The organism is Novosphingobium malaysiense, assembly GCF_000802225.1.
Taxonomy (GTDB): domain Bacteria; phylum Pseudomonadota; class Alphaproteobacteria; order Sphingomonadales; family Sphingomonadaceae; genus Novosphingobium; species Novosphingobium malaysiense.
Window position 1 is genome coordinate 306,647 of sequence record NZ_JTDI01000002.1, and the last position, 57,050, is coordinate 363,696.

The 57,050-nt window shown below is 65.1% G+C and carries 50 protein-coding genes (1 of these 50 cut by a window edge); 19 read left to right on the plus strand and 31 right to left on the minus strand.

Going from position 1 to position 57,050, the window contains the following annotated elements:
* On the minus strand, positions 1 to 850 hold the 5' portion of the coding sequence (locus LK12_RS06420; RefSeq protein ID WP_039281613.1) for a DMT family transporter. The gene continues 68 nt to the left of window position 1, outside the view; only the first 850 of its 918 coding nucleotides appear in the window; its start codon is at positions 848 to 850; its stop codon lies beyond the left edge, outside the window.
* Between the two features lie 168 nt (positions 851 to 1,018).
* On the opposite strand from LK12_RS06420, the gene LK12_RS06425 reads away from it, so the two are divergent.
* Entirely contained in the window at positions 1,019 to 2,494 is a 1,476-nt protein-coding gene (locus LK12_RS06425; RefSeq protein WP_039280831.1) for a L,D-transpeptidase family protein, read from the plus strand.
* A gap of 170 nt (positions 2,495 to 2,664) precedes the next feature.
* Positions 2,665 to 2,946 (plus strand): hypothetical protein, encoded by a 282-nt coding sequence (locus tag LK12_RS06430; protein WP_039280833.1) that lies wholly within the window; start codon positions 2,665 to 2,667, stop codon positions 2,944 to 2,946.
* A 253-nt stretch (positions 2,947 to 3,199) separates the two neighbouring features.
* On the opposite strand, the gene LK12_RS06435 is transcribed toward LK12_RS06430, so the two are convergent.
* Complete coding sequence (locus LK12_RS06435) at positions 3,200 to 3,532, minus strand: GIY-YIG nuclease family protein (RefSeq protein WP_039280835.1); 333 nt, start codon at positions 3,530 to 3,532, stop codon at positions 3,200 to 3,202.
* Positions 3,533 to 4,579: 1,047 nt separating this feature from the next.
* On the minus strand, positions 4,580 to 6,451 hold the full coding sequence (gene recQ, locus LK12_RS06440) for a DNA helicase RecQ (RefSeq protein ID WP_039281614.1): 1,872 nt from the start codon (positions 6,449 to 6,451) through the stop codon (positions 4,580 to 4,582).
* Positions 6,452 to 6,581: 130 nt separating this feature from the next.
* Here recQ and LK12_RS06445 point away from each other — a divergent pair, with 130 nt between their 5' ends.
* Both LK12_RS06445 and LK12_RS24575 read left to right on the plus strand, forming a co-directional pair.
* The gene (locus tag LK12_RS06445; protein WP_039280837.1) at positions 6,582 to 7,439 is read left to right on the plus strand and encodes an SDR family NAD(P)-dependent oxidoreductase; all 858 of its coding nucleotides are present in this window, start codon (positions 6,582 to 6,584) and stop codon (positions 7,437 to 7,439) included.
* 398 nt (positions 7,440 to 7,837) lie between these two features.
* Entirely contained in the window at positions 7,838 to 7,993 is a 156-nt protein-coding gene (locus tag LK12_RS24575) for a hypothetical protein (RefSeq protein WP_156135418.1), read from the plus strand.
* Between the two features lie 42 nt (positions 7,994 to 8,035).
* Here LK12_RS24575 and metH read toward each other — a convergent pair whose 3' ends face one another.
* Genes metH through LK12_RS06470 form a run of 5 tightly spaced genes read right to left on the minus strand, consistent with a single transcriptional unit; the run spans position 8,036 to position 14,168 of the window.
* Entirely contained in the window at positions 8,036 to 10,654 is a 2,619-nt protein-coding gene (gene metH / locus LK12_RS06450) for a methionine synthase (protein WP_039280839.1), read from the minus strand.
* 17 nt (positions 10,655 to 10,671) lie between these two features.
* On the minus strand, positions 10,672 to 11,205 hold the full coding sequence (locus tag LK12_RS06455; protein ID WP_039280841.1) for a GNAT family N-acetyltransferase: 534 nt from the start codon (positions 11,203 to 11,205) through the stop codon (positions 10,672 to 10,674).
* 1 nt (position 11,206) lies between these two features.
* The gene (locus tag LK12_RS06460) at positions 11,207 to 12,253 is read right to left on the minus strand and encodes a homocysteine S-methyltransferase family protein (RefSeq protein WP_039280843.1); all 1,047 of its coding nucleotides are present in this window, start codon (positions 12,251 to 12,253) and stop codon (positions 11,207 to 11,209) included.
* On the minus strand, positions 12,250 to 13,167 hold the full coding sequence (metF, locus tag LK12_RS06465) for a methylenetetrahydrofolate reductase [NAD(P)H] (RefSeq protein WP_039280845.1): 918 nt from the start codon (positions 13,165 to 13,167) through the stop codon (positions 12,250 to 12,252). Before metF ends, LK12_RS06460 begins: the two co-directional genes overlap by 4 nt.
* Complete coding sequence (locus tag LK12_RS06470) at positions 13,164 to 14,168, minus strand: ArsR/SmtB family transcription factor (protein ID WP_039280847.1); 1,005 nt, start codon at positions 14,166 to 14,168, stop codon at positions 13,164 to 13,166. The genes metF and LK12_RS06470 overlap by 4 nt, the downstream gene beginning before the upstream one ends.
* 168 nt (positions 14,169 to 14,336) lie before the next feature.
* On the opposite strand from LK12_RS06470, the gene LK12_RS24890 reads away from it, so the two are divergent.
* From LK12_RS24890 to LK12_RS06495, 6 genes are all read left to right on the plus strand, one after another.
* A complete protein-coding gene (locus LK12_RS24890) occupies positions 14,337 to 14,507 on the plus strand; it encodes a hypothetical protein (RefSeq protein ID WP_188818495.1) in 171 nt (56 codons plus the stop codon).
* 204 nt (positions 14,508 to 14,711) lie between these two features.
* Entirely contained in the window at positions 14,712 to 16,367 is a 1,656-nt protein-coding gene (locus tag LK12_RS06475; RefSeq protein ID WP_039280849.1) for an NAD+ synthase, read from the plus strand.
* A 138-nt stretch (positions 16,368 to 16,505) separates the two neighbouring features.
* Entirely contained in the window at positions 16,506 to 18,086 is a 1,581-nt protein-coding gene (locus LK12_RS06480) for a L,D-transpeptidase family protein (protein WP_231568261.1), read from the plus strand.
* 181 nt (positions 18,087 to 18,267) lie between these two features.
* Positions 18,268 to 18,933, plus strand: coding sequence for a murein L,D-transpeptidase catalytic domain family protein (locus tag LK12_RS06485; protein WP_039280851.1), 666 nt, complete (start codon positions 18,268 to 18,270; stop codon positions 18,931 to 18,933).
* An 88-nt stretch (positions 18,934 to 19,021) separates the two neighbouring features.
* On the plus strand, positions 19,022 to 20,353 hold the full coding sequence (gltX, locus tag LK12_RS06490) for a glutamate--tRNA ligase (RefSeq protein WP_039280853.1): 1,332 nt from the start codon (positions 19,022 to 19,024) through the stop codon (positions 20,351 to 20,353).
* 104 nt (positions 20,354 to 20,457) lie between these two features.
* Positions 20,458 to 20,658: a hypothetical protein gene (locus LK12_RS06495; protein WP_039280855.1), complete on the plus strand. Its 201-nt coding sequence runs from the start codon at positions 20,458 to 20,460 to the stop codon at positions 20,656 to 20,658.
* 89 nt (positions 20,659 to 20,747) lie between these two features.
* Here LK12_RS06495 and LK12_RS06500 read toward each other — a convergent pair whose 3' ends face one another.
* Both LK12_RS06500 and LK12_RS06505 read right to left on the minus strand, forming a co-directional pair.
* Entirely contained in the window at positions 20,748 to 21,530 is a 783-nt protein-coding gene (locus tag LK12_RS06500) for a 3-hydroxybutyrate dehydrogenase (RefSeq protein WP_039280856.1), read from the minus strand.
* A 127-nt stretch (positions 21,531 to 21,657) separates the two neighbouring features.
* Positions 21,658 to 24,417 (minus strand): [protein-PII] uridylyltransferase, encoded by a 2,760-nt coding sequence (locus LK12_RS06505; protein ID WP_039280858.1) that lies wholly within the window; start codon positions 24,415 to 24,417, stop codon positions 21,658 to 21,660.
* Between the two features lie 217 nt (positions 24,418 to 24,634).
* Between LK12_RS06505 and lgt the strand changes: the two genes are divergently transcribed.
* Positions 24,635 to 25,540, plus strand: a complete 906-nt coding sequence (gene lgt, locus LK12_RS06510; protein WP_039280860.1) for a prolipoprotein diacylglyceryl transferase — start codon at positions 24,635 to 24,637, stop codon at positions 25,538 to 25,540.
* On the plus strand, positions 25,540 to 26,592 hold the full coding sequence (locus LK12_RS06515; protein WP_039280863.1) for a class I SAM-dependent methyltransferase: 1,053 nt from the start codon (positions 25,540 to 25,542) through the stop codon (positions 26,590 to 26,592). Before lgt ends, LK12_RS06515 begins: the two co-directional genes overlap by 1 nt.
* A gap of 30 nt (positions 26,593 to 26,622) precedes the next feature.
* Here the strand turns inward: LK12_RS06515 and LK12_RS06520 are convergent, their stop codons facing one another.
* From LK12_RS06520 to gyrB, 5 genes are all read right to left on the minus strand, one after another.
* A complete protein-coding gene (locus LK12_RS06520; RefSeq protein WP_039280865.1) occupies positions 26,623 to 28,383 on the minus strand; it encodes a bifunctional metallophosphatase/5'-nucleotidase in 1,761 nt (586 codons plus the stop codon).
* A 68-nt stretch (positions 28,384 to 28,451) separates the two neighbouring features.
* Positions 28,452 to 28,853: a metallopeptidase family protein gene (locus LK12_RS06525; protein WP_039280867.1), complete on the minus strand. Its 402-nt coding sequence runs from the start codon at positions 28,851 to 28,853 to the stop codon at positions 28,452 to 28,454.
* 105 nt (positions 28,854 to 28,958) lie between these two features.
* Positions 28,959 to 30,449 (minus strand): DUF2252 domain-containing protein, encoded by a 1,491-nt coding sequence (locus LK12_RS06530; RefSeq protein ID WP_039280868.1) that lies wholly within the window; start codon positions 30,447 to 30,449, stop codon positions 28,959 to 28,961.
* Positions 30,450 to 30,536: 87 nt separating this feature from the next.
* On the minus strand, positions 30,537 to 31,592 hold the full coding sequence (locus LK12_RS06535; protein ID WP_197063482.1) for a sensor histidine kinase: 1,056 nt from the start codon (positions 31,590 to 31,592) through the stop codon (positions 30,537 to 30,539).
* A 96-nt stretch (positions 31,593 to 31,688) separates the two neighbouring features.
* The gene (gene gyrB / locus LK12_RS06540; RefSeq protein ID WP_039281627.1) at positions 31,689 to 34,220 is read right to left on the minus strand and encodes a DNA topoisomerase (ATP-hydrolyzing) subunit B; all 2,532 of its coding nucleotides are present in this window, start codon (positions 34,218 to 34,220) and stop codon (positions 31,689 to 31,691) included.
* A gap of 187 nt (positions 34,221 to 34,407) precedes the next feature.
* On the opposite strand from gyrB, the gene LK12_RS06545 reads away from it, so the two are divergent.
* The 5 genes from LK12_RS06545 to LK12_RS06560 all read left to right on the plus strand — a co-directional run bounded on the left by LK12_RS06545 (position 34,408) and on the right by LK12_RS06560 (position 39,402).
* A complete protein-coding gene (locus tag LK12_RS06545; RefSeq protein ID WP_039280869.1) occupies positions 34,408 to 35,814 on the plus strand; it encodes a M20/M25/M40 family metallo-hydrolase in 1,407 nt (468 codons plus the stop codon).
* Positions 35,815 to 35,944: 130 nt separating this feature from the next.
* Positions 35,945 to 36,643 (plus strand): ZIP family metal transporter, encoded by a 699-nt coding sequence (locus LK12_RS06550; protein ID WP_231568262.1) that lies wholly within the window; start codon positions 35,945 to 35,947, stop codon positions 36,641 to 36,643.
* Positions 36,644 to 36,994: 351 nt separating this feature from the next.
* Positions 36,995 to 37,258 carry a hypothetical protein gene (locus tag LK12_RS24580; protein ID WP_156135419.1) on the plus strand — a complete coding sequence of 88 codons (264 nt, stop codon included), beginning with the start codon at positions 36,995 to 36,997 and terminating at the stop codon, positions 37,256 to 37,258.
* 57 nt (positions 37,259 to 37,315) lie between these two features.
* The gene (gene guaA / locus LK12_RS06555) at positions 37,316 to 38,875 is read left to right on the plus strand and encodes a glutamine-hydrolyzing GMP synthase (RefSeq protein ID WP_039280872.1); all 1,560 of its coding nucleotides are present in this window, start codon (positions 37,316 to 37,318) and stop codon (positions 38,873 to 38,875) included.
* 80 nt (positions 38,876 to 38,955) lie between these two features.
* Positions 38,956 to 39,402 (plus strand): CHRD domain-containing protein, encoded by a 447-nt coding sequence (locus LK12_RS06560; RefSeq protein WP_052223223.1) that lies wholly within the window; start codon positions 38,956 to 38,958, stop codon positions 39,400 to 39,402.
* Positions 39,403 to 39,408: 6 nt separating this feature from the next.
* On the opposite strand, the gene LK12_RS06565 is transcribed toward LK12_RS06560, so the two are convergent.
* The 8 genes from LK12_RS06565 to wecB form a co-directional block, all read right to left on the minus strand.
* Entirely contained in the window at positions 39,409 to 39,861 is a 453-nt protein-coding gene (locus LK12_RS06565; protein ID WP_407938132.1) for a DoxX family protein, read from the minus strand.
* Positions 39,862 to 39,935: 74 nt separating this feature from the next.
* Positions 39,936 to 42,200 (minus strand): TonB-dependent receptor, encoded by a 2,265-nt coding sequence (locus LK12_RS06570; RefSeq protein WP_039280876.1) that lies wholly within the window; start codon positions 42,198 to 42,200, stop codon positions 39,936 to 39,938.
* A gap of 186 nt (positions 42,201 to 42,386) precedes the next feature.
* Positions 42,387 to 42,968 (minus strand): TetR/AcrR family transcriptional regulator, encoded by a 582-nt coding sequence (locus LK12_RS06575; RefSeq protein ID WP_039280877.1) that lies wholly within the window; start codon positions 42,966 to 42,968, stop codon positions 42,387 to 42,389.
* 122 nt (positions 42,969 to 43,090) lie between these two features.
* Positions 43,091 to 43,510 (minus strand): hypothetical protein, encoded by a 420-nt coding sequence (locus LK12_RS06580; protein WP_039280879.1) that lies wholly within the window; start codon positions 43,508 to 43,510, stop codon positions 43,091 to 43,093.
* A gap of 75 nt (positions 43,511 to 43,585) precedes the next feature.
* The gene (gene tldD / locus LK12_RS06585) at positions 43,586 to 45,004 is read right to left on the minus strand and encodes a metalloprotease TldD (protein WP_039280881.1); all 1,419 of its coding nucleotides are present in this window, start codon (positions 45,002 to 45,004) and stop codon (positions 43,586 to 43,588) included.
* Between the two features lie 71 nt (positions 45,005 to 45,075).
* Positions 45,076 to 45,273, minus strand: coding sequence for a zinc-finger domain-containing protein (locus LK12_RS06590; protein ID WP_039280882.1), 198 nt, complete (start codon positions 45,271 to 45,273; stop codon positions 45,076 to 45,078).
* Between the two features lie 73 nt (positions 45,274 to 45,346).
* The gene (wecC, locus tag LK12_RS06595) at positions 45,347 to 46,648 is read right to left on the minus strand and encodes a UDP-N-acetyl-D-mannosamine dehydrogenase (RefSeq protein WP_039280887.1); all 1,302 of its coding nucleotides are present in this window, start codon (positions 46,646 to 46,648) and stop codon (positions 45,347 to 45,349) included.
* Entirely contained in the window at positions 46,626 to 47,765 is a 1,140-nt protein-coding gene (gene wecB / locus LK12_RS06600) for a non-hydrolyzing UDP-N-acetylglucosamine 2-epimerase (protein ID WP_039280890.1), read from the minus strand. The genes wecC and wecB overlap by 23 nt, the downstream gene beginning before the upstream one ends.
* 187 nt (positions 47,766 to 47,952) lie before the next feature.
* Between wecB and LK12_RS06605 the strand changes: the two genes are divergently transcribed.
* Complete coding sequence (locus LK12_RS06605) at positions 47,953 to 48,765, plus strand: carbonic anhydrase (RefSeq protein WP_052223224.1); 813 nt, start codon at positions 47,953 to 47,955, stop codon at positions 48,763 to 48,765.
* Positions 48,766 to 48,857: 92 nt separating this feature from the next.
* Entirely contained in the window at positions 48,858 to 49,412 is a 555-nt protein-coding gene (gene dcd / locus LK12_RS06610) for a dCTP deaminase (RefSeq protein ID WP_039280892.1), read from the plus strand.
* A gap of 47 nt (positions 49,413 to 49,459) precedes the next feature.
* On the opposite strand, the gene LK12_RS06615 is transcribed toward dcd, so the two are convergent.
* From LK12_RS06615 to LK12_RS06650, 8 genes are all read right to left on the minus strand, one after another.
* Positions 49,460 to 50,044: a lysozyme gene (locus LK12_RS06615; protein WP_039280893.1), complete on the minus strand. Its 585-nt coding sequence runs from the start codon at positions 50,042 to 50,044 to the stop codon at positions 49,460 to 49,462.
* 72 nt (positions 50,045 to 50,116) lie between these two features.
* Positions 50,117 to 50,689, minus strand: a complete 573-nt coding sequence (locus LK12_RS06620; protein WP_039280894.1) for a fasciclin domain-containing protein — start codon at positions 50,687 to 50,689, stop codon at positions 50,117 to 50,119.
* A gap of 16 nt (positions 50,690 to 50,705) precedes the next feature.
* Positions 50,706 to 51,833, minus strand: a complete 1,128-nt coding sequence (locus LK12_RS06625; RefSeq protein ID WP_039280897.1) for a hypothetical protein — start codon at positions 51,831 to 51,833, stop codon at positions 50,706 to 50,708.
* Positions 51,834 to 52,002: 169 nt separating this feature from the next.
* The gene (glnA, locus tag LK12_RS06630) at positions 52,003 to 53,412 is read right to left on the minus strand and encodes a type I glutamate--ammonia ligase (protein WP_039280899.1); all 1,410 of its coding nucleotides are present in this window, start codon (positions 53,410 to 53,412) and stop codon (positions 52,003 to 52,005) included.
* Between the two features lie 176 nt (positions 53,413 to 53,588).
* Positions 53,589 to 53,927, minus strand: coding sequence for a P-II family nitrogen regulator (locus LK12_RS06635; RefSeq protein WP_039280905.1), 339 nt, complete (start codon positions 53,925 to 53,927; stop codon positions 53,589 to 53,591).
* Between the two features lie 346 nt (positions 53,928 to 54,273).
* Complete coding sequence (gene argC, locus LK12_RS06640) at positions 54,274 to 55,197, minus strand: N-acetyl-gamma-glutamyl-phosphate reductase (protein ID WP_039280907.1); 924 nt, start codon at positions 55,195 to 55,197, stop codon at positions 54,274 to 54,276.
* Positions 55,197 to 55,505, minus strand: coding sequence for an SH3 domain-containing protein (locus tag LK12_RS06645; RefSeq protein WP_039281633.1), 309 nt, complete (start codon positions 55,503 to 55,505; stop codon positions 55,197 to 55,199). Before LK12_RS06645 ends, argC begins: the two co-directional genes overlap by 1 nt.
* Before the next feature lie 108 nt (positions 55,506 to 55,613).
* On the minus strand, positions 55,614 to 57,008 hold the full coding sequence (locus tag LK12_RS06650; RefSeq protein WP_039280909.1) for a leucyl aminopeptidase family protein: 1,395 nt from the start codon (positions 57,006 to 57,008) through the stop codon (positions 55,614 to 55,616).
* Between the last annotated feature and the right edge of the window lie 42 nt (positions 57,009 to 57,050).

The window sequence follows — 57,050 nt, forward strand, 5'->3', positions numbered from 1 at the left end:
CGATCAGCACGGCGCCAGCGAGCGTGGCGGCTTCCACCCTTTCGCCGAAGATCAACCAGCCGAACAGCGCGGCCCAGAGGAAGCCGGTGTACTCGATCGGGACCAGTACCTGTGCCTCGGCGCGGGCATAGCCCCAGGACAGGAACAGCAGCGCGCAGGTCGCGAAAACGGCGCCGGCGCCGATCATGCGCAGGCTCGCGGCGTCCGGCCAGACCAGGAAAAGCGGCGAAAACACGAGGAAAATCAGTGCGACGATGCCGTTCTGGAACAACGCGATCTCGACCGGGCCGGCGAGCAGCGCCTGCTTGCGCTGGAACACCAAATTGAGCGCATAGAACATCGCCGAGCACAGGATCGCCGCCGTGCCGGCGATGGCCTCGTCCGAAAAGGCACCCGCGCCGAAGCGCCCGGCGCCGATCACTACCACGCCGACGATCCCCAGCAGCGCGGCCACGATCGCCTGCGGACGAATTTTTTCGCCGAGCATCACGGCAGCGAAATATAGCGCCACGATCGGTGCGATGAACGAAATGGCGATGCCCTCGGCCAAGGGGATTCGCACCAGCCCGTAGAAGAACAGCGTGGCCATGGTGGCCGTGATCGCCGAGCGCTGGGCATGGACCACCAGGACGTGGCGCCGCGGCAGGGGGCGGCCGGCGGCCAGCCAGACCGGTATCGTCAGCAGCGTGCCGAAAAGATTGCGCAGGAACAGCGCGGTCAGCACGCCCACGGCGATGGAGGCGCCCTTGATCGCCGCGTCCATCGCGCTGAACGCGCCGATCCCCGCGACGACCGAGAGGACCGGCAGCCACGATGGCGGGGAGGCAGATTCGGACGACGGCGCGTGCATGGTCCCTCGCGTCTCGCCCTGCGCGCCCTTGTGCGCAAGCAATTCATCGCAGCGACAGCACCGGTGCTTGAAGATATCCCGGCAAAGGCGCAAATCGGGGCATCCGCTGCGAATTGGCCCCGTTTGCAGGGACGTTTTCGAAAGCTAGGTAGGGCAGGCTTTATCAAAATGAAGAATTTCAATCGGTTGAGCGCCGGTGTGGTTTCCAGTCTGGTGGCGTTCGGTCTCTCGGCGCAGCCGGTGCTGGCGCAGAAGGTCGAGGCCGAACTGCCCGAGAGCATCCTGCCGGAAACCGCGCCGACGGCACCGGAGACGCGCAAACCTGCCCCGACGCCGCAGCCCGCCGCGACGCCGACTTCCCCGCCGGCCTCGGTTCCGGGCAGCGCTCCTGCGGCGGCATCCCCTTCCGCCTCCGCGCCGGGCACCGTGCAGACGATCTCGGAACCGGTCGTCCAGCAGCTCTTCGTTACCGAGCCGGTGATGTCGTGGTCGCTGGCCGATGCGCAGGCGTTGCTGGCGACAATCGAAGCGATCGGCAAGGAAGGCCTGATCCCCGCAGACTACCAGCCCGCCGCGCTTCAGGCCGCGATTGCCGCTGGCGAAGGCGACGATCTCGATGCGCTGGCCAGCAAGGCCTTCGGCTGGCTGATCGAGGACCTGCGCGACGGGCGCACGCCGATGGAGGACCGCGTGCAGTGGTTCGCCGTCGATCCCGATCAGGACGACATGCCGACCGCGCAGATCATGGCGCAGGCCCTGTCCGAGCACGACGTGCCGGGCGTGGTCGAAAAACTCGCCCCGACCAATCCCGACTACGCCGCGCTAAGGGCCGAATACGATGCCACGCCCGCCGAAGAGGTGGAGAAGCGCGCGCTGATCCAGGCGAACATGGACCGCTGGCGCTGGCTCGCCCGCGATCTGGGCGACGTCTACCTGATGACCAACGTGCCCGAGTTCCAGCTGCGGCTGGTGGTCAAGAACAAGATCATCCGCACCTACAAGACGGTGGTCGGCAAGCCCGGCCGCACCGCGACGCCGCAGCTTGCCGAGACGGTTTCGGGCGTGGTCTTCAACCCGACCTGGACGGTCCCGCAGTCGATCGTGAAGGGCGAGGGGCTGGGCGCCAAGGTGCTGAACAATCCCAATTGGGCGCGCAATGCCGGCTACAAGGCGACCAAGGGGGCGGACGGCACCGTCTATGTCGTCCAGCAGCCGGGGCCGACCAACTCGCTCGGCCTGATGAAGATCGACATGCCCAACGAGCATGCGATCTACCTGCACGACACGCCGTCCAAGCAGTACTTCAACCGCGACGTGCGCGCTTTCTCGCACGGCTGCATCCGCACCGAACGCGCGGTGGAACTGGGCATGACCATGGCCATCCTCGGCGCGCAGATGCCGGCCGCCGAAGCTGCCGAGATCTCGCGCTCGGGCAAGTACACCAAGGTCGAGATGACGCGGACTTTCCCGGTCTACCTGACCTATTTCACGTATGCCCGTTCGATCGACGGCGACCTCAAGGCCTTCGACGACATCTACGGCCGCGACGAACCGGTGCTCGCCAGCTTCACCCAGCCGCGCGAACTCAAGACCACCCAGCGCAAGAGCGACGAGGAAGTGATCCAGCTCGACAACCCGCTTTGAGTTCCGTCGTCGTCATTCCCGCCTTCGCGGGGATGACGATGGGGTCTTGTCGGCGGGTCGCCTTCGGTAGCTCGGCAACGCGCCGGCGATTGGCCGGGAGAGGGCTCTTGCACCCCACAGGCCATCTCCCCACTTTGACCGTTCCCACCCGCCAAGCCAGAGGACGCACCATGACCGAGAAATCCGACAGCCGCATCGAGAGCGCGACGTCTCGGGTCATCGAACTGGAAGCCGAACTCGAGGCATCGGGAAGCGCCACGACCGAGGAAGCGGCTCTGGCGCGGGCGAAGGAAGTCCTCCACGCATGGGTCGACAGCGTGACCGCCGTCGTCGCGACACCCGGCGTCGGCCGCGCCGTGCTGATCCATGAAAACGGCACCGAATCCCGCATCGCCTCGCCCGACCTGCCGTTCAAGCTGGCCGTCCCGGTGAATTTCGCCAGGCCCGATTGAGGGTGCAGGTTGGCGATCGGGCGTGCGACGGGTTTAGCCGTACCGCTCATCCGGAGCCTGTCGAAGGATGACGATCGGCGCCGAGCGGCAGGGACTTGGACAGGCTCAGCCCGAGCGGCGGGTCAGGAATGCGGGCACGGCATCGATGTCCGCTTTTAGGATGCTCGCGTGAACCGTTTAATGACTGGAATGTCGGGGTAAGCAGCAATTCATCCATCCCGGTCATCCCAGCGAAGGCTGGGATCGCTGGCCGCTAGAGGAGACGTTCGAACAGATCGGTCCAGTCAGGATTGTTTCTCTCGATGAGCCGGATCTTCCAGTCGCGCTTCCACGCCTTGAGCGCTTTCTCTCGTGCAATGGCCGACAGAATTTCGGCATGCGATTCCACCAGAACGAGGCGGTTCAGGCCGTAGCGTCGACAGAACGCCGAACCGGTTCCCGACCGATGTTGCGCAATGCGTGCCGCGATGTTGCTGGTCACGCCAATGTAGAGAACACCGCGCGGTTTATTGGTGAGAATGTAAGTCCAGCCGCCCATGACGAGAGGGTATGAAATGCCGAGAGCGATGCCAGCCTTCGCTGGCATGACGTCAAGGTTTTAATGTCCGAATTGTCGGCATATCCGGTTAGGCCGCTTTCCGGTTCAAAGGTTGAAATGCGGCCCTTTAGGTGAACGTTCGACCGCTGTCGGCACCGGGCCGACTTGGCTGTAGGACGGCAAAGTCGGGGAGAGCGGAAGCTACGTCAGGGCTTTCGAAGCGTCTTGTTCAAAGCGAACCTGTATGCTGCAAAACAGACACACATCCCCACCACGATCAAGCCGACTAGTTTCCATTGCGGCATTTGGTCCCGAAAACGCTCATAGATGTAGCCAGAAATCCCGAGCGCGCCCAGCAGCACCATAAATAGTGTCCTCTCGGCTGCTCGGGCATTTAGATGTTTGCTCAATCGACATTCCTTACGGCTGACAACGAACTCTATCGTAGTTCGTAATGTCCGCAATGTCCGCGTATCCGGTTAGGCCGCTTTCAGATTAAAACAATGAAATGCTGCCTTTCGTTAAATGATCGGCCAGCATCGACATCGTCCATGTGCCTGTTCAATGGCAGATCAGGCGAAGCGGGGATGCCGATATCGTTAGGTAGCTAAACCGTTCCGTGATACGTCGGTTGTACTTGGCTGCTTTCCTCTATCCTTCGGCTTTTCGTGGTCCCGGCACTATAGCAGCCCATCCGCTTCTTGCGTCCAGCCGATCAATCTAACGAGATGCGTATGGAGTGCGTCTCGTTGAACGGCTGTGCGAGGCTCTCATGCGGACATTTCTGCTTGTTTTTCCGAATGATGGAAACGGTGAACCGAAGACTATCGCTTTTCAGGGCGAGAATCCCTCGGCTGTCTTTTCCATTCTCGAACATGAAACCTCTGATCGGTCCATATTGCTCATGGAAAGCGGTAAACGACTCGGAACGCTGGAGCGTCACGATGATGGCTACTGGACACTGAATTAAGCGACAGGGCGCACCGGGTCGTTGGTATGCCGCAAACTCGGCGGTTCCGGAAAGGCCGTTTTTGCCAAATCCGTCTGCTTGTAGTCCTTCCGCCGGGCAGGGAGGCGATCTGTCCCGCGACGAGCTTAGAACTGCCGGATGACGTGCAGGAACTCCTCGCCGTAGGTGTCCAGCTTTCGTGTGCCGACGCCGCCGATTTCGCCTAGCTCAGCCAGCGAGGAGGGCCGGGCCTGCGCCATTTCGCGCAAGGTGGAATCGTGGAAGATCACGTAGGGCGGCACGCCTGCGTCCTTGGCGAGATCGCGGCGCAGTTCGCGCAGGGCGTCGAACAGCGGATCGCCCACCGTGTTGGCCCCGCCGTCCGCGCTGCCGCGGCGGCGGCGTTCCTTTTTCGGCGGGCGCACGATCATCATCGCGGCATCGCCTTTCAGCAGCGCGCGGGCATCGCCGCCCAGCGCGAGTCCGCCGTGGTCGGTGGGCACGAGGCTGCCGCGCGCCTGCAGAGCGCGGGAAACGGCCTTGAGCAGCGGCTTTTCCTCCTCGCGCAGGATGCCGAAGACCGAGAGCTGGTCGTGCCCGCGCTGCAGCACGCGGTCGTCGCTCACGCCCGACAGCACCTTTTCGAGATGGCCGAGGCCATAGCTCTGGCCGGTGCGGTAGACGGCGGAGAGCAGCTTTTGCGCAATCGTCGTCGCGTCGATCACGTCGGCGGGTTCGAGGCAGTTGTCGCAGTTGCCGCACTTTGCCGGCGGCTCCTCGCCGAAATGGCGCAGCAGCACGGCGCGACGGCAGTCGGCGGTCTCGACGAGCCCGGCCAGGGATTCGAGCCGCTGACGCTCGCTCTGCTGGCGGTGCTCCTCGACTTCGGCAAGGCGCTGGCGGGCGCGGGCGAAATCGTCGGCGCCCCAGAACATCACTGCTACCGAAGGATCGCCGTCGCGCCCGGCGCGGCCGGTTTCCTGATAGTAGGCCTCGATCGACTTGGGGATGCCCGCATGAGCGACGAAGCGCACGTCGGGCTTGTCGATGCCCATGCCGAAGGCGACGGTCGCGACCATCACCATGTCCTCGCTGGCGACGAACTCGGCCTGATTGCGCGCGCGGACCTCGGGCGCGAGCCCGGCGTGGTAGGGCAGCACGCGGCGGCCGGTGGCACCGGCAAGCTTTTCGGCCAGTTGCTCCACGCGCGCGCGGGTCGGCGCATAGACGATGCCGGGGCCGGGGTTCTCGTCGAGCACGGCCCTGATCTGGTGCATCACGCTCTCGCGCGGGCGGATAGCGTAGCGGATGTTCGGGCGGTCGAACCCGGCGACGATCAGCCCGTCCTCGGCAATGCCGAGCTGGGCGAGGATGTCGGTGCGGGTGTGGTGGTCGGCGGTCGCCGTCAGCGCGAGGCGCGGGACCTGCGGGAAGGCATCGAGCAGCGGGCGCAGCAGGCGGTAGTCGGGCCGGAAATCGTGGCCCCATTCGGAAACGCAGTGCGCTTCGTCGATGGCGAAGAGCGCGATGCGCGCCTGCGAGAGCATGTCGCGGAATTGCGGCTGGCTGGCGCGTTCGGGCGCGACGTAGAGCAGGTCCAGCTCGCCGGCGCGGAAGCGGGCCATGGTCTCGCCGCGGTTCTCGTCGGCGCTGGTGAGCGTGGCGGCGCGGATGCCGTTGGCGGTGGCCGAGCGAAGCTGATCGTGCATGAGCGCGATCAGCGGCGAGACGACGACGCAGGTGCCTTCGAGCAGGACCGCGGGAAGCTGGTAGGTGAGCGACTTGCCCGCGCCGGTCGGCATGACCGCGAGGGTGGAATGGCCGTGGAGAACGCGCTCGACGACCTGGTCCTGTACCCCGCGAAAATGGGTGAAGCCGAAGACGTCGTGGAGCGCCTGCGATACCGCTTCGGGCGAGGGCGGTTCTGCCGGCGGGAAGTCGAACGCGGGCGCGAAAGCGTCCATCCCCGCATCCTCGGCATAGAACGTCGTCTCGAAAGGCCAGTCATCCTCAGTCACGATGCCGTTATGGCAGAGCGGCCCGGCCCCGGAAACCGCCAAGCCGATGGTTTCCTCCGATTCCGGGGTGGGGCTTGCCCGAAGTGCGAAGGAGCGGCGAAATGCCGCCGGCAACGAAGGGAGAATGCAAATGGCGGGGCAGAGGGTCGCGGTGGTGACAGGAGCCAGTTCGGGCATCGGCCTGGGGACTGCAAAAGCGCTGGCCGCCAAGGGGATGCGGGTGATCGGCGTGGGCCGCAATCCGCAGCGCTGCGCGGCTGCCGAAGCGGACCTGCGCACAGGTGGGAGCGATGCGCAGATGCTGCGCGCGGACCTTTCCCTGCTCGCCGAGGTCGATCGGCTGACGGACGAGATTGCCGCGCTGACGGACCGGATCGACGTGCTGGTCAACAACGCCGGGAGCATGGTTGCCGAGCAGGTGATGACGCCCGAAGGCTACGAGGCAAATTTCGCGGCCAACTTCATCGGGCCTTTCGTTCTCACCGCGCGGCTGCTGCCGTTGATGCGCAAGGCGGCGGCGGACAGCCCGGCAGGCAGCGTGCGGATCGTCAACACCTCCTCGGACGGCAGCGAGATGATCCCGACGCTGAACCTCGCCGACATGCAGAACCTGGAGAACTGGAGCCCGGGCGCGGCCTATTGCAGCGGCAAGCTTGCCAATGTGCTCCATGTTCGCGCGCTGGCGCCCCGGATCGCCGGGGACGGCATCGTTGCCCATGCCTTTCATCCCGGCACGGTGGACAGCAACTTCTTCTCGCATACTCCGCAAAGCGTACGCGATGCCTATGGCGATCAGCCGAAGTTGAGCAATGCCGAGGGCGCGGACACAGCGGTATGGCTGGCCACGGCGGAGGAACCGGGCCTCGTGTCCGGCCTCTACTGGTACCAGCGTGCCCTGCGGAAGCCCAATCCGGTGGTGGAGGACGCCGCTTTCGTCGAGGCCTTCTGGCAGGCCGCGGAAACGCTGGCCGGGCGCCCTGGCGTCTAGGCCCACGGATCCCGGCGGCGCAGCATCAGGGCCGGATGCCGGTCCATTTACACCTGCCGATCCGGGCCGTGGAGGAGGACCGCGGCGGCGGTTCCATGGTCGAGCCGGTGGCGACTCGCAGGGGTGCCGTCGGGCATTTCCAGCTTGCGTTTAAAGACCTTGCACGGGCCGCCGTAAACAAGTGTGCGGCCCGCAATGGCCGCGCAAGTCATTCGCCTGCCGACAGGCGGCGCCATGCTTGTTGCAAGTGCGAAAAAATTTAGCTGCGCGACTCGCCTTGTTCCGCCGTTGCTTGCGATTCTCGGGTAATTCTCTTGCGAAAATTCGCCCCGTTTCGGGCACAATTTCCGGCGGCGCGAGTTACTTTCACGACTACCCGAACGATGGAGGTATTTGCCATGACTGCTTATACGATCCACAGCAGCCGCCCGCATGAATCGATCCTGCCGCGCTCCCACCGCGATGCGCATCAGCGGCGGCTTTCCTATGGACCGATCCAGCCGATGGACGGCCCGCCCAGCCTGCTTGCCCGGCTATTCGGCAAGCGGCCCTGAGCGGCGTTCCTTTCCGTTTCGGAGGTTTCCGGGAGGGGATTCTCAATCCAGATTGGGGCGCAGCCACCGCTCGGCGGTGGCAAGGTCCACACCGCGCCGGCGGGCATAGTCCTCGAGCTGGTCGCGGCCGATGCGCGCGACGCCGAAATACTGGCTTTCGGGATGCGCGAAGTAGAAGCCCGAGACCGCCGAGGTCGGCAGCATGGCCTGGCTTTCGGTGAGGGTGATCCCGGCATTGTCCTGCGCTTTCAGCAGATCGAACAGGATCGGCTTGAGCGAATGGTCGGGGCAAGCCGGATAGCCCGGCGCCGGGCGGATGCCGCGGTACTGCTCGCGGATCAGCGCTTCATTGGTGAGCTGCTCGCCGGGGGCATAGCCCCATAGCGTCGTGCGCACGTGCTGGTGCAGGCGCTCGGCGAAGGCTTCGGCGAAGCGGTCGGCCAGCGCTTTCAGCAGGATGTCCGAATAGTCGTCGTGCGCTTCCTTGAAGCGGGCGATGTGCGGATCGATGCCGTGGATGCCGACAGCGAAGCCGCCGAGCCAGTCACCCGCCGGATCGACGAAGTCGGACAGGCAGAAGTTGGCGCGGCCGCGCGACTTCTGGAACTGCTGGCGCAGCATCGGCAGGCGGGTGCCGTCGGCGAGCAGGATGTCGTCGCCGTCGCCGTGGCATTCCCAGAACGAGCAGACGCCGCGCGCGGTGAGCCACTTCTCCTCGATGATCTGGTCGAGCATCTTCTGCGCATCGGCGAAGAGGTTGCGCGCGCTTTCGCCGACAACATCGTCTTCGAGGATCGAGGGATAGGTGCCGGCCAGTTCCCAGGCGCGGAAGAACGGCGTCCAGTCGAAGGTCTCGCGCAGATCGGCAAGGTCCCAGTCCTCGAAGACGTGCAGGCCCGGCTCGACCGGGGCTGGTGCCTTGTCGGCGAAGTCGGGCTTGAAGGCATTGGCGCGCGCTTCGGCGAGCGGCAGCACGTCCTTCTTGCCCTTGCCCTCGCGGGCCTCGCGGACCTTTTCGTAATCGATCGCGACCGATTCGATGTAGCCGCTGGCCTGCGTGTCCGACAGCAGCTGCGAGGCGACGCCCACGGCGCGGCTGGCGTCGAGCACGTGGATCACCGCACCGTTGTAGGCCGGGTCGATCCGCAGCGCGGTGTGGACCTTGCTGGTGGTCGCGCCGCCGATCAGCAGCGGGATTTGCATGTCCGCGCGCTGCATCTCCTCGGCGACGGTCACCATCTCGTCCAGCGAGGGCGTGATGAGGCCGGACAGGCCGATGATGTCGACGTCTTCCTTTTGCGCCGTTTCGAGGATCGTCGACCAGGGCACCATCACGCCGAGGTCGATCACTTCGTAGCCGTTGCACTGCAGGACCACGCCGACGATGTTCTTGCCGATGTCGTGAACGTCGCCTTTCACGGTGGCCATGATGATGCGGCCCTTGGCTTTGGCGCCTTCCGCCTTCTCCGCCTCGATGAAGGGGATCAGGTGGGCCACGGCCTTCTTCATCACGCGCGCGGACTTGACCACTTGCGGCAGGAACATCTTGCCCGAACCGAACAGGTCGCCGACCACGTTCATGCCGTCCATCAGGGGGCCTTCGATCACCTCGATCGGACGGCCGCCGCGTTCGAAGATCGCCTGGCGCGCTTCCTCGGTGTCCTCGACGATATGGGCATCGATGCCCTTCACCAGCGCATGTTCGATGCGCTTCACCGGTTCCCAGCCGCGCCATTCCTGCGCCGCCTTTTCCTGAGTCTTGTCCTGACCCTTGAAGCTTTCGGCGAGTTCGATCAGGCGCTCGGTCGCGGTCTGGTCGCCTTCCTTGGGCTGGCGCATGAGGATCACGTCCTCGCAGGCCTCGCGCAGGACCGGGTCGATCTGGTCGTAGACGTCGAGCTGGCCGGCGTTGACGATCGCCATGTCGAGCCCGGCGGGGATCGCGTAATAGAGGAACACCGAGTGCATCGCCCGGCGCACCGTCTCGTTGCCGCGGAACGAGAACGAGAGGTTGGACAGGCCGCCCGAGAAGTGGACGTGCGGGCAGGCCTCGCGGATTTCCTTCACCGCCTCGATGAAGTCGAGTGCGTAGCGGTCGTGCTCCTCGATGCCGGTGGCGACGGCAAAGACGTTGGGGTCGAAGATGATGTCCTCGGGCGGGAAGCCGATGCCGGTCAGCAGCTTGTAGGCGCGCTTGCAGATCTCGACCTTGCGCTCCCTGGTGTCCGCCTGTCCGGTCTCGTCGAAGGCCATGACGACCACGGCCGCGCCATAGGCCATGCACTTGCGCGCCTGTTCGAGGAACTGCTCCTCGCCCTCCTTCATCGAGATCGAATTGACGATCGGCTTGCCCGAAACGCATTTCATGCCGGCTTCGATCACGTCCCACTTCGAGGAGTCGATCATGATCGGGACGCGCGCGATGTCGGGCTCGGCGGCGATCAGCTTGAGGTAGGTGGTCATCGCCTCGACCGCGTCGAGCAGGCCTTCGTCCATGTTGACGTCGATCACCTGCGCGCCGTTTTCCACCTGCTGGCGGGCGACTTCGATGGCGGTGGGATAGTCGCCGGCCATGATCAGCTTCTTGAAGCGGGCCGATCCGGTGACGTTGGTACGCTCGCCGATATTGACGAAACGGGCTGAGGAGGGTGTCGCGGTCATGGATCTTTCTCGTTGTGTCAGTGGGCCGGAGCCGGCGCGAGCGCGCAGGCCAGCACGAAGTCGTCATAGGTCTTGCCGCCGACGTCGAAGCGGCGGGTGCCGATCGTTTCGAAGCCGTGTTTGCGGTAGTAGGCGAGGGCGCGGTGGTTATCGTCTTTCACGCCCAGCAGCAGGCGGGAATGACCGGCGGCAGCCGCTTTCACGGCGTCCATCAGGCCAGTCGCAATGCCGCTGCCCTGAAAGCGCGAGAACAGGTAGATGCGCTTGAGTTCGATATCGCCGTCCTCGGCCTGCGCCAGTTCGGGCCTGGCCAGCAGCGCGTAGCCGATTGGGGCGCCGCCCGGTTCGATCTCGGCGATCCACGCCTTCGCCCCTTTCGCGAAGTAGGCGCGGTAGGCCTTGGCCGAATGCTGGCGTGCGCAATGCGCCACGATGCCCGCGCCATCGACGAGGCCCGCGAAGCTTTCGAGAAAGGTCGCGGCCCCGACAAGGGCGAGGGTATCGGCATCGTCCGGGCCCGCGGGCCGGATGCGCCAGGCGGCGGCGGACATGTCAGGCTGCCATGATGAAGGGTTCGAGGCCGGCGAGGCGCGTCATCGGTTCCAGCGTGGGAATCTTGCGTGGGGCAATCCCCTGCACCGCCTTGGCCATCGCCGCGATGTGTGCGGGCGTGGAGCCGCAGCAGCCGCCCAGCACGTTGACCTGCCCGGCCTCGGCCCATTCCTTGACGAAGCCGGCCGTAGTGTCGGGCACTTCGTCGTAGGCGCCCAGTTCGTTGGGCAGGCCGGCGTTGGGGTAGATCATGATCAGCGTGTCGGCGATTTCCGAGAGCGTCTTCACGTGCGGGCGCAGCTGGGTGGCGCCGAACGAGCAGTTGAGCCCGATGGTCACCGGCTTGGCGTGACGCACCGCGTGCCAGAAGGCTTCGACGGTGTGGCCCGAGAGGTTGCGGCCGGAAAGGTCGGTCAGCGTCATCGAGAGCATGATCGGCACGTCGCGGCCAAGGTCCGCTTCGAGCTGCTTGACGGCCATGATCCCGGCCTTGGCGTTGAGCGTGTCGAACACCGTCTCGATCAGGATGAAGTCCGCGCCGCCTTCGACGAGGGCGGCGGCCTGTTCCTTGTAGACATCGACCAGCGTGTCCCAGTCGATCTCGCGGTAGCCCGGATCGTTGACGTCGGGGCTGAGCGAGAGCGTCTTGTTGGTCGGGCCGATGGCGCCGGCGACGAAGCGCGGACGGCCGTCCTTGGCCTGGAACTCATCGGCGACGCGGCGGGCGGCGCCGGCCGATTCGATGTTGATCTCGCGCACCAGATGCTCGGCGCCGTAATCGGCCTGGCTGATGCGGTTGGCCGAGAAGGTATTGGTCTCGGCGATGTCCGCGCCCGCTTCGAAATAGGCCCGGTGGATTGCTTCGGGCACCTCGGGCTTGGTCAGCGCGAGAATGTCGTTGTTGCCCTTCTGCTCGTGGCTGAGGCCGAGATTGCCGGCGTAGTCCTCTTCCTGAAGCTTCCAGCTCTGGATCTCGGTGCCGAAGGCGCCATCGGTGATGAGGATGCGCTTGGCAGCCTCGGCGAGGAAGGTTTCGCGCGCGCTCATGCGGCAGTCTCCGTGGGTTTCGTCTGCGGACGCAGGCCGAGAAGCTGGCAGATCGCGTAGGTCTGCTCGGCCTTGTTGAGAGTATAGAAGTGGTAGTCGCGCACGCCCCCGTCGTAGAGGCGCTTGCACAGATCCGCGGCGGCGACGGCGGCGACCAGCGCGCGCGGGCCCGGGCGCTCGTCCAGCCCTTCGAACATCGCTTCGAGCCAGTCGGGAATCTGCGTGTTGCCGGACATGCGGCGGATCGCGGCAAAGCTCGTCACCGGCATGATACCCGGGATGATCGGCGCATCGATGCCGGCGGCCAGCGCCTTGTCCATGAAGCGGAAATAGGCGTCGGTCGAAAAGAAGAACTGCGTGATCGCGCGGCTGGCGCCGGCATCGATCTTGCGCTTGAGGTTGTCGAGATCGGCCTCGGGGCTGAGCGCCTCGGGGTGGATCTCGGGATAGGCGGCGACCGAAATGTCGAAGTCGTGCCGCGCCTTGAGGCCGGCGACGAGATCGGCGGCGCAGGTGTAGCCTTCGGGATGGGGCTTGAAGACGCCTTCGTCGGTCGGCGGCGGATCGCCGCGCAGTGCGACGATATGGCGTACGCCCGCTTCCCAGTACTGGTCGACGATCTCGTCGATCTCGCCCCTGCTGGCCCCCACGCAGGTGAGGTGCGCGGCGGGTACGAGATCGGTTTTGCGCACCAGCCGCGAAACCGTGGCATGCGTGCGCTCGCGCGTGGAGCCGCCGGCGCCGTACGTCACGGAAACGAATTTGGGCGCAAGCGGCGCGAGCTGGGTGATCGCGTCCCACAGCTGGGCTTCCATCTTCTCGGTCTTGGGCGGGAAGAATTCGAAGGAGACGGAAATGTCGCCGGGGAGCTCTCCGAAGAGAGGCATTTCGGCCGGTCGCGGGGCGGCGGTCATACTGCGGTCTTTCGTTTTGGCGTGTTTTTCTTCGTGCCGGCGGGCGCCGTGGCGCATTCGCGGCGCGCCGTCCAGATTTTCACGGTCAGCGGATTGCCGGGCAAGGCTACCGGCGTCTGCGGCACGAGCCCGGCATCGCTGAGCAGGGCGAGCATCTGTTCGTCGGTGAAGCCCAGGCGCGCGTGCGCGTGGCGCTCGCGCAGTTCCTCGCGCTCGTGCGCGGCCAGGTCGACGATGGCGATGCGGCCAGAGGGGCGAAGGACGCGGGCGGCCTCGGCCAGAACCGCTTCGGGCTCCTGCGCGAAGTGGAGGACCTGGTGGAACAGCACCGTGTCGAATGCCTCTTGCGCGAAGGGCAGGGCGCTGAAGTCGCCCTGTACCAGATCGACCTTGCTGGCGGGCAGGACCTGCAGGCGGGCGCGGGCGATGCGCAGCATTTCCGGGCTCTTGTCGAGCGCGGTGACATGGCTCGCGCGCTCCGCAAGAAGCTCCGCCATGCGCCCGGTGCCGGTGCCGACATCGAGCAGCGTACCGAGGTTTCCGCCGTCGAGCGCCTCGACCAGCGCGGCCTCGACCGGCTCGTCGGCGCCGTGGAGCCGGCGAAGGGTATCCCACTCGGCCGCATGGCGCGCGAAGTAGGCCTGGGCGCTCGCCTCGCGGCCGGCGCGGATCGCGGCAAGGTGGCGGCGGTCCTCGGCGCAGCGGGCGGCGAACGCGCTGTCCTCCTGTTCCGCGAGGGCCAGCAGCCGGGCGGCGGCGGTCCCGAGCGAGGGCTTGCCGTGGTCGCTCACGGCGCTTCTCAGGAAGACCCAGCTGCCCTCCTTGCGCCGCTCGGCAAGGCCTGCGTCGCACAGGATGCGGATATGGCGCGAGACGCGTGGCTGGCTCTGGCCGAGCACTTGTGCAAGCTCGCCAACGGCAAGTTCCATGTGTGCCAGCAGGCGCATGATGCGCAGCCGCGTCGGCTCCGAGAGAGCCCGCAAGAGGGGGTCGATCCGCATGCGAGATCATATAAAGATATCTTTATATGTGTGCAACCCATAGGAAAACAGCGGCTTTCGGGGCCTCTACTTCCTATTTGCGTTGCACCATTGTCTCGTCTAAAGAATGGCCCTGCAGGCTTGCCTGCAAGCGTTGGCCTGTGCGCCAAACAATGCAAGGGGATTCGCATGAAGAAGATTGCTTTCGCCGCGTTCGCGTCGGCTGCTGCTCTGTCGCTCGCCGCCTGTGGTGGCGAACCCGCTCCGACGGAAACCGAGTCGGTCGAGACCGTTCCTGACGCGATGATGACCGGTGACGCCACCGACATGCCGACCGAGGCAGCGTCCGAGGCGATGTAATCCGGCCAGGGGGCCGACTAGCCACACCGGCACGTCGGCCCCCGCCGCTTCCCGTTACGTATTCGTTCACGCGATGTGTACGGGAAGTCCGTCTAACGGCGGACGAAAGCCCTCCTCTCCGGGAGGGTTTTTTGTTTCCGGACGGCATTTTGCGGCGGCGGATTTTTCGTTGCAACGGGTAGGGCCGCGGGGCATCACTTGACCATGCCCGATACGCTGAAGATCGCCCTGGCCCAACTCAATCAATCGGTGGGGGACATCGCCGGCAACGCCCGGGCCGTGCTGGAAGCGCGGCGCAAGGCGCAGGGCAGCGATCTCATCGTCTTTCCCGAACTGCATCTGGTGGGCTATCCGCCCGAGGACCTGATCCTCAAGCCCTCGTTGATCGAACGCGCCGCGGCCGAGTTGCAGACACTGGCCGAGGCGAGCGCGTCGGACGGACCGGCGATGCTGGTCGGCTCTGCCTTCGTGCTCGACGGCGCGCTGCACAACGGCGTTGCCCTGCTCGACCAGGGCAAGATCGCCGCTGTCAGGCTCAAGCACGAGCTGCCCAATTACGGCACATTCGATGAGATGCGCCTGTTCCAGCCGGGGCCGCTGCCCGAACCGGTGATCGTACGCGGCACCATGATCGGCGTGCCGATCTGCGAGGATATCTGGCGGCCCGAGGTCTGCCGGCACCTCGCTGATTTCGGCAGCGAGATATTCATCTGCATCAATGGCAGTCCCTACGAGATCAACAAGGACGCCTTGCGAATCGAGGGCGTGGCCAAGCGCCGCGCAGTCGATACCGGCTTGCCGCTGGCCTATCTCAACCGCGTCGGCGGACAGGACGAGCTGGTCTTCGACGGGGCGAGTTTCGTCGTCAACGGCGACGGCGGTCTCGCCGTGCAGTTGCGCGATTGGGAGGAGCAGGTGGTCGAGACCGCCTGGACCAAGACCGCGCAGGGCTGGCGCTGCGATCGCGGCGCGCTGGAGACGCTCGCCACCCATCCCGAGGACATCTACTGCGCCATGGTGCTGAGCCTGCGCGACTATGTGAACCGCAATGGTTTTCCCGGCGTCGTGCTCGGCCTTTCCGGGGGTATCGATTCGGCGGCATGCGCGGCCATCGCCGTCGATGCACTGGGCGCGGACCGGGTCTGGGGGGTGATGATGCCCTCGCGCTTCACCAGCCAGGAAAGCCTCGACGATGCCGCCGCCTGCGCCAAGGCGCTGGGCATCCGCTATACGGTCATGCCGATCGGCAACGCGGTCGACGGTTTCGACGCCATGCTCGGCGCGGCGTTCGACGGCACCCACCGCGACCTTGCCGAGGAAAACCTGCAATCGCGCATTCGCGGTACCGCGCTGATGGCCCTGTCCAACAAGTTCGGGCCGATGCTGGTGACGACCGGCAACAAGAGCGAAATGAGCGTGGGCTATGCCACCATCTACGGCGACATGGCCGGCGGCTACAATCCGCTGAAGGACGCCTACAAGATGACCGTCTGCGCCGTGGCCCGCTGGCGCAATCAGCATGTCCCGCGCATCGCCTTGGGCCCGGCAGGCCCGGTCATCCCCGACAACATCCTGACCAAGGCGCCCAGCGCCGAACTGCGCGCAGACCAGCGCGATTGCGACAGCCTGCCGCCCTACGACGTGCTCGACCCGATCCTGATCGGGTTGGTGGAGCACGACAAGAGCGTGGAGCAGGTCGTTGCCGAAGGCTTCGAACGCGAAACCGTCCAGAGCGTGGAACGTCTGCTTCACCTGGCCGAGTACAAGCGCCGCCAGGCCCCTCCGGGCGTCAAGCTGACGGCGCGCAATTTCGGGCGCGATCGCCGCTATCCCATTACCCACGCGTTTCGCAGCGGGTAGCCGCTGCCGGTCTTCGTCCGTCCGTGGGCTCCATGCCGCGGCCGTGGAACACCAACCCCTTAGCCGTGTTGAATAATCGAGTGACATCTCGAAACGGGCGCTTGCCGCGTCCGGGCACACCGGTGAATGGGAGTAAGAGTGAAGACCGCAACACGCGCAGCCATCCTGACGCTTCTCATGGTCGGAGGCTGCGGCAACCAGTCGGACGGCGCCACGCCCGCCGACCAGCCGCTCCAGACCGTGTCGGCCGAGAGCCTGAAGGCGCAGGCATCGGCGAAAGGCACTCGCACGTTCTACGAAAACCGCGGCTGGAAGGCTGCCTGGTCGAAGAATTCGGCCGATGCCCTGAAGTCGGCGCTCTCGAGGCGGGCACAAAACGGGCTCGACCATATCCGGTTTCTCGACGCGACGGCTTCCGATCCAGCCGCGCGCGACGTGGCTTTGACAAACGCGGCGCTGGCCTATGCGGAAGCCCTGGCCAACGGTGCGACCGATCCGCGCGAACTTTACGACATCTACACCATCCCCGTGGCCAAGGCGGATATCCTCTCCGGATTGCAGACCGCTCTCGACAAGGGGCAGGTCGAGCAATGGCTCGCCAGCCTGCCGCCGCAGGACAGCGCGTACAAGGCGCTGTCGGATGCCTATCTCAAGCTCCACGATGCAGCATCGGGCGAAAGCTGGCCCAGCATTCCCGAGGGCGACCTGATCCACGAGGGAGAGCGCGATCCGCGGGTTCCGGCCATCGCCACTGCGCTGGAAAAGGCCGGATACCTTCAGCCTTCGATGGCGCAGGATAGCGATTCCGGCAGCGCCGGGCAGGTGCCGCAGGCCGGTTCGGCCAGCCGCAACGGCGACGACAACACGCTCTACACTTCCCGCATGAAGCAGGCTGTCGAACAGATGCAGGAGGAACGCGGACTGGCGCAGGACGGCGTGGTCGGACCGGAGACGCTCGCCGAACTCAACCGCGGGCCTCAGGCGCGCGAAAAGGCATTGGCCGTGGCGCTGGAACGGCGCCGATGGCTGGTGCGCAATCCGCCCCCCGTGCGCATCGACGTCAACACCGCGGCCGCGCAACTCAGCTACATTCGCGACGGTTCGGTCGTCGATACGCGCAAGGTCATCGTCGGCCGGCCCGACTGGGAAACGCCGCAGCTTTCCGCGCCGATGTTCCGGCTGGTCGCCAATCCCACGTGGACGGTGCCGCGCTCGATCGAGAAGGAGGAGCTTTCCGGCCTCGGTCCAGGCGCCCTGAGACGGCGCAACATGGTGCGCCGCAACGGCTGGATCGTGCAGTTGCCGGGGCCCGACAACGCGCTCGGCCTGGTGAAATTCGACCTGAGGGACAAATACGCGATCTACCTGCACGACACTGGCGCCCGCTCGCTTTTCAACCGCAGCCTGCGCCAGCTCAGCCACGGTTGCGTGCGCGTCGACAATGCGCTCGACTTCGCGTCCCGGATCGCCGGCGACCAGGGGATCACGGACAAGTGGCAGAACGCGAGGGCTCGCGGCAGCGAGACCTTCGTGGCTCTCCCGCAGAACATCACCGTTCGCCTGCTCTATCATCCTACCTTTGTCGACAGTGCCGGCAATGTGGTATGGAAGCAGGACGTCTATGGATGGAATCGCGCCATAGCCAAGCAATTGGGCTTCGATTCCAGCGGGTCGCACCGCAGCATCGATGTGCCGTCGCTGGACGACTTGGGCCCTTGACGTCCCGCAGCGCGATTCGCTGCAAACGGTTTCCCGGTCCTCGGCGTGAATGCGACGGGCCGTGTTCGACACAAGCCGAGTTATGGAACCATCCCGCCCTGAAAGCTCAAGTTAGCTTGAAGTTTCCGCCTTTGTTCCCTATTTTCACAAGCAGTTGGAACAAACGGGATTCGGGTACAGCATGGAATTCAGTCGTCGCGTTTTCGTCGGCGGCGCGATCACGACGCTTGCGGGTGCAACTGCGACGGCGGTGATCGCGGCACCGGGCAGGAAAGTCGTGCCGGTGGCAAAGGCCGCCGTGCCGAAGGCACCTGCAACACCAAAGTCCGCGGACATGCCGCCTCTGTTGAAAGAGGCGCTGGCCGCACTCGACAAGCACGATCGTCGCGTCGGCAACCGCGATCGCATTGGCCTGGTCGATTTCACCGAGCATTCGAGCAAGAAGCGTTTCCAACTGGTCGATGTCGCCAGCGGGCGGATTCTCGACTCCTATCTGGTCGCCCATGGCCGCGGATCGGACCCTGGGCACACCGGCTGGGTGAAACGCCTCTCGAACCGGCCCGGTTCAAACGCCTCCTCGGCGGGCAGCTTCGTGATCGCCAATCGCTATTACGGCAAGCATGGCGCCTCGCGCCGGCTGATCGGGCTCGATCCGGAAAACAACCTCGCGCTCGAACGCGCGATCGTCATTCATGGCGCCTCCTACGTCGACAGCAGCCTGATCCGCTCGCAAGGGCAGATCGGCCGCAGTCTCGGCTGCTTCTCGGTCGAGCAGAGCGAGATTGCAGGGGTGCTCGACAAGCTCGGCGAAGGCAGCCTGCTCTACGCTTCGGAAGCACGGGCCTGACCCTGAGGGCGGGGCGGATCGTGCCCAGGGCCATCCGCCTGCAACCGCCATTTGACGCGGTGCGCCGCGCGCCGTAATCGCGCGCTCCATGGTCACCACGCGCTTCGCACCCTCGCCCACCGGGCACCTGCATGTCGGCAATATCCGCACGGCGCTGCACAACTGGCTCCTCGCCAAGCAGGCCGGCGGGCGCTTCCTGCTGCGCATCGACGACACCGACGCCGCGCGCAGCCGCGAGGAATACGTCGAGGCGATCCGCGCCGACCTTGCCTGGCTGGGCCTCGATCCCGAAGGCGAGGAACGCCAGTCGGCTCGTTTCGACAGCTACGAGGCCGAATTCGAGCGGCTGAAGGCCGACGGGCGCGTCTATCCTTGCTGGGAAACGCCGCAGGAACTGGAACTCAAGCGCAAGGTGCTGCTCGGGCGGGGATTGCCGCCGATCTACGACCGCAGCGCACTCGATCTGTCCGAAGACGACAAGGCCGCCAAACTGGCGGCAGGAGAGCAGCCCCACTGGCGCTTCCTGCTCGATCGCGAAGAACAGATCGTATGGGAAGACGGTATTCGCGGCCCCCAGCATTTCGATCCGGCGATGATGTCGGACCCCGTCATCCGCCGCGCCGACGGGTCGTGGCTCTACATGCTGCCATCGGTCATCGACGACATCGCCATGGGCGTCACCGACATCCTGCGTGGCGAGGACCACGTCTCCAACACCGCCGCGCAAGTGCAGATGTTCACGGCGCTCGGCGCGTCGGTTCCGCGTTTCGCGCACGAGGCGCTGCTGGTCGGCACCGAGGGCAAGCTGTCAAAGCGGCTCGGCTCGCTTGGCGCGGCGCATTTCCGCGAGGCCGGGATCGAGCCCGAGGCGCTGGTCGCGCTGCTGGGCCGGCTGGGCACGTCGGATCCGGTCGATCCGGCCTTGCGGCTGGACGATCTCGCCGCCGCCTTCGACCTCTCCCGCTTCGGCCGCGCACCTGCGCGGTTCGACGAGGCGGAACTGGAGCGGGTCAATGCGGCGGTGGTTCACGGCCTGCCCTACGAGGCGGTGGCGGATCGCCTGCCCGAAGGCATGGACGCCGCGGCCTGGGAAACGGTGCGGCCCAACCTTTCGCACGTGCATCAGGCGGCCGACTGGTGGCGTGTCGTGACAGGGCCCATCGAGGCCCCGGACTTTTCGGAAGAGGACCGCGCCTATCTTGCGCAGGCCGCAGACACGCTGGCTGCGCAGGAATGGAGCGCGGACATATGGAAGACGCTGACCGGCGCGCTCAAGAGTGCAACCGGGCGCAAGGGCAAGGGGCTGTTCCTACCGCTGCGGCAGGCGCTCACCGGCATGGACCACGGCCCCGACATGGGCGCGCTGCTTCCCCTGATCGGTCGTGACGCCGCGCTTCAACGGCTGCGCGCGGCCCGGTAGGTCCGTCGTCCGGGCGAAGGCTGTGGCCGCTTGATCCCAATCAACGACTGTTCCCGCCAATCGCCTAGCCTCACGCTCACCAAGGGTTTCAGGGGAGCGTAGTCATGCGCTTTGTGATTGTTGTGCTGGCCATTCACGCCATTGCGATGACGGTGCTGATGGGCGTCGGCGTCACGGCGGTGCTGGCGGCCGGCCTGCCCGGTTCCAAACCGATCCTGATTGCTGCCGCGACCGGTTTCGTGCTTGCCGTGCCGGTGACCTGGATCGTCACACGTTTGATTTTGGCGAAAGCTGCCAGGAGCTAGACGCCAAAAGCTGAACGAAGGCGTCCTTCGCCGAATGCGCGCCGCGCGCGGGATGCTATGGGGGCTTCCGGCGCGCGGCGCGTTGATACTCACTCCATGAACCAGCCGTGGCTGGCGACCAGCGACTGGCCGGTCAGCGCATTGGTCTGGAAGGCCGCGAAGAACAGCGCGACTTCGGCAATGTCCTCCACCGTGGTGAACTCCGCATCGACGGTCTGGCCGAGCATGACCTTGGCGATGACTTCCTCTTCGGGAATGCCCAGTTCCCTGGACTGTTCTGGGATCTGCTTGTCCACCAGCGGCGTGCGCACGAAGCCGGGGCAGATCACGTTGGTGCGCACGCCCCTGGGGCCGGCTTCCTTGGCGATCACGCGGTTGAGGCCGAGCAGGCCGTGCTTGGCGGTGACATAGGCGCTCTTGAGCTTGCTCGCTTCCTTCGAGTGGACCGAGCCCATGAAGATTATCGAGCCCGAACCCTGCGCGTACATGTGCGGGATCACCGCCTTCGACGTAAGAAAAGCACCGTCGAGGTGGATCGCGAGCATCTTCTTCCAGTCGGCGAACGCGAAATCCTCGATCGGATTGACGATCTGGATGCCGGCGTTGGAGACCAGCACGTCCACCGTGCCCCAGGCATCGACGACCGACTGCACGCCGGCATTCACCTGCTCCTCGCTGGTGACGTCCATGGCCACCGCCATCGCTTCGGTGCCGAACCTGGCGGCTATGCCGTCGGCAGCGGCCTGGGCGGCTTCCATCTTGATGTCGGCGATCGCCACCTTGCCGCCTTCGGCCGCATACTTGTGGGCGATGGCATTGCCAATTCCGCTGGCCGCGCCGGTAACGATGCAGACCTTGTCCTTGAGCTTCATGCTTTCTCTCCGTTGGGTGCGGGCGAAGCCAATCGGTCGCCGGCCAGGTCGAAGGTAACGATCTCGTCAGGGGCGAGCGACCGGCTCGTCCATTCCGGGTGATCGAGTGGAGTGGTACCGGTCCGTGTCAGGCCGCCACGTCCTCGGCGGTCTGTTCGCTGGTGGCCTCCAGAAGGCGCCGTTCCAGTCCCTTGAGGCGGCTGCTGGAGGTTATCTTCTCGCCCAGCAGGTCGGTGACGTAGAACGTGTCCGCAGCGCGTTCGCCGTAGGTGGCGATATGCGCCGAGTGGACCATGAGCCGGGATTCGAACAGCGCATGGGCCAGCCGGTTGAGCAGTGCCGGGCGGTCCCGGGCATTGACCTCGACCACGGTGAAGCGGTTGGAGGCCTGGTTGTCGAAGATCACCCGCGGGCGGACCTCGAAGGCATCGGCCCGCGGCCGCGCGTCGGGCTTGGCGACAAGCTGCGGCAGGATCTGGATGCGGTTGGCCAGCGCATTTTCGATCGAGGTGCGCAGCCGCTCGAGCTGGCTCTTCTCCCGGAACGGCCGCTCGAGCGGATCCTGGACGAGGAAATTGTCGACCGCGCGGCCGGTGCGGGTGGTGTGGATGCGGGCATCGATGATGTTGCCGCCGGCCAGGTGAATGCCCCCGGCGATGCGGTAGAACAGGCCGGGATGGTCCGAGGCGATGACCGTGACCAGCGTGGCCCCGTGCGCCGGATAGTATTCGGTATGGATCGAGAGCGGGTGTTCCAGCTTCTCTGCCGCTTCGAGCTGCGCAAGGTTCTTGCCGATGACGTCTTCGCTTTCGGCGATCCAGTAGGCATCGACGAACTTGGTGCCGACTTTGGCCACGAGGGTCTCGTATTCTGGACCCATCGCCGCGACGGCTGCCTTCTTTGCCGCCACCCGCTTTTCGCGTCCGAATTCGGCATGGCCCAGGCGCAGACGTTCCTCGGTTGCCGAATAGAGTTCGCCGATGAGCTGGCGCTTCCACGAGTTCCAGGTCCCCGGCCCCACCGCGCGGATGTCGACGATGGTGAGGATGGTGAGCTGGCGCAGGCGGTCGAGCGACTGCACGACCTTGACGAAATCGGCGATCGTCTTGCCGTCCGAGAGGTCCCGCTTGAACGCCGTGGCAGACAGCAGCAGGTGCTGGCGAACCAGCCACGAAACGAGGTCGGTTTCCTCGTCGTCGAGGCCGAAGCGCGGACACAGCTTGAGCGCGATCTCGGCGCCCAGCACCGAGTGGTCGCCGCCGCGCCCCTTGGCGATGTCGTGCAGCAGCACCGCGGCATAGAGCGCGCGGCGCGAGCGAACCTTGTGGACCATGGTGTGCGCGAGCGGGTGATCCTGCTCAAACTCGCCCTTCTCGATGCGCGAGAGCAGGCCGATCGCGCGGATCGTGTGCTCATCGACCGTGTAGTGATGATACATGTCGAACTGCATCTGCGCGTTGACGCGGCCGAATTCGGTCACGAAGCGCCCGAAGACGCCCGCCTCGTTGAACCAGCGCAGCGTCACTTCCGGATTGTTGCGGCTGGTCAGCAGGTCCATGAACAGGTCGTTGGCCCGCCTGTCGTGGCGGACGTTCTTCTTGATCAGCACCGCATCGCGCGAAATCAGGCGCATGGTTTCGGGATGGATCTCGAAACCTTCCTTGTCGGCAATCACGAAGATCTCGATCAGGCGGACCGGATCGGTCGCGAACCAGTCGTCCGAGGGGGCCTTGATGCGGCCGCCAAAGACCTTGTAGCCCTTCACCACGCGTTCGCGGGCGCGGAAACCGGCCAGCAGGCCGCGCGGCTGCTTCTTGGCGAACTGCTCGTCGAGCTGGGCCAGGAACACGCCGGTGAGGTTGCCGACAACCTTGGCCTGCAGAAAGAACATCTGCATGAACCGCTCGACCGCGCTTTTGCCGGGACGGTCGGAAAAGTTCATCCGCGCCGCGACTTCACGCTGCATGTCGAAGGTCAGGCGGTCCTCGGCGCGGTTGGTGATCGTGTGCAGATGGCAGCGCACGGCCCAGAAGAAGTTCTCGGCGCGGCGGAAGGCGAGATATTCCTTGCGGGTGAGCAGGCCGACCGAGACCAGTTCCGAAGGATCGCGCACCTTGTGGATGTACTTGCCGATCCAGTAGAGCGTGTGCAGGTCGCGCAAGCTGCCCTTGCCTTCCTTCACATTGGGCTCGACGACGTAGCGGCTGTCGCCCATGCGCTTGTGCCGCTCGTCGCGCTCGGCCAGCTTTTCGACCACGAACTGCCGTTCGGTGCCCGAGACGACGTCCATCCAGAAACGCTGGCGGGCTTCCTCGTAAAGGTCCTGGTCGCCCCAGACGTAGCGGCCTTCGAGCATCGCGGTGCGGATCGTCAGGTCGGATTTCGACATGCGCACCATGTCGTCGAGCGAACGGCTCGAATGGCCGACCTTCAGCGAGAGGTCCCACATGAAGTAGAGCATCGCCTCGATGACCTGCTCGCACCATGGCGTCTGCTTCATCGGGGTGAGAAACGCGATGTCGACATCCGAGTGGGGGGCCATCTCGCCGCGGCCATAGCCGCCCACCGCCATGATCGTCAGCCGCTCTCCCTTCGAGCGGTTGTTGACCGGATAGACGTGGGTAACGACGTAGTCGTGGATGATGCGGATCAGTTGGTCGGTAAGGAAAGCCTGCGCTTCGGCGACTTCGTGCCCGGCCGATGGTTTCTCCACCAGGCGGCGCGCAATCTCCACGCGGCCCGCATCCAGGGCGCCGCGCAGCAGATCGACGATATGCTTGCGCCGCTTTGTCGCGCCATGTTCGGCGACGATGGCATCTATGCGCTCGACGAGGTCGCGCCGATCGATCACGGTTCGGGGCGAAGGAATGCGGATCACGCTGTTCATGGCGCGGCTTTAGACCGTCGCCATGGCTATTGAAAGGCAGCCGGAGCGATCATCGTGATCGGCAGCTCCGTTCGGCGGCGATCGCTGGAAGCGACAAAGCGTCGGCATGTGTGAAAACGCGGCTACCATCGATGCGCGGGCTATGCCAGAAGGCGCCGGTGTCCGAGCGCGCCGCATGCGCGCCGGGGTCCAACGATAAGCCAGCGAGGTCGAAAACTTGTCCCTGATACCTCTGGCCGCCGCGGCTGCGGCCCAAGTGCATGAACCGATCTACTGGGTGAACCTTCACCTCTCGAACTATCTCTTCAAGATCGGCAGCTTCGAACTGCGCTGGTACTCGCTGGCCTATCTCGCAGGCATCGTCCTTGGCTACTGGCACCTCACGCGCATGATCAAGGCGCCCGGCGCGCCGATGGCGCAGCGCCATGCCGACGACCTGTTCTTCTACTGCACGCTCGGCATCATCCTGGGCGGGCGCCTCGGCTATGCCACATTCTACACCGGCGGCAATTCCGACATCCCCAGCATGTGGCTGCACCCGACCGAACTGGTCCAGCTCTGGCATGGCGGCATGAGCTTCCATGGCGGCCTGATCGGCGTGTTGCTCGCGCTGGCCTGGGTCTCTTGGCGCAATGGCCTCAATTTCCTGCGCGTGGCGGACTACATTGCCGTCTGCGTGCCTTTCGGCATGATGTTCGGCCGGCTCGCCAATTTCGTGAACGGCGAACTCTGGGGCCGGGTGACCGATGCAAGCGTGCCCTGGGCGATGGTCTTCCCCGATGCCGGCCCGCTCCCCCGCCACCCCAGCCAGCTGTACGAGGCGGGACTGGAAGGGCTGCTGATGATCGTGGTCATGCTGCTGCTGTTCTGGAAGACCCGCGCCCGCTTCCGGCCCGGACTGATGGTCGGCGTCTTCACCGTCGGTATCGGCTGTGCGCGTTTCATCGTCGAATTCTACCGCCAGCCGGATGCCCAGCTTGCCGAATTCGCGCGCAACACGGGGCTTTCGATGGGGCAGTGGCTGACGATCCCGCTGATTGCGCTCGGCCTGTTCTTCGTGCTGCGCGCGTTGATGAAGCCGGCACTGGCGAGTGGTCGGCCGGCGAGCGCCGCGGCGGCCTGATGGAGCGGGGCGCGGAACCGCTCTCGGCGATCTTCCAGCGGCTGATCGCCAACTACGGTCCGATTTCGGTGATGCACTACATGGGCGAATCGAACGCCCGGTACTATGCCGACAAGGACCCGCTCGGCAGCGGCGGCGACTTCATCACCGCACCCGAGATCAGCCAGATGTTCGGCGAACTGATCGGTCTGTGGCTGGCCGACATCTGGATCCGCGCCGGCCGCGACGAGGACGTGCATTACGTCGAGCTGGGGCCCGGCCGCGGCACGCTGGCGCGCGATGCGCTGCGGGCGATGAAGCGCTACGGGCTGGAGCCCAGGGTCCATTTCGTCGAGAGCTCGACCGCGCTCAAGGACATCCAGCTCGCCGCCGTCCCCCAGGCCCACTGGCACCACGACGTTTCCAGCCTGCCGCTCCACGGGCCGATGCTGGTGATCGCCAACGAGTTCCTCGATGCACTGCCGGTGCGCCAGCTGGTGAAGACCGGGCAGGGGTGGCGCGAGCGCATGGTCGATTGTCGTGAAGGGCGCTTCGTGCCGGTCGCCGGCGAAAAGCCGATGGATGCGGCCGTGCCGGCAGAACTGAAGGACCAGCCTGAAGGCACGCTGATCGAAACCTGTCCGGGCGCCTCCGCCGTCGTCTACGAGATTGCCGGCCGTCTCGTCGATCAGGGCGGCGCGGCGCTGTTTATCGACTACGGTCACGACCGGATGCGGACGGGCTCCACCTTGCAGGCGCTCAAGGCCCATACCAAGGTCGATCCCTTCGCGCTGCCGGGCGAAGCGGACCTGACATGCCACGTCGATTTCGCGGCCATGGCCAATGCCGCCCTGGCCCGCGGCGCGCGACATCTCGGCACGGTCACGCAGGGCCGTTTCCTGCGCGAACTGGGAATCGAGACCCGGGCCGACAATCTCGCCGCCTTCGCCCCGCAGCACGCCGCGGCCATCCAGTCCGCCAAGGAGCGCCTTATCGGCGAGGGGCAGATGGGCGCCCTGTTCAAGGTCATGGGCCTGACCTCGCCCGACTGGCCGGATGGCGCAGGGTTCTGATCGGGTCCTTGCCGGCCAGGGCGATGCGCCTCAGCCCCCTACCTTCACGGCACGCTCTTCCTTCGGGACCTCGCGGACGGGGACGGCGGCGATCCATTGCTGGAAGGCTTCGTTGTCGATCATGCCGCGCACCTCGTTTGTGCCCTCGGTGAAAGTGGTGAAGCCGTCGCCGCCCTCGGCGAGGAAATTGACGACGGTCACCCGGTAGGTGGCCACTGGATTGATCGGCTCCCCGTTCAGCGTCAGCGAAACGAGACGGCTTCCCGACGGGCGGCTCATGTCGAAGGTGTACTTGACGCCTGCCGACGGCGCGAGCGCCTGCTGCGCGCCTTCATCGTCCAGCCCTTCCTCGATCAGGTCGTAGAGCTGCGAACCGGTGAGCGTCATCGTCACGAGATCGTTGTTGAACGGTTGCACGGCATAGACCTGCCCGAAGGTCACGGTACCATCGGGCGCCGGATCGAGCGGGGCGCGGATGCCGAAGGGGTTGGTGAACGCAATCTGCGCGCCGGCCTTCTTGCTGGCCGCAAGCTGGGAATCGGCGATCAGGTTGCCCAGCGGCCCGCCGAATTCGCTCTCGCTCGAAGGCTTGGAGGCAGGGCCGGAAATCTTGCCGACGGGCCGCGAGACCAGGTCCTTGGCATCCTTGACGTAGGACGCGACGTACCGGGCCACGTCCTTGCGGGGGCGGAAGCGCGGGTAGAGCCTGGTGTTCGGCACATCGCCGCGCCCGCTCGAATACCCTTCCGATTGCACGATCACGTTGCGCGCGGTCTTGGCGATGACGCGGTGCGTTTGCGGATCGATGGTGAGGGTGATGTCCGTCACCAGTTTGCCATAGACGCCGGCGCTGGTCAGCAGGATCGAGGAGCCATCGCCGCTCTGGCCGTAGTGGCACACGTATTGCCAGTGTGTGTGGCCGGAAACGACGAGGTCGACGCCGGGATCGAGCTTGTCGAGGATCGGCTTGATCGCGCCAGTCAGGTTGTCGCAGCCATTGGAGTCGCCCAGCGTCGTCTTGCCGCCCTGGTGGATCAGCACGACCACGGCATCGGCGCCTTGGGCCTTGAGCCGGGGGATTTCGCGGTTGATCGCCTCTGCCTCGTCGCCGAAGGTCAGGCCCTTGACCTCTTCCGGAGCGACCAGCATCGGCACGTCGCGCAGCGAGAGGCCGATGAAGCCGACCGTCACCTTGTTCGCGCCGGTGCCGAAGCTCTTGAGGCCCGTCGCCGGAAACAGGGTTTTTCCATCCGTCTTGTAAGTGCTGGCGGACAGGTACTTGTATCGCGCACCCTGGAACTGCTCGAGTTGGCAGGGCTGGAGCCGCGTGTTTTTCTCGCAGCCGCCGCTCTGCAGGCGCTGCAGTTCCTTCCAGCCGCGGTCGAATTCGTGGTTGCCCACCGCGTTGAACTCGAGCCCGATGCGATTCATTACGCCGACTGCCGGCTCGTCGAGATGCAGCGAGGAGGCAAGCTGCGACGCGCTTGTGAGATCGCCTGCCGCCACCACCACGTTGTTGGGATGCTCGGCCTTGAGCGCATCGACCGCGGAGGCCAGCCATGCAGCCCCGCCCGCGGGCACGGGTATCGATCCGCCCTTTCCGTCCGGAGCCGCTACCGCCGCCTTGGGCGGTTCGAGTGCACCGTGGAAATCGTTGATCGCGATGATGCCGACGTCGACGCCCTGAGCCGTCGGCGCCGAAGCGCGATGGGCGGTTTGCGGCGTGGCGCAGGCTGCGAGCAGGGAGAGGGCGGCCAGGGGGGCGGAGCGAGTCAGGGCCTTGAAGATCATGGCGTCGCTCTATCGCATGGAAACATGACGCTCCAACGACCAAATTGCGCACGGGGCGTTGCCGTTTTCTAAGGCTGGTCCTGTTCGAGGTCGTGCATCTGTTCGTCCGAGAGGCCGAAGTGATGACCGACCTCGTGGACCACGACGTGGGTGACGAGGTCTTCCAGCCGCACGCCGGTCTGCCGCCATTCGGCAAGGAGAGGCTGCCGGTAGAGCGTGATGCGCGGCGGAAATTGTCCCGAACTCCAAACCGATTCCTCGCTCATCGGCCGGCCGTGGTAGAGCCCGGTCAGCTGGAACGGGTCCGTGAGGCCCACTGCCGCGAGCGTTTCGGCATCGGCGTATTCCTGGATGTGGACGGTGATGCCATCGAGGTGGTCGGCAAAGGGCGCGGGGATGCGCGCGAAGGCCGCATGCGCCAGCGCCTCGAAGTCGGCGGCGGAAGGAGTGGATCCGAAGTGGCGGTTCATGAGGACGATTCTGCCACGAACGCGGCGATACGAGAACCGCGATTTCGCGACGCCTGTTGCCCGTGCGTCGCTATCGCGTGCCGCAATTGCGGATGTGTCATGTTGCTAGAGTTCGAGCGCCTTGCGCGAAAGGCCGCCCAGCTTCCAGTCGCGCTTGTAGGCCTTCCAGTCCTTCTTGATACGGCGCGCCGCTTCTTCGGCAAAGCAGACGACGTCGTCCACGAACAGGTCATGGGGTTCCATTGCCTTGAGTATCGCTGGCTCCACGTCATGGTCGATGGCGCCGGCATCGTCCGAACGGGCATGGGCGAGGGCAAGCGAGAAACCGCAGGCGTCGGCGTATTCCCGCCACGCGTCGTAGTCGAGGTCGTCGAGGTCCATGTCCTCGCGGTATGGCGCGCGCTCGCGGGTGAGGAAGCTTTTGCCCTCGATCTCGATCGCCCCGTAGAAGGCATCGCCATTGGGCAGGTGGACGCGCTGGCCCTTGGCGATACGGTCCGCCAGTTTGCCGGGGTCGAGGTCGCCGGTGGGCACGATGCCGTCCAGGGCGCTGCTGCGGGCGCGCTTGAATTCGACGATTATGTCGTCGCAGCCGTCGCCGTTGGGGCCTTCCAGCATGACATAGAAGCGCGCGAGGCCCAGCGATGCCGTGCCTGCACCGTGCCGCACGGCGACGTCCTTCACTTTCAGGTCTCCGCAGCGGCCGCCCTTGCAGATAGCGTTGGTCTCGGCGAGGCGCTCCACGTGTTGCTGGAATTCGTCGCGGCGCGAGGACACCGGCTCGATCTCGTCCGAGGCGCGGAAGCCCTTGCGCTGTTCGTCATGGTGCTTTTCGCGCAACCATGCATCTCGACTGCTGGCGGCTTCCTCGAACAGACGGGCAATGATCGGCGGCGCATTGTCCATCCGGATCACTTCGTGCGTTTCGGTTTCGTGCTCGGCAAAATGGCGCAGGCCCCTGATGTAGCCCTGCAGAAAGCAGGCAGCGACCTTGCGCCGCTTCTTCTTCTTGAGACCACCTTCGCATTTTGCACCGAGTACGAAGCCGGTCGCGCCGCGCTTGAGATCCCAGGTGAAAGGTCCGTAGGTAACCTCGTCGAAGTCGTTGACCGAGAAGATCGGCACGTTGTCGCGGTTGGGCATCACGCCGAAATTTCCGGGATGGACGTCTCCCAGCAGCAGGACCTTTGGCAGCGCCGCGTCAGTGCCGGCGATGTCGCGGTAGAACACCAGCGCCGTACCGCGGAAGTACTTGTAGAGGTCCTTCGCCAGTTCCTTGAACTTGAGGTCGGTGCCCTGCGCATGGGCTTCCAGCCGCTCGGCGTGATCCTCCAGGATGGTCGCGCGCACGTGTTCGCGTCGGGCCTGCCCGGTCAGCACGGTGGGCAGCGTGACGGCGGCCTCTTCGGCGTAGCGCTGCGCGAGCCGGCGATAGGCCTGCGCGCGTTTCTCGCCGCGCCTCTTGGTGTGAACCTGTTGCCGGTCGGATGCGGATTCTGCCTTGCGCGGTCCGCTCTTCTTCCCGCCGTTGCCTTTCCGGCCGGCGCCTTTGCCGGACGGCTTCTTCGCGCGGGCGTTGGTGGTGTCTTGAGCCATGCACAAGCAAACCCGCGAAGGCGAATTGCGTTCCGCGGCGCAGTCAGGCTCTCGGCCTTGTGAAACGCGCCATCGGTGGGCGTAGCGTCACTGGCGCGATGATGGCTTCACGGTTGCAAGCGCAGAGGCTGGCGCGGTGAGCGTGAAACGCAGGCCCTCTGCCTCGAAGGTCAGGTCGCTGTGCCCCTGAAAATCGGCAGGCAGCATGCGCGTCAGGATTTGCGTTCCGAACCCTTTGCGCGAGGGCTCTTCGGATGTGGGGGAGCCGCTTTCCTGCCATGTCAGGACGAAGGCGGAATCGGTTCCGTCTTGGTGGCGCGTCCAACGTATCGCAATGCGGCCCTCCGGGGCGCTCAGCGCGCCATACTTGCTCGCATTGGTGGCCAGTTCGTGGATCGCCAGTGCCAGCGAAAGCGTCTGGCGCCCCGTCACCACTACTCGCGGCCCTTCGACGATCGCGCGCTCTGGGTGGTCGAGATGCGGGGCGACGATGTGATTGATGATGTCGGCCACGTCGGCCTCGTTCCAGTCCGACCGGATCAGCACATCGTGGGTGCGGGCCATGGCCTGCAGGCGGCTCTCGAGGCGCTCGCGGGCATCGGCCAGGCTGATCTCGCCGCGCAGTGTCTGTGCGGCGATGGCCTGGGCAACGGCGAGTGCGTTCTTGACCCGGTGGACCAGCTCCTGCGCCACGACTTCCGACTGCTTGCGGCCAAGAACCGTCGGCGTCGTCTCGATCACGGTGTCGAGCATGCCGACGACCTTGCCATACTCGTCCCGGACGGGGCTGTAGCAGAAGGTGAACCACGCGCTTTCCGGGTTTCCTTCACGCTCGATCTCGAGGGGGTAGTCCTCGATGAACGTGGGTTCGCCGGCATAGGCGCGCTCGGCAATCGGCCCGATATTGTTCCAGACTTCGGACCAGACTTCGCTGAACGGCCTGCCCAGCGCAGGCGGCTTGCGGCCGAGTATCGGCAAGAAGGCGTCGTTGGGGATGGTGGTCAGGTCAGCGCCCCACACGATGCATTGCGGGAAGTGCGAACTGAGCACGATCGCGACCGTCGTCTTGAGCGTGGCAGGCCATTGCTCCGGCGGCCCGAGCGGATGATCGGACCAGTCGTAGGCAAGAATTTGCTCGGCCATACGGCCGCCACCGTTCAGGAAATTCAGCATTTCCATCCGCACGCTGGTAGGGGCGGAAGGGGGGCGACGGGTTCGAACGGTTGAAGCGTCAAGGCGTCAGACGTCCAGGTTCGCCACGTTGAGTGCGTTTTCCTGGATGAAGTCGCGGCGCGGTTCGACGATGTCGCCCATCAGGCGGGTGAAGATTTCGTCGGTCACGTCGGCGTCTTCCACCTTGACCTGCAGCAGCGCGCGGTTTTCCGGATCGAGCGTGGTTTCCCAGAGTTGCTCGGCGTTCATCTCGCCAAGGCCCTTGTAGCGCTGGATCGAGAGGCCCTTGCGGCCCGCGGCCAGCACCTGCTCGATAAGCTGGCTCGGCCGGGTGATCGTACCGGCATCGACGGTCGGGCGGGTTGCGGCGGTGTCCTCGCCCTCGTCGCTCTCGGCGGATTCGGGCTCCGTGGCCTCGGTGCCGGCGCGCACGAGGCGGGCGGTGCCTTCGTAGACCTCGGCGTTCTCGGCCGCGAGGCGAGCGAGCTTGCGGGCCTCGGCGCTGGTGAGGAAGGCGGCCTCGATCTTGTGGTGATCGGTCACGCCGCGCCACAGGCGCTCGACCTCGACATTGCCGTCTTCGGTCATGCGCGCGGCCCACCTGGCCTCGCTGTCGGCGCGGTCGAGCCACTGTGTCGCCTTGTCCAGCGCGGCGTTGCGGTCGGCGGCGGACAGGTCCGGCGCCAGCGCGCCGGCCAGGGCCAGCGCCTCGATGATCACCGGATCGTAGCGGCGGGGCACGAAGGCCATGAGGTTGCGCATACGGATCGCATGCTCGACCAGCGAAGCCAGATCGGGGCCGCTGCGGGCGCCGCCGGCGGTCTCCAGCACGCGTCCGCTCAGCCCGCCTTCGACCAGGTAGCGGTCGAGCGCGGCCTGGTCCTTGAGATAGACCTCGCTGCGCCCCTTGGCGACCTTGAACAGCGGCGGCTGGGCGATGAAGAGGTGCCCGGCGCGGATGATCTCGGGCATCTGGCGGTGGAAGAACGTCAGCAGCAGGGTGCGGATGTGGGCACCGTCGACGTCGGCGTCGGTCATGATGACGATCTTGTGGTAGCGCAGCTTTTCCAGATTGAAATCGTCGCGGATGCCGGTGCCCATGGCCTGGATCAGCGTGCCGACTTCCTTGGAGGAAATGATGCGGTCGAAGCGCGCGCGCTCGACGTTGAGGATCTTGCCCTTGAGCGGCAGGATCGCCTGATAGTGCCGGTCGCGGCCCTGCTTGGCCGAACCGCCCGCGGAGTCACCCTCGACCAGGAACAGCTCGCACTTGCTGGGATCGCGCTCCTGGCAGTCGGCGAGCTTGCCGGGCAGGCTGGCGATGTCCATCGCGCCCTTGCGACGGGTCAGCTCACGCGCACGGCGGGCGGCTTCGCGCGCGGCGGCGGCGTCGATGATCTTCTGGACGATGGCCTTGGCGGTGGCCGGGTTCTCTTCCAGCCAGTCGGTCATCTTGTCGCTCATCAGCGATTCGAGCGGCTGGCGCACTTCGGAGCTGACCAGCTTGTCCTTGGTCTGCGAGGAGAACTTGGGGTCGGGCAGCTTGACCGAAACGATCGCAGTCAGGCCCTCGCGCATGTCGTCGCCCGAAAGCGAGACCTTTTCCTTCTTCAGCAGGCCGGAACGCTCGGCATAGCCGTTCAATGTGCGGGTCAGCGCAGCGCGGAACGCGGCGAGGTGGGTGCCGCCGTCACGCTGCGGGATGTTGTTGGTGAAGCACAGGACGTTTTCGTAATACGAATCGTTCCACTCCAGCGCGACCTCGATGCCGATGCCGTCCTTCTCGGCCGAGATGGCGATGGGATCGGGCATCATCGCCTGCTTGTTGCGGTCGAGGAACTGCACGAAGGCGCCGATGCCGCCCTCGTAGTACAGATCGTGCTCGAGCACTTCCTCGTGCCGCTTGTCGCGCAGCAGGATGCGCACCCCGGAATTGAGGAAGGCGAGTTCGCGGTAGCGGTGCTCGAGCTTGTCGAAATCGAATTCGGTGACGTTCTTGAAGGTGTCGGTCGAGGCGAGGAAGGTCACGCGCGTGCCCTTCTTGAAGCCGTTGTCGTCCGGGTTCTTCTCGGTTTTCGGCGCATCGCCGCGCACTTCGAGCGGCGAAACCGCATCGCCGTGCTCGAAACGCATCCAGTGCTCCTTGCCGTCGCGCCAGATCGTCAGTTCCAGCCATTCGGACAGCGCGTTCACCACCGAGACGCCCACGCCGTGCAGACCGCCGGAGACCTTGTAGGCGTTGTCGTCGCTGGTGTTCTCGAACTTTCCGCCCGCGTGGAGCTGGGTCATGATGACCTCGGCCGCCGAGACGCCTTCTTCCTTGTGCATGTCGGTGGGAATGCCGCGGCCGTTGTCTTCCACCGAGACGGATCCGTCGGGGTTGAGCTCGATCAGTACGAGGTCGCAGTGACCCGCGAGCGCCTCGTCGATGGCGTTGTCCGACACCTCGAAAACCATGTGGTGCAGGCCCGAACCGTCATCGGTATCGCCGATATACATGCCGGGGCGCTTGCGTACGGCGTCGAGTCCCTTGAGGACCTTGATCGAATCTGCGCCGTAGGTGTTGGAGTTCTTGCCGTTTTCGGGTTCAGTAGCCATGGCCAGCATATAGGGTTTGCGCCCGTCAAACCCAAGCAAAAGCGGCATCGCGGCAGGGCTTTTCCACAGAGCAGGGGCCAGCGGCTACCGGCGCGCGATCGGCAGTTGCCTTCGCCGGCGGATGTGCTTCAATCCGGCGCGGTTCAGGGTTGCTCGGAACAGGAGACGGGAATTGTACAGGTGTTTGATGGGATTGGCCGCGGGGGCGCTTGCGGTTTCGGGCGTGGCACAGGCGGCGCCCAGCGCGCCCATGCCCAAGCTGCGCGCCGATCAGCAGGCTTTCTTCGGACTCTACAAGGAACTGGTCGAGACTGATACGACCGTCACGCACGGCAGTTGCACCGAGGCTGCAGCCAAGATGGCGGCGCGGCTCAAGGCGGCAGGCATGAAGGATGACCAGATCATTGCCTTCTCGACGCCGGAGCACCCCAAGGACGGCGGCCTCGTCGCGATCTATCCGGGCGCCGATGCCAGCGTGAAGCCCATGCTGCTGCTGGCGCATATCGACGTGGTCGAAGCCAAGCCCGAGGACTGGGAGCGCGATCCCTTCACGCTCGTGGAAGAGGACGGCTACTACTACGCCCGCGGGACGGTGGACGACAAGGCGATGGCCTCGATCTGGACCGATACGCTGGTCCGCTTCGCCAAGGCCGGATACAAGCCGAAGCGCACGATCAAGCTGGCGCTGACCTGTGGCGAGGAAACGAGCGGTGCGTTCAACGGCGCCGAGTGGCTGGCGCAGAACAAGCGCGACCTGATCGATGCCGAATTCGCACTCAACGAAGGCGGCGGCGGCAAGACCGACGGCATGGGGCACTTGCTGGTTCAGACGCTGCAGGTGGGTGAGAAGGCCTATCAGGACTTCACGCTGACGGCGACGAACCCCGGCGGGCACAGCTCGCAGCCGGTGCCGGACAATGCGATCTATGAACTGTCCGCCGCGCTGCTCAAGATCGGCGCCCACGAGTTCCCGGTTCAGTTTACCGACACCACCCGTGCCTATTTCACCAAGGCGGGCAAGATGCGCGGCGGCGAGACGGGGGCGGCAATGGAGGCCCTGGTCGCCAATCCCGAGGACAAGGCGGCGCTCGCCATCGTCGACCAGGACAAGATGCTGCATTCGATGCTGCGCACGACCTGCGTTGCCACGCTGGTCGACGCCGGGCACGCGCTGAACGCCTTGCCGCAGCGGGCCGAGGCCAACGTCAATTGCCGCATGTTCCCCGGCCGCACGACCGAGGAAACCCAGGCGGTGCTCGCCCAGGTGATCGACGATCCGAGCATCACCATCGAGCCCAAGGTGAAGGACAAGCCGATCGCCTCGCCGCCGCCGCTCGATCCCAGGATCACCAAGCCGGTGGAAAAGCTCGCGGCGAAGTACTTCCCGGGCGTGCCGGTAATACCCTCGATGTCCACCGGGGCGACCGACGGGGTCTATATCGGCGCGGTGGGCATCCCGGTTTACGGCGTACCGAGCGTCTGGACCGACCCGGACGGCAACGGCACGCACGGCTTGAACGAGCGCGTCGAGGCGCGGGCGCTCTATACCGCGCGTGACTACCTCTACGATCTGGTCAAGACGCTGGCGGGTTGACCCTCGCGCCAGCGTTCAAAGGAAAGGGCGGCGAGCATGGCCGCCCTTTCGCGTTTGGAGGAACATCCGAGCGAAGCCGGCAGTTTGTGTCGTGCACCTTGATGGCCGATCGGAACAATTTGCCATGATCATGACCCTGCTCGTCGTCGCTGTCGTTTCCGGCGCCTTGCTGGCAGGCGCGGCGTGGGGATTGTTCGGCAGGCTGAACGAGACGCTCGAGGGGTTGCTGGTCGCGCTCGCGGGCGGTGCCTTGCTGCTCTCGCTCGTGACCGAGTTGATCGAACCGTCGATCGAGCGGTCGAGCGTCGGCGCGGCCACGTTGGGCGTGGCGATCGGTTCCCTGCTCTTTGCCGGCGCGGACTATCTGATCGACGAGAAGTGGGGTGCGAATTCGGGGGGCGGACTGCTGGCGGCGATCACGCTGGACGGGGTGCCCGAGAACCTTGCCCTCGGCGTGGCGCTGATCGGCGCGACACCGGCCGAAGTCGCAGCACTGGCGGGATCGATCTTCCTGTCCAACCTGCCCGAGGCGGCCGGCGGCGCGCGGGACATGGCGCGGCAGAACTATCCGAAGGCGCAAGTGTTCTGGCTCTGGGCAGGAACCGCGCTGCTGCTGTCGGCCGCTGCCATCGTCGGCAATCTCATGCTCGACGAAGCGAGCGAACACGTGCTGGCAGTGATCCGCTGCATTGCCGCCGGAGCCGTGGTGGCGAGCCTTGCAACCGAGGTCTTTCCCAAGGCCTACCGCAGCGACATGCACCTTGCCGGCGTCGCGACGGCCTTGGGCGTCGTCCTGGCGTTCCTGCTGGGGAGCGTTTCGGGGGCATAGGCCTCTTCGGGTGCGCTCCAACGCAAGAAGGGCGGCCCCGAGAGGCCGCCCTTCTTGCTGGTGCGCGGTTCCCCCGCAGGCCGGGTCAGGCCAGGGTGATAGCGAACGCCATGACGAAAGCGCCAAGGGCGGCAGCGAAACCGATCGACTTTTCGGCGAGGGTCATAGTCTTTCTCCAATCTCAACAGGGGCGAATCAACCCCTTACCTTGCTTAATATAACCTAGGTTAGTAATTTTGCAAGCAGAAAATGAATGCGTCTCGAAAACGGCAATCGCGGAGCCAAGGGAAACGAAAAGGGCGGCCTTGCCAGCCGCCCAGATCACTCATGCAATTTTAGGGACACTATTGCATGTCGCGCATCGGCCTCGGTCAGGCGAGGGGCAGCGCAAATGCCAGCGCGCTGGCGCCAAGCGCCGCGGCCAGGCCGAACGTGCGTTCGACGATGGTCATTGTTATGCTCCTGCAAACACAGTTTTTGTTATACCTCATTCCCGGCGAGTCCGCTCGCTCGGGTGGCAAGAGCGAAATAGGAACGAGCGAAATTATCGCAAATTCAAAAGCAACAATATTACTTGCATGTTTTGCAAGTGCGATGACGCGGCGTGGTATCTGACGGAAGCCGCTCTCCCGCCATCTGGACAGGTGCCGCGCGCGCTATTAGGGGCCTGCCATGAGCATCCAGACATCTGAATCGGTCCTGATCGTCGACTTCGGCAGCCAGGTGACCCAGTTGATCGCGCGCCGCGTGCGCGAAGCGGGCGTCTATTCGGAAATCGCGCCGTTCAATGCCGCGGAAGAGGCCTTCAACCGCATGGACCCGGCCGGCATCATCCTCTCCGGATCCCCTGCCTCGGTGCTCGACGAGAACGGCCCGCGCATTCCCGACGTGATTCTCGACAGCGGCCGGCCGATGCTGGGTATCTGCTACGGCCAGCAGTCACTGATGCATCAAATGGGCGGCGAAGTGCTGCTCGGCGATGCCGGCGAATTCGGCCGCGCCTTCATCGAGATCGAGGACGAATGCGCCCTGTTCGACGGCCTTTGGGAAGTCGGTGAGAAGCACCAGGTCTGGATGAGCCACGGCGACAAGGTCTCGCAGCTCGCCGAGGGCTTCCGCCCCGTCGCGTCCAGCCCGGGCGCGCCCTTCGCGGTGATCGCCAACGACGAGAAGCGTATCTACGCGATGCAGTTCCACCCCGAAGTGGTGCACACGCCCGACGGCGGCAAGCTGCTCAAGAACTTCGTCCGCCACGTCTGCGGCCTGTCCGGCGACTGGACCATGGCCGAGTTCCGCAAGGCCAAGATCGACGAGATTCGCGAGCAGGTCGGCGACAAGCGCGTGATTTGCGGCCTTTCGGGCGGTGTCGATTCCGCCGTCGCCGCGGTGCTGATCCACGAGGCGATCGGCGACCAGCTGACCTGCGTCTTCGTCGACCACGGGTTGATGCGCATGGGCGAGGCCGAACAGGTCGTCTCGCTGTTCCGCGGCCACTACAACATTCCGCTCGTCCACGTGGACGCCTCGACGCTGTTCCTGAAAGGACTCGAAGGCGAGACCGATCCGGAGAGGAAGCGCAAGTTCATCGGCAAGACCTTCATCGACGTGTTCGAGGACGAGGCGAAGAAGATCGGCGGCGCCGAGTTCCTCGCGCAGGGCACGCTCTATCCCGACGTGATCGAATCGGTGTCGTTTACCGGTGGTCCCTCGGTGACGATCAAGAGCCACCACAACGTCGGCGGCCTGCCCGAGCGCATGGACATGAAACTGGTCGAGCCGCTGCGCGAACTGTTCAAGGATGAAGTGCGCGAACTCGGCCGCGAACTCGGTCTGCCCGATGTCTTCGTCGGCCGTCACCCGTTCCCGGGGCCGGGCCTTGCCATCCGTATCCCCGGCGAAGTCAGCCGCGAGCGCTGCGATATCCTGCGCAAGGCCGACGCGATCTATCTCGAGGAAATCCGCAATGCCGGGCTTTACGACGCGATCTGGCAGGCCTTCGCGGTGCTGCTGCCGGTCAAGACCGTCGGCGTGATGGGCGACGGGCGCACCTACGACAGCGTCTGCGGCCTGCGTGCCGTGACCTCCACCGACGGCATGACGGCGGATATCTATCCGTTCGACGCCGCTTTCCTGAGCCGCGTCGCGACCCGCATCATCAACGAGGTCAAGGGCATCAACCGCGTGGTCTACGACTATACGTCGAAGCCGCCCGGCACGATCGAGTGGGAGTGACCGTCGGCCCGCGCGGCTGAAGGAACTCGACGGCTCGCGGTACGTTGTTTCGCTTTACCCAAGCAAACCCGGAGAGAGCCATGAATCGTCCGATTGTCTTCGCTGCGCTGGTCGGAGCCACCGCCCTGGCCGGTTGCGCCACGGTCGAGGAAACCGCCGTACAGGCGACCACGACAACCTACACTGCACAGCTGACCGGAGCACAGGAAGTCGGTGGCGGCGACCCGGATGGCAGCGCCACGGCCGAAGTCAGTGTCGCGAAGAATCTCGATCGCGTGTGCTACAACGTGCACGACATCCAGGGGATCGGACCGATCACGGGGGCTCACATCCACCGCGGCGCGATGGGCGAAAACGGTCCGCCGGTCATTACGCTGGAAAAGGCCCCCGAGGGTGGCTTCCAGGGTTGTGTCGGCGCTCCCGAATGGCTGCAGGATGCGATGAAGGCCAACTTCACCGATTATTACGTCAACCTTCACACCGGCGAATATCCCAACGGCGCGATCCGCGGCCAGCTCGGAATGTAGCCGGGCTCAGGGGCGGGAGCCGCGCGGCCAGTCCGTAACGCCTCCTGCCCAGAGCGCCCACCAGATGAGGACCGGCTGAAACGCCAGGCGCGGGATGTGATAGGCCAGTCCCAGCCCTTGGTCCGGCCTGGCGAGGTCGATCAACATGTGCTGGACGTTTGCCGGCCAGACGCACAAGGCATAGGCGGCAAGGCCCCATGCTGCGGCCTTGCGCAATCCTCTCGAAAATCGCTGGAGCAGCCCGGCCGCGCCTGCCAGTTCTGCCACGCCCGTGAGAGCCACTACCGCGGCGGGGGCCGGAACCCAGGGCGGAACGATCGATACGAAAGGGGCGGGCGCGGCAATATGAAGGATACCGGCTACGGCATAGATGCCGCCCAATGCCCAGCGCGCGATTTTCCGCTTGGAGCTGGAAGTCTTCGAAGCGGGGTGAAGATGAAAAGTCAGGGTTCGCTCCAAATGACCGCTGCAAGGAAAAGCCCCCGGAACGCGGCAGGTTCCGGGAGCTTCTCGCAATTCCTGGCTGACGCTGGTCAGTAGTCGAACTTCACCGTCACGCCGTAAGTCGCCGGAGCCGCGCGCGCGGTCGTGGCGCCGAGCCCGGTCGAGATCTTCTGCTGGAAGTACTTGGTGTTGGTCAGGTTCTTGCCCCACAGTTCCACGCCCCAGTGCTCGTTGAGCCAATAGGCGACCGAGCCGTTGAGCAACCCGTACTTCTTCTGACGCAGCGTACCGTCGGATTCGAACGGGAAGCCGCTGTTGTAGCTGCCGAGCAGGTTGAAGCGCAGTTCGCCGCTTTCACGCACCGGAACCGTCAGGCTCACGCCCAGGCTGCCGGTGAAGTCCGGCGAGCCGGGGGTCTGGAAACCCGAGGCATCGCCTAGGCATGTCAGGAAGCCGCCGGAAGGCGTGCCGGTGGTCGTGCCCGGATCCGACGTTCCGGGCGCGTCGCAGACGGCCGGCAGCGGATAGATGAACGGCGCCTGGTATTCCGACCCCGGCGCGCCGAAGTTGTCGAACCGGGAGTCGAGCCAGGTGAAGCCGCCGAAGATGCGCAGGTTGTCGACCGGCGCCGCCTCGAATTCGACGTCGAGACCGTCGACCTTCACCGATGCCGCGTTGAGCAGCACCGCCGAACCCAGGTTGCTCAGCGCCGCAGAGCGGATCTGGTAGTTCGAGATGTCGTAGTGGAACGCCGAGGCATTGAGGCGCAGCCTGCGGTCGAGCAATTCGGATTTCACGCCGATCTCGTAGGCATCGATGTATTGCGGCCGGACCGGGGCATTGGCCGGGCTCTGCAGCGAATAGGTCCCCGCCTTGAAGCCCCGGTTGTACGAGGCATAGGCGCTGACGGTGTCGGTGATTTCCTGCCGGATCGCGGCGCGCCAGGTGAACTTGCCGTAGGAAATCTTGCCCGTCGTCGGGATCTGCGGGAGCATGGTCGTGCCGATGATCGGCGACTGGCCGCCGCCCAGCTTGCGGATGTCCTTGGTGTAGCGCAGGCCGCCGGTCAGCGTTGTTGTCGGGGTGATCTTGTAGCTGACCTCACCGAAGCCCGCGTAGGAATCGGTGTCCAGCGTGGCATCGATGTACAGGGCGGAAAGCGGCGTCAGCCCCAGGCCCGAGAAGGTCGACTGGTTGAAGACTTCCGAGCGCAGGTAGAAGACGCCGAATTGCCAGGCCAGCGGATCGGTGTTGTTCGAGGCAAGGCGCAGTTCCTGCTGATAGGCACGCGATCCCGAGGTGAAGGCGATGCGCAGCCAGGGCAGCGGACCGGCGTCGACGTCGAAATCGCTGTCGTTCTTGCTGTCGCGCACCGAACTGATGCTGGTAAGCGAGACCGCGCCGAGGTCGGCTTCGACGGTGCCGCTGATGCCCCAGTTCTTGAGCTGCGTGAGCGAATAGTCGTTGGCGGCCGTATCCAGCGAGCCGACGGAATAGACCGGGCCGGTGAAGCCGCGGCTGGGATAGTCCTCGTCGATCGACCAGCCGATCGCGGTATTGTCGTCCATGTCGTAGTAGTCGCCGGCGATCGTCACCTTGACCGTGTCGGTGGGGCGCCAGACCAGCTTTGAACGTGCGCCCCAATAGGTCATCTTCTTGATGTCGCGATCGAGCGTTATGTTGCGCCCCCAGCCCTTGGCCTGGTCGTAGCCCGTCAGGGCAAGGTCCATGCTGACCTTGTCGGTGATCGGGCCGCCGACATAGAGCTTGCCGTGAACCGTCTGGTAGTTGGCGTAGCCGGCTTCACCCTGGGCTTCGAGGTAGTCGCCGGGTTCCTTGGTGATGATATGGATCAGGCCGCCGAAGGCGTTGCGGCCGAACAGCGTGCCCTGCGGCCCCTTGAGCACCTCGATGCGCTCGATATTGTTGAACTGGGTGACCGTGCCCGAAAGGTCGGGAATGTAGACACCGTCGACGTAGAAGGCATTCGATCCCTCGTCACCCACGGATGCGTTGGTGGTGCCGACGCCGCGCACGAAGAACAGTCCGCTTGCACCCGAACGCTGGAAGTTCACAGCAGGTACGACCTGGCTGATGGTGTTGGTCTCGTTGATGCCCACCCGGTCCAGCGTGTCCGAGCTTACGGCGGCCACGGCAATCGGCACTTCCTGCAGGTTCTCGGTGCGGTGTTGGGCCGTCACGATGATTTCGTTGAGACCATAGGTCCTCTTCGACGTGTCGCCGGCCGGTTCCTGCGTGTCTTGCGCCGCTGCCGGACTGGCCAGTGCCAGCGCCCCGGTCGCCGCGGTCGCAAGTAAAGCGCGCAGGCGCAAGTCCTTGTTACGGTAAGCCATTTTCCTCTCCCTCTCACCAGCGCGTGCGAATACATCACGCGCTGTTCGTATATTTATTTGGCTGTCTGCTCATCTTGGCAGCTTGCAAGCCCTCATGATGTACACATCCTTATTCGGGACTGTACACCTGTCAAGTCGCATGGTGGGAGAGATCGGGTCGAAACAATGCCCGGTGGGCAAGCGGAATTAGCCTGGGTCGTATTGATCGATCGTCGCTTCGACGAAGGCATGGATCTCGTCGTGGCCCACGGTCATCGCCACATTGTTTTCGATGACGATGCTGCGGGCCACGGCGGACATCATCGCGGCGAGCGATGCTGCCGACATGGGAGGGTTCGCTATGCCCCGCCTGGCGCAGACATTCTCGATGGCTTCGATCTGGAGTGCGCGAAAGCTCTCGCCACTGGCGCGCATCTCCGCGCGCAGGGCGGGATAGATCTTTCCCAGCGCGACGTATTCCAGCATTCGGCGCGCTTCCGGGATATGGCAGTTGAGGCGCCAGAGCGCGTGGAGCGGACGCGCACTGGACAGGGCCTCGTCGTGAAGGCGGAAGTAGTTTGCCGAGGACCGCTTGAACACGGTGACCACGAGATCTTCCATCGAGCGGAAATAGTAGTGCACGAGTTGGGGCTTGAGCCCGGCGCGACTGGCGATGCGGCGGGCGGTGAAGGCGGGGTAGCCTTCCTCGTCGAGAATTTCGGAAGCGGCTTCGATCAGCCGCAGGCGCGTCTTCGCGCTGGTCGAGTTGTATCCCCGGTTCGCTACCATGCGCGTACTCTACCCCTCAGGGGGACAAATGCAATTTCAGCGGTGCGTTCGGCAGCGGCATGCAGAAAGCGGCCGGGAGCATGCTCGCGGCCGCTTTCTTCAGGAGACGCGGACTCGGGACATTACTTGTCCGAGGACTTGACCTTCTTGTACGGCACGAACTCGCGCAGACCGACGAAGCCGCTCCACATGTGGGCGCCACCGCGGTCGTGCAGTTGCACTGTATCGACGCTGCAGAGTTGCGAACCGAACAGGCGCGTGACGAGGATATCGTCATCGTCGAGCAGATCGGCATTGGTCGGGCGGTTGACGTAGAGCGTCGAACCGACGCGATAGACGATCGCGGTCTTGGGGATGACGGTGGTGTCGGTGGCCTGCGAAAGCGGAATGCAGTTCACGGGCTTTCCGGCTTCACGGCCCTCGAGCATCTTGGCGAGTTGTTCCTCACCGGTAAGCTTGGGCTTGGCCTGCGCGGCAGGCACCCCCAGCAACGAGGCTGCGGCAAGCATGGATGCGGCAAAGGCAGATACGGACTTCTTCATGGCCGGTTTCCTCCAGACGATTCCCATTCCCGCGATGCCTCTACACCAGCTGCGCTGAACCGTTGCTGACTGCCGTCAGGCCGTGCCGCCCACTGTCAGCCCATCGACCAGCAAAGTGGGCTGGCCGACGCCGGCAGGCACGCTTTGCCCGCCCTTGCCGCAAACCCCCACGCCCCGGTCGAGTTCGAGATCGTTGCCGATGCCCTTGACCTTGGTCAGGACGGAGGGGCCGTCGCCGATGATCGTGGCGCCCTTGATCGGCGCGCCGAGCTTGCCGTTCTCCACCTTGTAGGCCTCGGTGCAGGAGAACACGAACTTGCCCGAGACGATGTCGACCTGACCGCCTCCGAAGTTCTTGGCGAAAATGCCGTTCTTGATGCGGCTGAGCAGTTCGGCGGGATCGTCGTTTCCGGCCTTCATGAACGTGTTGGTCATGCGCGGCATCGGCGCGTGGGCATAGCTCTCGCGGCGACCGTTGCCGGTGGGTTCCACGCCCATCAGCCGGGCATTGAGCCGGTCCTGCATGTAGCCCTTGAGGATGCCGTCCTCGATCAGCACGGTTTCCTGCGTCGGCGTGCCTTCATCGTCTATGGAAAGCGAACCGCGGCGGTTCTCGATGGAGCCGTCGTCGACGATGGTCACGCCCGGCGCTCCCACGCGGTCGCCGATGCGGCCGGCGAAGGCGGACGTGCCCTTGCGGTTGAAGTCGCCTTCCAGTCCGTGCCCCACCGCCTCGTGCAGAATAACGCCGGGCCAGCCGGGAGCGAGCAGCACGGGCATTTCGCCCGCCGGGGCATCGACGCTTTCCAGGTTGATCAGGGCCTGCGCCAGTGCGGTGTCGATGGCCTCGTTCCAGGTTTCAGGCCGGAACAGGTCGTCGTAGAGCCAGCGACCGCCGATACCGAAAGAACCGGTCTCGCGCCGCCCGTTGCTTTCCGCGACGATCGACACGCTGAGGCGCACGAGCGGCCGGACGTCGGTCGCGACGAACCCGTCGGCGCGGACGATCTCGACAACCGACCATGAGCCGGACAGCGTCGCGCTGACCTGCGCGACGCGCGGATCGCGGGCGCGGGCAGCGGCGTCGATGGTTTCGAGCAGCTTCACCTTCTCGCCGAATCCGACGAGATCGAGCGGCGAGGCATCGGTGTAGAGGTGGCGGTTGCTCTTCATCGGCGGCGCGGCGTGCTTGCCCTTGGCCGGATCGAGCAGTTGCAGCGTTTCGCCGGCGCGGCGAATGGCGGCGGCGGAAATCTCGTTGGCGTGGGCAAAGCCGGTCATCTCGCCCGACACGCCCCGCAGGCCGAAACCGGCATCGCGCGAATAGTCGGCCGTTTTCAGCCGGCCGTCGTCGAAACCGAAGGCCTCGTTCGCCACGAATTGCATGTAGAGTTCGCCGTCGTCACACGTCCTGAGCGTCTCGGCCGCAAGGGCCTGGGCGTCTTCTGGTGTAAGCTGGCGATAGAGAAGCGAGCGGGGGTCGGTGGATGTCATGCCCCCGATATAGGAGGCATTGCCGCGTCGCGAAAGGAAAAGTCAGGCGCGGCGCCGGCTGGCGAGCACGATCAGGCCGCCTGCTGGTCGGCGGGGCCGCCCTTGAGCACGAAGCGGCGGTCGCAATAGCCGCATTCGACATAGCCCTTCTCGTCGATTTCCAGCCAGACGCGTGGGTGGCCGAGTGCGGCGCCGGCGCGAATGTCGGTGGCGCCGTCGCAGAAGACGCGGTGGGAATCGGTGTAGACGGTTTCGGGCGGGTTCATCATGAGGCAATGGATTAGCAGGGGCGCCGGGGCATTTCCAGCGTGTTTGCGAGCGAGGCGCGATCGGGTGGGGCGTTTACCCTACCAGCTTCAGGCGGGCTTCCTCCTCGCGCACGACGCGGGGCTGGTCGGGCCAGATGCCGCGCGTGTCGTAGACGAGCTTGTCCGCGCGTTCGGCCAGCGGCACGACTTTGAATACGTCGTGGTCGACCAGCACGATCATGATCTCGCAGGTCTCCAGCGCATCGTCGATGTCGATCTGGGTGGCGCCGGTGTCGGTAAACTCGATCGGCAGCTCTGCGGCATAGGGCTCGACGATATGGATACGCTCACCGAACTTGCGGGCGAGGCGGCTGGCGACGAAGCGGGCCGGGCTCTCGCGGAAGTCGTCGATGTTGGCCTTGAAGGCGAGGCCGAGGCAGGCGACCTTCGCGCCCGGATGGGCTTCCACCAGCGCTTCGGCCTTGGCGATGACATGGTGCATCTTGTGATCGTTGACGCCGCGCGCGGTGCGGATCAGCGGGGTTTCCTCGGGCGCGCCGTGAACGATGAACCAGGGGTCCACCGCGATGCAATGGCCGCCGACGCCGGGGCCGGGCGAAAGGATGTTCACGCGCGGGTGGCGATTGGCGAGGCGGATCACTTCCCACACGTCCAAGCCCATCTTGTCGGAAACGATGGACAGCTCGTTGGCGAAAGCGATGTTCACGTCGCGATAGGCGTTCTCGACCAGCTTGGTCATTTCCGCCGAACGGGCGTCGGTCGTCACGCATTCGCCGCGCACGAAGCGCTTGTAGAAGGCCAAGGCCTTGCGGGCGCAGCGCGGGGTGATGCCGCCGATCGAGCGATCGTTGTTTGTCAGCTCCTCCAGAATGCGGCCGGGGAGGACGCGTTCGGGGCAGTAGGCGATCGAGATGTCGGGGATCTCACCGGTCAGGCCGGGGACCTTCAGGTCCGGGCGCATGCCGGCGATCATGTCGCGCAGCTGCTCGGTCGTGCCGACGGGCGAGGTCGATTCGAGAATCACAACGTCGCCCTGCTTGAGCACAGGCGCGATGGTCTTGCCTGCCGCCAGGACATAGGAAACGTCCGGTGCGTGGCTCTTGTCGAAAGGCGTGGGCACCGCGATCACGAAGACATCGGCAGGCGCGACTTCGGTTGAGGCGGACAACAGCCCGCGCGAGACGACGCCGTGGACGAGGCCGTCGAGGTCGACTTCCTCGATGTGGATTTCGCCGCGGTTGATGGTGTCCACCACGCTCTGTGACACGTCGAGGCCCAGCACCTTGCACCCGGCGCGGGCGATCACGGCAGCGGTGGGAAGTCCGATGTAGCCCAGACCAACAACACAAACGTCAGGCTTGGTGTCCGATTTCATTTGCAAGCAGCTCCACGATTCGGCGCGCCGACCGCCCGTCCCCGAAGGGATTGTGGGCGCGCGCCATGGCCTCGTAGGAAGCCTTATCGTCGAGCAGGGTTGATAATTCGGTAACGATCGTGGCGGCCGAAGTTCCGACCAGTTTGGCCGTTCCGGCCTCCACGCCCTCGGGGCGCTCGGTCGTCTCGCGCATGACCAGCACCGGCTTGCCCAGCGCGGGTGCTTCCTCCTGCACGCCGCCGCTGTCGGTCAGCATGACTTCGGCGATGTTCAGCAGCCGCGCGAAGTGCGGGTAGTCGAGCGGTTCGATCAGCGCGACGTTGTCGAGCCCGGCAAGGCGCTCGTTCATCACCTTGCGCACGTTGGGATTGAGATGGACGGGGAAGATCACTGCCGTATCGGGCCGCTCGGCGATCTGGCGTATGGCGCTGGCGATCTGCTCCATGCCTTCGCCGAAATTCTCGCGCCGGTGGCTGGTGACGCCGATGATGCGCTTGTCGGCGAACCTGGCTTCGAGGTCCGCAAGGTTCGCGGCGAGGGCGGGTTCGCGCTCGATCTTCGCGGAGACCCAGTGGAGCGCGTCGATCACCGTGTTGCCGGTGACGTGAACGCGGGCGGGATCGACGTTTTCCTTGAGCAGCGCGGCCTGGCTCGTCTCGGTCGGCGCGAAGTGCAGGCTGGCCATGGCGCCGATGATCTTGCGGTTCACCTCTTCGGGCCAGGGGTGATAGATGTTGTAGCTGCGCAGGCCCGCCTCGACATGGTCGACCGGGACCTTGCGGTAATAGGCCGCGAGCGCGCCGGTCATGGCCGTGGCCGTGTCGCCCTGCACGATCACGCGAGCGGGCTGCACTTCGTCCATCACCTTGCCGAGTCCGGTGAGCAGGTTGGCGGTGAGCGCATCGAGCCTCTGGTCCGGCTGCATCACGTCGAGATCGTGGTCGGGCACGATGCCCGCGATCTCCAGCACCTGATCGAGCATCTGGCGGTGCTGCGCCGACACGCAGACCACGCATTCGAAGCGCGGATCGGCCTTGAGGGCATGGACGACGGGGAAGAGCTTGATCGCTTCCGGACGCGTACCGAAGATGACGAGAATGCGGGCAGGGCTGGTCATGGCCATGCCGATAGCAGCCTAGTGTTAACCTTGAAATAAAGCGTTTTAGCCGCTGCTGGCAGGCGGAGGCCTCAGGAGGTGTCAAGGCGGCTGAACGCCAACTAGTCAATCGTCCTGAGGAGGCGGTTGAAAGCGGTTTAGGCGATTTCTGGCAACAGACCAGCAACAAACCAGAGGCCTCCTAGCCATGACCGTCGTTCCCGCTTTCACCAAGATCAAATGCGCTTCGCTGGCGATGGCCGCGATCATGCTCGGGGCGTCAGCGCCCGCCGAAAACCGGGCCGACAGGGCCCATTCAGCGTCCTCCGCTGCGGTACACGCATCGCACTGGTCCTACGCCGGCAATTCCGGACCGGAGAGCTGGGGCGACCTTTCGCCTGATTTCACGGCCTGCAAGACCGGCCACATGCAGTCGCCGGTGGATCTGGGGGTGGCCGCCTCGGTCGGGGACTTCCGCGTGCGCGCCGATTACCGGTCCGCGCCCCTGACCATCCGCAACAATGGTCACACGGTGCAAGTCGATGTGCCCGAAGGATCCACGCTCAGCAGCGGGATTGCCCGCTACAAGCTGCTGCAGGTGCATTTTCACACGCCGTCTGAATCGACGCTCTATGGCATCCACTACCCCATGGTCGCGCACTTCGTGCATGTCGACTACGCGGGCAACTATGCGGTTCTGGGGGTGATGTTCGAGGAAGGCGCGGCCAATCCCGCCCTCGAGGCGCTGATCAAGGCCGCGCCACGCGGGGTGCAGGGGCCTCATCCGGTGAAGGGCGTGGCTTTCGATCCGAGCGGGTTGCTGCCGGAAAACCTGGCCGTGTTCCGCTACGAAGGTTCGCTCACGACGCCGCCGTGCACCGAAGGTGTGCGCTGGCACGTGGCGACGCATCGCGCCACGGCAAGTGCCAGCCAGATCGCCGCGCTTCACGCGATCATGGGCGACAACGCCCGCCCGATCCAGCCGCTCTATGGCCGGGTGCTGGTGATGGGCGCGGACTGAGCGGAACAGGCCCGGCCCCTCCCCGAGGGGGATTGGTGGACAAACCGGCCGCGTGGCTTGCCTGCGCGGGTCCCTTGGGGAATCACCGCAGCATGGCGATTCTGAGCGACAAGTGGATCCGGCAGCAGGCGCTGGACAATGGCATGATCGAACCCTTCGTGGAGGCCCAGCGCCGCGACGGGTGCATTTCCTATGGCCTTTCGTCCTACGGCTACGACGCTCGCGTCGCGCCCGAGTTCAAGATCTTCACCAATGTCGATTCGGCTATCGTCGATCCCAAGGACTTCGCGGCCAATTCCTTCGTCGACCGCGAGACCGACGTCTGCGTGATCCCGCCGAACTCCTTCGCACTCGCCCGCACGGTGGAATATTTCCGCGTGCCCAAGGACGTGCTGGTGATCTGCCTCGGCAAGAGCACCTATGCGCGTTGCGGTATCATCGTGAACGTCACGCCGCTTGAGCCGGGCTGGGAAGGGCACGTGACGCTGGAATTCTCCAACACCACGCCGCTTCCCGCGCGCATCTACGCCAACGAAGGGGCCTGCCAGTTCCTGTTCCTGCAGGGCAACGAACCGTGCGAGACCAGCTATGCGGACCGCGCGGGCAAGTACATGGGCCAGAAGGGCGTCACACTGCCGCGGCTGTGAAGGCTGACCGGGATTGCCATTTTCGCTCGACACGAACGGGCAGGTCTTCAGAGTAGCCCGTAGAGCGCCGCTTCCTCGGCGCGGCGGGCCTTGAGCCCATCCATCGGCTTGCCGTCGTTGTAGATCCATTTGCCGAACTCGGCCTGCGCCTCTGCAAAGCGTCCCGCCTTGTGCAGCCGGGTGAGGGTGGCCCGGCCAATGGCGCCGGTGTTGTAGTGGAACGAGACCAGCGCATCGAACTGGTTCTGTGAAGTGGCAGCATCTCCGAGCGCCGCGGCCACTTCCTCGACATGGCGCACGATGTCCCGGTCGAAGCGGGCATCGCACTCGGCTTGGGTCCAGATCATGCCCTTGCGGATATCCGGTCCGGTGGAACCCCAGCCGATGGTCCAGGGCTTGCCGTCCGCGCTGCCCGGATCGGGATAGGCTTCGAAACGGCCATCGGGGCGGCGCCGCGCACAGCCTTCCCATTTGCGGATCAGGGCCTTGCCGGCATCGCCCAACTCTCGTGCAGCCGGCAGCATGCCAAGGGCGCTGTCGATAGCGGCATCGAGCCGGGCCACCTCCGCCCGGTCGAAACCGCGTCCGAGCAGATGGCGCACTTCATCGAAAATCGGCTTGCGGCTGAGCATCGGCCTTCTCCGTGGCAGGCGGAAAGGCGAACCAAGTAAACCGAAAGCGGGGCTGTAGGAAAACGGTTTCGATCAGATCTTCTTGAGCACGCCGTTTATGGGAATGGCGATGCTCGTTTCGCTCGCCACGGGATCGCCATCCAGCGTCGCCTGCGACCCGTCTGACCCAGTGACGACAATCCCCTCGTCGGAGCGCGTGAACGTCAGCGTGTCACCGGAGAGGGTTGCCATCGTGACCTGACCGTTGTTGCTGTGGTCGATGGCGGCGCCGAGGTCCTGCGGCGTCAGGTACCCCGGCAATATGTGATCGCGGATCAGCGCCGCCAGCGCGGCGTGGTCGCTCGACGCCATCAGTTCTTTCCCGGCATCGCCGAGGGCCGCGAAGGCATCGTCCTCAGGTGCAAGCAATGTGTAGCTGCCCTTGCCCTGGAACACGCCGGCAATGCCGGTTTCCTTGAGTGCTTCCGCCATGGTCTGCAGTCCGTCGGTATTGTCGAGGGCGCTGGCGACCGATTGCGATTCCGGGGTGAGGTCCTGAACCGGTGCGAGGGAGGCATCGCTGGAGGGCGTGGAGCCTCCCGAACAGGCCGCGAGGGCCAGGGACGAAGCGGAAAGCACGACGAGAGTCGGGTATGTCAGGCGCATTTTTACGTCCTTTCGTTCAGATCAGCAGCTCGATTGCCGCCTGCACCAGCCGTGTCGTCGGATCGAGCTGGTAGATATAGCCGTCGCTATAGCGGTACATGGCATCGGGTCCATCGACGTACTGGTCGCGATAACGGTAGGGCACGTTGTACACGTCGTATCCCGGCGGCATCGGCTGGCCGATCGTGATGTCGTTGCCGGTCAGCATTGCAGCGATCGACTGGATCGCTGCCGTGTCCGGGTCGACCCGATAGATCGTGTCGTTGTAGTAGCGGTAGCCGCTCGGCGAACCGAGACCGTAGTAATCGTCGTAATAGGTCGGCAGTGAAACCGGCCTGTAGGCGGTCGGCCAGGTCTGGCCGATCGACAGCGCTCCGCCGAGCAGGGGCATGTAGCCGAGTATCTGGGTTCCCGAGCCGAGACGCAGCAGGTAGCCGTCCGCATAACGATAGCGGGCATTGCGGTCGTAGTCGTGCAGGTACCAGGTAGGCCGATACCAGCTGGTCGTCGGCTCGCGGTCGAGGCCCGGCGGCGTGCAGCCGTTGTATTTCTTGGCGAGGCCCGGCGGGCAACCGTCGTAGACCCTGCGCTTGTCTAGTGCGGACCAGTTGATGTCACGCTGCCGGGTTACGACGCGGACGCGGTCGTTGGTGGGCACGGTGATCTTGCGGCCCTTGGGACCTTCGTAGCTTACCCGCTTGATGTCGCCGCGCTGGGGTCGGGTGGCAAGAGCGGGCTTGCCGCGATTGTCGGCCTTGCCGTCTTGTGCCTGAGCGGGCCGGTTGGCCATTGCGTTGTTGCCCTTGGCGGCCTTGGCCTTGTCATTGCCTTGCGGCGTCTGTGGCCGGTTCGGGCCGCGATCCTCGGCCTTGGCCTGAATCTTTCGCGAAGGCGCGGCTGCCTTCGGTTCCGGCTTTTGAGGCTTCGCCTGCGCCTGTTGCGGCTTGCCGGCATGTTTCGATTGCGCCGGGGCGGCGGACCGGTTGCCGTGGCCGGCATTCTGCGCGGCTTGGGCAGCGGAGCCGTTGGGACCGCCCTTGTTGCCGTGTTCCTTGCCGTTGCCTCCCGGTTGCGCGGCGAGCGCGCCGGCGACCAGCGCGAGGCTTGCCGCGGTGCCGATCTGGAAGCTGCGGATGGTACGCATGACGTGTTCCTCCTTTGGTGCGGGTAGCAACGTCAATTTTCGCAATGGGTTCCGCGCGAAACTGTCTCAGAAGGTATCCGCATTCAAGGCGGCATTTTCGAAAAAGGGCGCCCGGATTGCTCCGGACGCCCCACTCGGCGAACTTGTCGCCGCCTGATCGCGTGAAGGATCAGGCGCTGTAGTACATGTCGAACTCGACGGCCGACGGCGTGGTTTCCCAACGCAGCACTTCCGGCCACTTCAGTTCGAGGTAGGCTTCGATCTGGTCTTCGGTGAAGACGCCGCCTTCGAGCAGGAAGGCATGGTCGGCGGCCAGCGATTCCAGGGCTTCGCGCAGCGAACCGCAGACGGTCGGCACTTCGGCGAGTTCGGCCGGCGGCAGATCGTAGAGGTTCTTGTCCATGGCTTCGCCCGGGTGGATCTTGTTCTTGATCCCGTCGAGGCCGGCCATGAGCAGCGCGGAGTAGCACAGGTAGGGGTTGGCCATCGCGTCGGGGAAGCGGAATTCCACGCGCTTTGCCTTGGTGCCGGCACCGTAGGGGATGCGGCACGAAGCCGAACGGTTGCGCGCCGAGTAGGCGAGCAGAACCGGCGCTTCGTAACCCGGGACCAGGCGCTTGTAGCTGTTGGTGGTCGGGTTGGTGAAGGCGTTGAGGGCCTTGGCGTGCTTGATGACGCCGCCGATGAAGTAGAGGCAGGTGTCCGACAGGCCGGCATAACCGTTCCCGGCGAAGGTGTTGTCGCTGCCGTCCCAGATCGAGATATGCGTGTGCATGCCCGAGCCGTTGTCCTTCATGATCGGCTTCGGCATGAACGTGGCCGACTTGCCGTAGGCCTGCGCGACCATCATGACGACATACTTGTAGATCTGCATGCGGTCGGCAGTGGTGGTCAGCGTGCCGAAGGTCAGGCCGAGCTCGTGCTGGGCAGCCGCCACTTCGTGGTGGTGCTTGTCGCAGGGCAGGCCCATTTCGAGCATCGTCGTGACCATCTCGCCACGGATGTCGGTGCAGCTGTCGACCGGAGCGACCGGGAAGTAGCCGCCCTTGGCGCGCGGACGGTGGGCCAGGTTGCCCGTGTCGTAGGTCTTGTCCGAGTTGCCCGGCAGTTCGATGTCGTCGAGCTTGAAGCCGTTGCCGTCGTAGCCGTCATAGAACTTCACGTCGTCGAACATGAAGAATTCGGCTTCCGGACCGACATAGACGGTGTCGCCGAAACCGGCCGACTTCACGAAAGCTTCGGCGCGCTTCGCGGTCGAGCGCGGGTCGCGGGCGTAGAGTTCGCCGGTCGAGGGTTCGACGATGTCGCAGAACAGGATCATCATCGGCGTGGCCGAGAACGGATCGACATAGACCGCATCGAGGTCGGGCTTGAGGATCATGTCCGACTCGTTGATCGTCTTCCAGCCCTCGATCGAGGAGCCGTCGAACATCAGGCCGTCTTCGAGTTCGTCCTCACCGATCACGCCCGCGCACATCGTGAGGTGCTGCCACTTGCCCTTGGGGTCGGTAAAGCGAAGATCGACCCACTCGATCTCCTCGTCCTTGATCTGCTTGAGGACGTCCTTTGCACTAGCCATGTGTTCGATTCTCCATTTTTCTCTTCCGATCCCCGAAAGAGGCTAGGGGTTGATGGCATTCCGGGAACGGCGCCGGTCCCCTTTTCCGGCTAATCCCCGGTCCGGCGCGAACCGGACCCGATTCTAGATGTCCGGCGTGGCCGGACAGGTGAAGCTTTCGGCGGCCGCCGAAAAGCCTAGAGTGCGTCGTCGTCCCGTTCCCCGGTGCGGATGCGCACCGCCGTTTCGATCGGGATGACGAAGATCTTGCCGTCGCCGATGCGGCCGGTCTGCGCGGCGTCGGCAATTGCCTCCACCACGCGTTCGGCCAGGGCATCGGGTACGACGACCTCGAGTTTCACCTTGGGCAGGAAGTCGACGACGTATTCGGCGCCGCGGTAGAGTTCGGTGTGGCCCTTCTGCCGCCCAAACCCCTTGGCTTCGGTCACCGTGATGCCGGACACTCCCACTTCGTGGAGCGCTTCCTTCACTTCATCGAGCTTGAACGGCTTGATGATGGCTTCGATCTTTTTCACGCCTGATTAGACCCCTGCACTTGTTCCCGGACGTATTTCGAAGAGGTTTCCGGTCCGGGAACCAGATGCCCTCGCGCGCGATCCCATCAAGAATCGTGCCAATGCGAATACCCTAGTGGTAGGCCATGTGTGCGGTCGCGAAAAGCCCGGATTTGCACGATTTCCCAAGAGGCAGGGGCAGTCTGGGCAGTGCCGGAGAGCAGATTCTGGCAGGTTCTGTTCAAGATTCAGGCAGGGCGTGCCTGAAAATTGTGCACGCCGGAATTTGGGGCCGTTCGCGGACAGTCGGCAACGTCCCGCCCGAGCCCCTTCGGGCCGCGGGCGCAGCATCGGAGATTCGCCGCGATCAGAGGCGCAGGCCGGACGTCTCGTCGAGACCGGCCATGAGGTTGAGGTTCTGTACCGCTGCGCCACTGGCCCCCTTGCCGAGATTGTCGAGCATGGCGACGAGGCGTGCCTGGCTGCCGTCCTTGCTGCCGAGCACCCGAAGCGTCAGCGTATCGGCAGGCACCATCGAGGCGCGCAACAGGAGTTCGTCGGGCTGGTCGGCCTCGACTTTCACGATCGGGCTGCCGGCGTAGAAGTCCGCCAGGGCGGCCCGCAACTGGTCGGGCGTGCCGGCGCCGGCCATCGCGCTCAGATGCAGCGGCACTTCGGCCAGCATGCCACGGTGCGCCGGCACGACAGCGGGCGCGAACAGCGGCGCGTGCTCAAGGCCGACGTGGGCCTGCATCTCGGGAACGTGCTTGTGGCCCAGCGAAAGTCCATAGGCCCGGAAAGCGATGTCGCGGTCTTCCTCGTACCGGGCGATCAGCGCCTTGCCGCCGCCGGAGTAGCCCGAGACCGCATGGCAGACATAGGGCCAGTCCGCCGGAAGCAGGCCGGCGCGCACCAGCGGCGCGAGCAGGCCGATGAAGCCGGTGGGATAGCAACCTGGATTGCTGACGAAACGCGCCGCCGCCACGGTTTCGCGGCCCATGACCTCGGGAAAGCCATAGGTCCAGCCGTCGGCGACGCGGTGGGCGGAGGATGCGTCGATCACGCGGGTGCTCTCGTTGCGGATCATGCCGACGGCGGCCTTCGCAGCATCGTCGGGCAGGCACAGGATCACGAAATCGGCATCGTTGAGCGCCTCGGCGCGCGCGGCGTCGTCCTTGCGCTTCTCGTCGGTCAGAATGACGAGATCGAACTCGCTGCGTCCCGCCAGCCGCTCGGCAATTTCGAGGCCGGTAGTGCCTGCGGCGCCGTCGATGAAAACGCTCGCGCCCATCAGGCGATCGCTTCGAGGTCTGCAAGTGCGACGTAGCCGACCGGGCCATCCTCTCCGAGCTGGCCCCAGGTCCAGGCACCGGCGATGTCGAGTACGTTGAAGGTCTCGCCTTCGGGAAGCGCCATGATCGCCTCGCCGTCGTCGCGACCGGTAGTGCGCAGCACGGCGCCGGCCTTGATCGCGTGCGGCATCGGCACCGCGTAGTGCGGCACGAAGTAGCGTCCGGCCAGCTTGATGTGCGCCAGATCGCCGCGCACCGGAAGGCAGCCGGGGTCCGCCGTCACGCTTGGCCCGGCCATGGCGAGCATGCCCTCGATCCGGGGTGGGCGGGTATACGAATCCTCAAGGGCCAACTTCGGTGCATCTCCAAAGGCAAAGATGGGCGCGCTTAGCGGGGTCATGTCCGGTTCGCAAGCTTAGCCCTCAAGCTTATCGTAGCGTTGTCTCAGCATGTGCCATGTTGCACGCAGACCAAGCGCGGCGCCACCCTTGGACCGGCCGGGCTTTTCAGTCGGGCGCCAGGCGAAAGTGTCGAGGTGGGCCCAGTCGGTGCCCTTGGGCACGAACTTGTCCAGAAACAGCGCCGCGGTGCTGGCCCCGGCAAAACCGCTGGAGCCTGCATTGTTGATGTCGGCGACTTCGGACTTGAGGTATTCGCGGTAGCCCTCGTGCAGAGGCAGGCGCCAGCAGGGATCGTCGTGGGCCTTGCCCGCCGCCAGCAGGCCGTCGGCCGTCGCATCTTCGCGTGTAAACAGCGCCGGCAGATCGGGCCCGACGGCAACGCGCGCGGCTCCGGTGAGCGTGGCGAAGTCGATGACAAGGTCGGGTTCGTTCTCCCCGGCGCGGGCAAGGGCATCGGCGAGGATCAGGCGTCCTTCGGCGTCGGTGTTGCCGATCTCGACCGAGATTCCCGCCCGGCTCCTGAGCACGTCGCCTGGGCGGAAGCTGTTGCCGGAGACGGCATTCTCCACCGCCGGGACGAGCAGGTGGAGCCTTACGGGCAGCTGGTTGTGCATGATGAGCCGCGCCAATGCGAGGGCGTGGGCGGCGCCGCCCATGTCCTTTTTCATCAGCAGCATGCCCGAGCCCGGCTTGATGTCGAGACCGCCCGAATCGAAACACACGCCCTTTCCGACCACGGCGAGCCTGGGGTGCTTGGGATCGCCCCACTCCAGCTCGATCATGCGCGGCGCGTGGGATCGCGCCGCGGCCCGGCCGACCATGTGGACCATCGGGAATTCGTGCTCGAGAGCGTCTCCGCGCGTCACCCTGATCTCGGCGCGGAACGTCTTGTGGAGGTTTTCGGCCTCGGCTTCGAGTTGGGCGGGACCCATGTCCTCTGCCGGGGTGTTGACGAGATCGCGCACCAGCATGGCCGCTTCGGCTTCGGCGGTGATGGCACTGATCGACGCCGGTTCGCCGGTCAGCAGTACGCGCGGGCCTTCTTCGTCCGGTTCGGACAGGTAGCGTTCGAAGCGGTACTGACCGGTTATCCAGCCGAAGATTGCCGGACCGGGCTCTCCGCCGGCGCGGCGGTAGGTTCCGGCAGGCAGCTTCTGGGCGAGCTTGGACATGCACCAGCTGGAAAGTTCCGCGGTGTTGGCGACACCTGCCGCCACGGCCCAGTCGTCACCATCGGGCATGATCGCATACTGATAGCCGTCGGCCTCGAACTTGTGTGCTGCAAGCGCGGCGCGCTGGGCCGGCGTCCTCTCCTTCAGGAAGGTATCGAGACCGTCCTTGTCGACGAGGTGAATGGCGATGGCCTTCTGGCCGCGGTCGGGCTGAATCAATGCGTTCTTGTCGCTCATGGTCAGGTTCTCTAGCCTTCTCGCGGCTTCAAGCGCGAGAGA

Bases quoted from the DNA above. Each gene is read 5' to 3' on its own strand.
- LK12_RS06425 (WP_039280831.1), top strand. From the start codon at position 1,019: ATGAAGAATTTCAATCGGTTGAGCGCCGGTGTGGTTTCCAGTCTGGTG.
- LK12_RS06430 (WP_039280833.1), top strand. From the start codon at position 2,665: ATGACCGAGAAATCCGACAGCCGCATCGAGAGCGCGACGTCTCGGGTC.
- LK12_RS06435 (WP_039280835.1), bottom strand. From the start codon at position 3,532: ATGCCAGCGAAGGCTGGCATCGCTCTCGGCATTTCATACCCTCTCGTC.
- LK12_RS06445 (WP_039280837.1), top strand. From the start codon at position 6,582: ATGGCGGGGCAGAGGGTCGCGGTGGTGACAGGAGCCAGTTCGGGCATC.
- LK12_RS24575 (WP_156135418.1), top strand. From the start codon at position 7,838: ATGACTGCTTATACGATCCACAGCAGCCGCCCGCATGAATCGATCCTG.
- metH (WP_039280839.1), bottom strand. From the start codon at position 10,654: ATGACCGCGACACCCTCCTCAGCCCGTTTCGTCAATATCGGCGAGCGT.
- LK12_RS06455 (WP_039280841.1), bottom strand. From the start codon at position 11,205: ATGTCCGCCGCCGCCTGGCGCATCCGGCCCGCGGGCCCGGACGATGCC.
- LK12_RS06460 (WP_039280843.1), bottom strand. From the start codon at position 12,253: ATGAGCGCGCGCGAAACCTTCCTCGCCGAGGCTGCCAAGCGCATCCTC.
- metF (WP_039280845.1), bottom strand. From the start codon at position 13,167: ATGACCGCCGCCCCGCGACCGGCCGAAATGCCTCTCTTCGGAGAGCTC.
- LK12_RS06470 (WP_039280847.1), bottom strand. From the start codon at position 14,168: ATGCGGATCGACCCCCTCTTGCGGGCTCTCTCGGAGCCGACGCGGCTG.
- LK12_RS24890 (WP_188818495.1), top strand. From the start codon at position 14,337: ATGAAGAAGATTGCTTTCGCCGCGTTCGCGTCGGCTGCTGCTCTGTCG.
- LK12_RS06475 (WP_039280849.1), top strand. From the start codon at position 14,712: ATGCCCGATACGCTGAAGATCGCCCTGGCCCAACTCAATCAATCGGTG.
- LK12_RS06485 (WP_039280851.1), top strand. From the start codon at position 18,268: ATGGAATTCAGTCGTCGCGTTTTCGTCGGCGGCGCGATCACGACGCTT.
- gltX (WP_039280853.1), top strand. From the start codon at position 19,022: ATGGTCACCACGCGCTTCGCACCCTCGCCCACCGGGCACCTGCATGTC.
- LK12_RS06495 (WP_039280855.1), top strand. From the start codon at position 20,458: ATGCGCTTTGTGATTGTTGTGCTGGCCATTCACGCCATTGCGATGACG.
- LK12_RS06500 (WP_039280856.1), bottom strand. From the start codon at position 21,530: ATGAAGCTCAAGGACAAGGTCTGCATCGTTACCGGCGCGGCCAGCGGA.
- LK12_RS06505 (WP_039280858.1), bottom strand. From the start codon at position 24,417: ATGAACAGCGTGATCCGCATTCCTTCGCCCCGAACCGTGATCGATCGG.
- LK12_RS06515 (WP_039280863.1), top strand. From the start codon at position 25,540: ATGGAGCGGGGCGCGGAACCGCTCTCGGCGATCTTCCAGCGGCTGATC.
- LK12_RS06520 (WP_039280865.1), bottom strand. From the start codon at position 28,383: ATGATCTTCAAGGCCCTGACTCGCTCCGCCCCCCTGGCCGCCCTCTCC.
- LK12_RS06525 (WP_039280867.1), bottom strand. From the start codon at position 28,853: ATGAACCGCCACTTCGGATCCACTCCTTCCGCCGCCGACTTCGAGGCG.
- LK12_RS06530 (WP_039280868.1), bottom strand. From the start codon at position 30,449: ATGGCTCAAGACACCACCAACGCCCGCGCGAAGAAGCCGTCCGGCAAA.
- LK12_RS06535 (WP_197063482.1), bottom strand. From the start codon at position 31,592: ATGGCCGAGCAAATTCTTGCCTACGACTGGTCCGATCATCCGCTCGGG.
- gyrB (WP_039281627.1), bottom strand. From the start codon at position 34,220: ATGGCTACTGAACCCGAAAACGGCAAGAACTCCAACACCTACGGCGCA.
- LK12_RS06545 (WP_039280869.1), top strand. From the start codon at position 34,408: ATGGGATTGGCCGCGGGGGCGCTTGCGGTTTCGGGCGTGGCACAGGCG.
- LK12_RS06550 (WP_231568262.1), top strand. From the start codon at position 35,945: ATGACCCTGCTCGTCGTCGCTGTCGTTTCCGGCGCCTTGCTGGCAGGC.
- LK12_RS24580 (WP_156135419.1), top strand. From the start codon at position 36,995: ATGTCGCGCATCGGCCTCGGTCAGGCGAGGGGCAGCGCAAATGCCAGC.
- guaA (WP_039280872.1), top strand. From the start codon at position 37,316: ATGAGCATCCAGACATCTGAATCGGTCCTGATCGTCGACTTCGGCAGC.
- LK12_RS06560 (WP_052223223.1), top strand. From the start codon at position 38,956: ATGAATCGTCCGATTGTCTTCGCTGCGCTGGTCGGAGCCACCGCCCTG.
- LK12_RS06570 (WP_039280876.1), bottom strand. From the start codon at position 42,200: ATGGCTTACCGTAACAAGGACTTGCGCCTGCGCGCTTTACTTGCGACC.
- LK12_RS06575 (WP_039280877.1), bottom strand. From the start codon at position 42,968: ATGGTAGCGAACCGGGGATACAACTCGACCAGCGCGAAGACGCGCCTG.
- LK12_RS06580 (WP_039280879.1), bottom strand. From the start codon at position 43,510: ATGAAGAAGTCCGTATCTGCCTTTGCCGCATCCATGCTTGCCGCAGCC.
- tldD (WP_039280881.1), bottom strand. From the start codon at position 45,004: ATGACATCCACCGACCCCCGCTCGCTTCTCTATCGCCAGCTTACACCA.
- LK12_RS06590 (WP_039280882.1), bottom strand. From the start codon at position 45,273: ATGATGAACCCGCCCGAAACCGTCTACACCGATTCCCACCGCGTCTTC.
- wecC (WP_039280887.1), bottom strand. From the start codon at position 46,648: ATGAAATCGGACACCAAGCCTGACGTTTGTGTTGTTGGTCTGGGCTAC.
- wecB (WP_039280890.1), bottom strand. From the start codon at position 47,765: ATGACCAGCCCTGCCCGCATTCTCGTCATCTTCGGTACGCGTCCGGAA.
- LK12_RS06605 (WP_052223224.1), top strand. From the start codon at position 47,953: ATGACCGTCGTTCCCGCTTTCACCAAGATCAAATGCGCTTCGCTGGCG.
- dcd (WP_039280892.1), top strand. From the start codon at position 48,858: ATGGCGATTCTGAGCGACAAGTGGATCCGGCAGCAGGCGCTGGACAAT.
- LK12_RS06615 (WP_039280893.1), bottom strand. From the start codon at position 50,044: ATGCTCAGCCGCAAGCCGATTTTCGATGAAGTGCGCCATCTGCTCGGA.
- LK12_RS06620 (WP_039280894.1), bottom strand. From the start codon at position 50,689: ATGCGCCTGACATACCCGACTCTCGTCGTGCTTTCCGCTTCGTCCCTG.
- LK12_RS06625 (WP_039280897.1), bottom strand. From the start codon at position 51,833: ATGCGTACCATCCGCAGCTTCCAGATCGGCACCGCGGCAAGCCTCGCG.
- glnA (WP_039280899.1), bottom strand. From the start codon at position 53,412: ATGGCTAGTGCAAAGGACGTCCTCAAGCAGATCAAGGACGAGGAGATC.
- argC (WP_039280907.1), bottom strand. From the start codon at position 55,197: ATGGGCGCGAGCGTTTTCATCGACGGCGCCGCAGGCACTACCGGCCTC.
- LK12_RS06645 (WP_039281633.1), bottom strand. From the start codon at position 55,505: ATGCTCGCCATGGCCGGGCCAAGCGTGACGGCGGACCCCGGCTGCCTT.
- LK12_RS06650 (WP_039280909.1), bottom strand. From the start codon at position 57,008: ATGAGCGACAAGAACGCATTGATTCAGCCCGACCGCGGCCAGAAGGCC.